The sequence below is a fragment of the Thermodesulfobacteriota bacterium genome (genome assembly GCA_035325995.1).
Lineage (GTDB): Bacteria > Desulfobacterota_D > UBA1144 > Nemesobacterales > UBA2774 > JADLGH01.
Window position 1 is genome coordinate 1 of the sequence record DAOKYU010000011.1, and the last position, 57671, is coordinate 57671.

At 56.4% G+C, this 57671-nt stretch carries 49 protein-coding genes and 1 tRNA gene (1 of these 50 running past the window's edge); 33 read left to right on the forward strand and 17 right to left on the reverse strand.

Annotated features, from left to right (window positions below; all coding sequences use genetic code 11):
• Positions 1-121: 121 nt before the first annotated feature.
• Together PKC29_12995 and gldC are read left to right on the forward strand one after the other, a co-directional pair.
• Positions 122-982, forward strand: a complete 861-nt coding sequence (locus tag PKC29_12995) for an enoyl-CoA hydratase-related protein (GenBank protein HML96333.1) — start codon at positions 122-124, stop codon at positions 980-982.
• 16 nt (positions 983-998) lie between these two features.
• Positions 999-1337 (forward strand): gliding motility protein GldC, encoded by a 339-nt coding sequence (gene gldC / locus PKC29_13000; GenBank protein HML96334.1) that lies wholly within the window; start codon positions 999-1001, stop codon positions 1335-1337.
• 16 nt (positions 1338-1353) lie between these two features.
• On the opposite strand, the gene PKC29_13005 is transcribed toward gldC, so the two are convergent.
• The gene (locus tag PKC29_13005) at positions 1354-2286 is read right to left on the reverse strand and encodes a TIGR03560 family F420-dependent LLM class oxidoreductase (protein HML96335.1); all 933 of its coding nucleotides are present in this window, start codon (positions 2284-2286) and stop codon (positions 1354-1356) included.
• 153 nt (positions 2287-2439) lie between these two features.
• Here PKC29_13005 and PKC29_13010 point away from each other — a divergent pair, with 153 nt between their 5' ends.
• Positions 2440-3111: a peptidylprolyl isomerase gene (locus PKC29_13010; protein ID HML96336.1), complete on the forward strand. Its 672-nt coding sequence runs from the start codon at positions 2440-2442 to the stop codon at positions 3109-3111.
• Here PKC29_13010 and PKC29_13015 read toward each other — a convergent pair.
• The 6 genes from PKC29_13015 to crcB form a co-directional block, all read right to left on the reverse strand.
• Positions 3083-3766 (reverse strand): ribonuclease HII, encoded by a 684-nt coding sequence (locus PKC29_13015; protein ID HML96337.1) that lies wholly within the window; start codon positions 3764-3766, stop codon positions 3083-3085. The genes PKC29_13010 and PKC29_13015 overlap by 29 nt on opposite strands.
• A gap of 64 nt (positions 3767-3830) precedes the next feature.
• Positions 3831-4709 carry a 4-hydroxy-tetrahydrodipicolinate synthase gene (gene dapA, locus PKC29_13020; GenBank protein HML96338.1) on the reverse strand — a complete coding sequence of 293 codons (879 nt, stop codon included), beginning with the start codon at positions 4707-4709 and terminating at the stop codon, positions 3831-3833.
• Between the two features lie 117 nt (positions 4710-4826).
• The gene (locus PKC29_13025) at positions 4827-5384 is read right to left on the reverse strand and encodes a PH domain-containing protein (protein HML96339.1); all 558 of its coding nucleotides are present in this window, start codon (positions 5382-5384) and stop codon (positions 4827-4829) included.
• The gene (locus PKC29_13030) at positions 5384-6406 is read right to left on the reverse strand and encodes an aspartate-semialdehyde dehydrogenase (GenBank protein ID HML96340.1); all 1023 of its coding nucleotides are present in this window, start codon (positions 6404-6406) and stop codon (positions 5384-5386) included. The genes PKC29_13025 and PKC29_13030 overlap by 1 nt, the downstream gene beginning before the upstream one ends.
• 41 nt (positions 6407-6447) lie before the next feature.
• The gene (locus PKC29_13035) at positions 6448-6891 is read right to left on the reverse strand and encodes an RpiB/LacA/LacB family sugar-phosphate isomerase (GenBank protein HML96341.1); all 444 of its coding nucleotides are present in this window, start codon (positions 6889-6891) and stop codon (positions 6448-6450) included.
• Between the two features lie 70 nt (positions 6892-6961).
• Positions 6962-7348: a fluoride efflux transporter CrcB gene (crcB, locus tag PKC29_13040; protein ID HML96342.1), complete on the reverse strand. Its 387-nt coding sequence runs from the start codon at positions 7346-7348 to the stop codon at positions 6962-6964.
• 131 nt (positions 7349-7479) lie between these two features.
• Between crcB and PKC29_13045 the strand changes: the two genes are divergently transcribed.
• From PKC29_13045 to PKC29_13060, 4 genes are all read left to right on the forward strand, one after another.
• Positions 7480-8250, forward strand: coding sequence for a methyltransferase domain-containing protein (locus tag PKC29_13045; protein HML96343.1), 771 nt, complete (start codon positions 7480-7482; stop codon positions 8248-8250).
• A gap of 85 nt (positions 8251-8335) precedes the next feature.
• On the forward strand, positions 8336-9016 hold the full coding sequence (locus PKC29_13050) for a hypothetical protein (GenBank protein HML96344.1): 681 nt from the start codon (positions 8336-8338) through the stop codon (positions 9014-9016).
• Between the two features lie 71 nt (positions 9017-9087).
• Positions 9088-9498, forward strand: coding sequence for a hypothetical protein (locus tag PKC29_13055; protein ID HML96345.1), 411 nt, complete (start codon positions 9088-9090; stop codon positions 9496-9498).
• 16 nt (positions 9499-9514) lie between these two features.
• Positions 9515-10087, forward strand: a complete 573-nt coding sequence (locus PKC29_13060; protein ID HML96346.1) for a GNAT family protein — start codon at positions 9515-9517, stop codon at positions 10085-10087.
• A gap of 352 nt (positions 10088-10439) precedes the next feature.
• On the opposite strand, the gene PKC29_13065 is transcribed toward PKC29_13060, so the two are convergent.
• A complete protein-coding gene (locus PKC29_13065; GenBank protein ID HML96347.1) occupies positions 10440-11195 on the reverse strand; it encodes an SDR family oxidoreductase in 756 nt (251 codons plus the stop codon).
• 214 nt (positions 11196-11409) lie between these two features.
• Between PKC29_13065 and PKC29_13070 the strand changes: the two genes are divergently transcribed.
• The 7 genes from PKC29_13070 to PKC29_13100 all read left to right on the forward strand — a co-directional run bounded on the left by PKC29_13070 (position 11410) and on the right by PKC29_13100 (position 24153).
• Positions 11410-16929: an MG2 domain-containing protein gene (locus PKC29_13070; GenBank protein HML96348.1), complete on the forward strand. Its 5520-nt coding sequence runs from the start codon at positions 11410-11412 to the stop codon at positions 16927-16929.
• A 31-nt stretch (positions 16930-16960) separates the two neighbouring features.
• Positions 16961-19327: a penicillin-binding protein 1C gene (gene pbpC / locus PKC29_13075; GenBank protein ID HML96349.1), complete on the forward strand. Its 2367-nt coding sequence runs from the start codon at positions 16961-16963 to the stop codon at positions 19325-19327.
• Between the two features lie 9 nt (positions 19328-19336).
• On the forward strand, positions 19337-20182 hold the full coding sequence (locus tag PKC29_13080) for a c-type cytochrome (GenBank protein ID HML96350.1): 846 nt from the start codon (positions 19337-19339) through the stop codon (positions 20180-20182).
• Between the two features lie 91 nt (positions 20183-20273).
• Complete coding sequence (locus PKC29_13085; GenBank protein ID HML96351.1) at positions 20274-20744, forward strand: CoA-binding protein; 471 nt, start codon at positions 20274-20276, stop codon at positions 20742-20744.
• Between the two features lie 115 nt (positions 20745-20859).
• Positions 20860-22152 (forward strand): O-acetylhomoserine aminocarboxypropyltransferase/cysteine synthase, encoded by a 1293-nt coding sequence (locus tag PKC29_13090; protein HML96352.1) that lies wholly within the window; start codon positions 20860-20862, stop codon positions 22150-22152.
• Complete coding sequence (locus tag PKC29_13095) at positions 22149-23315, forward strand: homoserine O-acetyltransferase (protein HML96353.1); 1167 nt, start codon at positions 22149-22151, stop codon at positions 23313-23315. Before PKC29_13090 ends, PKC29_13095 begins: the two co-directional genes overlap by 4 nt.
• Positions 23316-23340: 25 nt before the next feature.
• Positions 23341-24153 (forward strand): patatin-like phospholipase family protein, encoded by an 813-nt coding sequence (locus PKC29_13100; GenBank protein HML96354.1) that lies wholly within the window; start codon positions 23341-23343, stop codon positions 24151-24153.
• Between the two features lie 11 nt (positions 24154-24164).
• Here PKC29_13100 and trxB read toward each other — a convergent pair whose 3' ends face one another.
• Entirely contained in the window at positions 24165-25118 is a 954-nt protein-coding gene (trxB, locus tag PKC29_13105) for a thioredoxin-disulfide reductase (protein HML96355.1), read from the reverse strand.
• A gap of 204 nt (positions 25119-25322) precedes the next feature.
• Between trxB and PKC29_13110 the strand changes: the two genes are divergently transcribed.
• The 6 genes from PKC29_13110 (at position 25323) to rodA (ending at position 31906) form a co-directional block, all read left to right on the forward strand.
• Positions 25323-26414, forward strand: a complete 1092-nt coding sequence (locus PKC29_13110; protein HML96356.1) for an aminomethyltransferase family protein — start codon at positions 25323-25325, stop codon at positions 26412-26414.
• A gap of 189 nt (positions 26415-26603) precedes the next feature.
• Positions 26604-27647: a rod shape-determining protein gene (locus PKC29_13115; protein ID HML96357.1), complete on the forward strand. Its 1044-nt coding sequence runs from the start codon at positions 26604-26606 to the stop codon at positions 27645-27647.
• Between the two features lie 50 nt (positions 27648-27697).
• Positions 27698-28525, forward strand: coding sequence for a rod shape-determining protein MreC (gene mreC / locus PKC29_13120; protein ID HML96358.1), 828 nt, complete (start codon positions 27698-27700; stop codon positions 28523-28525).
• Entirely contained in the window at positions 28518-29006 is a 489-nt protein-coding gene (gene mreD / locus PKC29_13125; protein HML96359.1) for a rod shape-determining protein MreD, read from the forward strand. The genes mreC and mreD overlap by 8 nt, the downstream gene beginning before the upstream one ends.
• Positions 28987-30795, forward strand: a complete 1809-nt coding sequence (gene mrdA / locus PKC29_13130; GenBank protein ID HML96360.1) for a penicillin-binding protein 2 — start codon at positions 28987-28989, stop codon at positions 30793-30795. The genes mreD and mrdA overlap by 20 nt, the downstream gene beginning before the upstream one ends.
• Positions 30782-31906, forward strand: coding sequence for a rod shape-determining protein RodA (rodA, locus tag PKC29_13135; GenBank protein HML96361.1), 1125 nt, complete (start codon positions 30782-30784; stop codon positions 31904-31906). The genes mrdA and rodA overlap by 14 nt, the downstream gene beginning before the upstream one ends.
• Here the strand turns inward: rodA and PKC29_13140 are convergent.
• Positions 31899-32870 carry a P1 family peptidase gene (locus PKC29_13140; GenBank protein ID HML96362.1) on the reverse strand — a complete coding sequence of 324 codons (972 nt, stop codon included), beginning with the start codon at positions 32868-32870 and terminating at the stop codon, positions 31899-31901. The genes rodA and PKC29_13140 overlap by 8 nt on opposite strands.
• A 292-nt stretch (positions 32871-33162) precedes the next feature.
• Here PKC29_13140 and PKC29_13145 point away from each other — a divergent pair, with 292 nt between their 5' ends.
• From PKC29_13145 to cyoE, 7 genes are read left to right on the forward strand one after another with little or no spacing between them, the layout of a single operon-like run.
• The gene (locus PKC29_13145; GenBank protein ID HML96363.1) at positions 33163-33999 is read left to right on the forward strand and encodes an SCO family protein; all 837 of its coding nucleotides are present in this window, start codon (positions 33163-33165) and stop codon (positions 33997-33999) included.
• A gap of 4 nt (positions 34000-34003) precedes the next feature.
• Positions 34004-34942, forward strand: coding sequence for a cytochrome c oxidase subunit II (gene coxB, locus PKC29_13150; protein HML96364.1), 939 nt, complete (start codon positions 34004-34006; stop codon positions 34940-34942).
• A gap of 30 nt (positions 34943-34972) precedes the next feature.
• Positions 34973-36586 carry a cytochrome c oxidase subunit I gene (ctaD, locus tag PKC29_13155; GenBank protein HML96365.1) on the forward strand — a complete coding sequence of 538 codons (1614 nt, stop codon included), beginning with the start codon at positions 34973-34975 and terminating at the stop codon, positions 36584-36586.
• A gap of 7 nt (positions 36587-36593) precedes the next feature.
• Positions 36594-37199, forward strand: coding sequence for a cytochrome c oxidase subunit 3 family protein (locus tag PKC29_13160; GenBank protein ID HML96366.1), 606 nt, complete (start codon positions 36594-36596; stop codon positions 37197-37199).
• A gap of 15 nt (positions 37200-37214) precedes the next feature.
• Complete coding sequence (locus PKC29_13165; GenBank protein ID HML96367.1) at positions 37215-37526, forward strand: cytochrome C oxidase subunit IV family protein; 312 nt, start codon at positions 37215-37217, stop codon at positions 37524-37526.
• Between the two features lie 12 nt (positions 37527-37538).
• A complete protein-coding gene (locus PKC29_13170; protein HML96368.1) occupies positions 37539-38408 on the forward strand; it encodes a COX15/CtaA family protein in 870 nt (289 codons plus the stop codon).
• Between the two features lie 10 nt (positions 38409-38418).
• Positions 38419-39330, forward strand: coding sequence for a heme o synthase (cyoE, locus tag PKC29_13175; protein HML96369.1), 912 nt, complete (start codon positions 38419-38421; stop codon positions 39328-39330).
• A 117-nt stretch (positions 39331-39447) separates the two neighbouring features.
• Here cyoE and PKC29_13180 read toward each other — a convergent pair whose 3' ends face one another.
• Both PKC29_13180 and PKC29_13185 read right to left on the reverse strand, forming a co-directional pair.
• Complete coding sequence (locus tag PKC29_13180) at positions 39448-41265, reverse strand: M3 family oligoendopeptidase (protein HML96370.1); 1818 nt, start codon at positions 41263-41265, stop codon at positions 39448-39450.
• A 120-nt stretch (positions 41266-41385) separates the two neighbouring features.
• Positions 41386-42195 carry an aldo/keto reductase gene (locus tag PKC29_13185; protein ID HML96371.1) on the reverse strand — a complete coding sequence of 270 codons (810 nt, stop codon included), beginning with the start codon at positions 42193-42195 and terminating at the stop codon, positions 41386-41388.
• A gap of 181 nt (positions 42196-42376) precedes the next feature.
• Between PKC29_13185 and PKC29_13190 the strand changes: the two genes are divergently transcribed.
• Positions 42377-42454 (forward strand) — tRNA-Pro (locus PKC29_13190).
• A 295-nt stretch (positions 42455-42749) separates the two neighbouring features.
• On the opposite strand, the gene PKC29_13195 is transcribed toward PKC29_13190, so the two are convergent.
• Together PKC29_13195 and PKC29_13200 are read right to left on the reverse strand one after the other, a co-directional pair.
• Positions 42750-43091, reverse strand: coding sequence for a hypothetical protein (locus PKC29_13195; GenBank protein HML96372.1), 342 nt, complete (start codon positions 43089-43091; stop codon positions 42750-42752).
• A 225-nt stretch (positions 43092-43316) separates the two neighbouring features.
• On the reverse strand, positions 43317-44423 hold the full coding sequence (locus PKC29_13200; protein HML96373.1) for a sigma-70 family RNA polymerase sigma factor: 1107 nt from the start codon (positions 44421-44423) through the stop codon (positions 43317-43319).
• Positions 44424-44828: 405 nt separating this feature from the next.
• On the opposite strand from PKC29_13200, the gene recG reads away from it, so the two are divergent.
• Complete coding sequence (gene recG, locus PKC29_13205) at positions 44829-47339, forward strand: ATP-dependent DNA helicase RecG (GenBank protein HML96374.1); 2511 nt, start codon at positions 44829-44831, stop codon at positions 47337-47339.
• 90 nt (positions 47340-47429) lie between these two features.
• Here recG and odhB read toward each other — a convergent pair whose 3' ends face one another.
• Together odhB and PKC29_13215 are read right to left on the reverse strand one after the other, a co-directional pair.
• Positions 47430-48683, reverse strand: coding sequence for a 2-oxoglutarate dehydrogenase complex dihydrolipoyllysine-residue succinyltransferase (gene odhB, locus PKC29_13210; GenBank protein ID HML96375.1), 1254 nt, complete (start codon positions 48681-48683; stop codon positions 47430-47432).
• 18 nt (positions 48684-48701) lie between these two features.
• Positions 48702-51515 (reverse strand): 2-oxoglutarate dehydrogenase E1 component, encoded by a 2814-nt coding sequence (locus PKC29_13215; protein ID HML96376.1) that lies wholly within the window; start codon positions 51513-51515, stop codon positions 48702-48704.
• 492 nt (positions 51516-52007) lie between these two features.
• Between PKC29_13215 and PKC29_13220 the strand changes: the two genes are divergently transcribed.
• From PKC29_13220 to PKC29_13235, 4 genes are read left to right on the forward strand one after another with little or no spacing between them, the layout of a single operon-like run.
• Positions 52008-52934, forward strand: coding sequence for an ATP-binding cassette domain-containing protein (locus tag PKC29_13220; protein HML96377.1), 927 nt, complete (start codon positions 52008-52010; stop codon positions 52932-52934).
• Positions 52935-53687 (forward strand): ABC transporter permease, encoded by a 753-nt coding sequence (locus tag PKC29_13225; protein ID HML96378.1) that lies wholly within the window; start codon positions 52935-52937, stop codon positions 53685-53687. It begins immediately after the preceding gene.
• Entirely contained in the window at positions 53684-55045 is a 1362-nt protein-coding gene (locus PKC29_13230; GenBank protein ID HML96379.1) for a GldG family protein, read from the forward strand. The genes PKC29_13225 and PKC29_13230 overlap by 4 nt, the downstream gene beginning before the upstream one ends.
• 54 nt (positions 55046-55099) lie before the next feature.
• Positions 55100-56056, forward strand: coding sequence for a DUF4340 domain-containing protein (locus PKC29_13235; protein HML96380.1), 957 nt, complete (start codon positions 55100-55102; stop codon positions 56054-56056).
• Between the two features lie 19 nt (positions 56057-56075).
• On the opposite strand, the gene aspS is transcribed toward PKC29_13235, so the two are convergent.
• Positions 56076-57671 carry the 3' portion of an aspartate--tRNA ligase gene (aspS, locus tag PKC29_13240; GenBank protein HML96381.1) on the reverse strand. Its footprint extends 204 nt past the window's final position, so 1596 of the gene's 1800 nt are visible here — the last part of the coding sequence; its start codon lies beyond the right edge, outside the window; the stop codon is at positions 56076-56078.

Below are 57671 nucleotides of genomic sequence, written 5' to 3' on the forward strand. Positions count from 1 at the left end.
AACTGTTACCCATGTCTCCGAACACCTGTAACCTATGTCCCAGGTCTGTACAGATTTGACATCGGGGGGCATCCGAGGCAAAAATTGTATGATTCAATCCATATAATTACAGGAGGCTCTCATGGCCAAGGGTAGAACTACCAAAACAACTACGAAAAAAACAGCGGCTGCCGCCAAGCCCGCGAGGAAGAAGTCAGGCCTTCAGCTCGAGTATATTCTCTACTCTAAAAAGAACAAGGTCGCGTACGTCACCATAAACCGCCCCGAGGTGCGTAACGCCCTTAATTCCGAGGTCAGGGAAGAGCTGGCCATTGCCATCGAAGACGCGTGGCTCGACGACGGTATAGGGGTTATAGTCCTTACGGGCGCGGGAGGCAAGGCCTTTTCCGCGGGCGGCGATCTGTCCTGGATAGTCGATCCCAAAAAGAAGGTAGACGCCAAGTACATGCTCGTCCACTACAGGCTTGCAACGGCGATGCGCTGCTGCGGAAAACCGATCATAGCCCGCGTTGACGGTTACTGCGTCGGCGGCGGGAACGAGCTCAACATGCTCTGTGACCTCACGATAGCCTCCGATACTTCCATATTTGCACAGGCCGGCCCGCTCGTCGGGAGCGCGCCTATATGGTACGGCCTCCAGCAGCTCCAGCACTCTGTAGGCGACAAAAAAGCCCGCGAAATAGTTTATCTATGTGACCGCTACACGGCACAGGAAGCGATGGATATGGGCTGGGTCAACAAAGTCGTCCCACAGGACAAGCTCGACGAAGAGGTGGATGCGTGGTGCAAGAGCCTCCTCCAGAAGAGCAGGCAATCGCTCAGGATTGCGAAGCTCCAGATCAACTTCGTATCCGACATGGCCCACCCTCAGATCACGCACGGGCTCGAGCTTGCCCGCTTCTTCATGAAGGCCCCCGAGATGGTCGAGGGCGCGACGGCGTTTCTCGAAAAGAGAAAGCCCGACTTTTGGGGGGTAGATTAAACCGGACGGAGAGCAGATGCCCAAAGAAGCAGAAATAAAGTTCCTAGTCAAGCTCGACGATACGGGTGCGCCCGAAGAAATATACTGGAACGCCACCGACTCCGGTGAAGAGGGTTTCGCACCATGCGAGTCTCTCATGATATCGATGTGGGACAAGAGCGCCAGGAACAGCATGGGCATAGAGCTCTGGACCCCGCGCATGGAAGTAGGCGAGATGGGCGCTCATTTCTACCACATGTTCATGAAGATGGCCGACACATACAAAAGGGCGACTAACGACGACGCCACGTCCGAGAAGATAAGGGCCTTCGCGCTCGAGTTCGTAAAGAGCGTGGAGGCCTTCGCCAACAGGTAATCTCCTTCTCCCGGCTCTACTTAAAGGCCGGCATGACCTCTTTTGCGAAGAGGCGAAGCGTTTCGGGGTTCATAACGTCCGAGAAGAAGATGGTGTATTTCGTTACGCCCTTCTTTTCGTTCTCGCGGATTTTCGATATGCACCGCTCCGGGGTCCCGACTATTCCTATCTTCTCGATATCTCCGAAGAACCCGTAGCGCCTCTGTGCTTTCTCCAGTTTTTCCGGGAGCTCGGATTCGCTCCGCGCGAGTACGCAAACCGTCTGCTGCGATATCCTTATCCCGGACGGGTCCCGCCCGATGTCCGCACAGTGCTTCTTAAGGGCGGCGATCTTTCGCTCGTACTCGAGCGCGCTGCTCGCGGGGCAGTTCCATTCGTCCGCAAGCTCGGCTACTACTCCGAGTAAATATCTTTCCCCCGACCCGCCGATTATGATGGGCGGATGGGGCTTCTGCACGGGCTTCGGATTACAGTACGCGCCCTCTATGGAGTGATATCTGCCGCTGAAGCTCGGCTTTTCCTCGGCCCACATGGACTTTATTATCGCCGCCGCTTCCGAGAGCTCCTCTACCCTGGCCCGCGTATCCGGAAAATCGTAGCCGTATGCCCTGAACTCGGGCTCGAACCAGCCTGCCCCGATAGCGAATTCGAGCCTCCCGCCACTTACGACGTCGAGCGTCGAGGCCATCTTCGCCAGAAGGGAAGGGGGCCTGAAGGCGCTGCAAAGGACCATCGTCCCGAGCCTGACGTTCTTCGTTACGGCGGAAAGCGCGGACATGAGCGTCCACGCCTCATATATGTCGAGGTCGAGCCCGCCCTGCCCGAGGAGGTGATCGTAAAACCAGACGGAATGGTATCCGAGCTCGTCGCACAGCTCGGCCGCATCCCTTATCTCGGAGAATTCTATTTTCTGCTGACGGAGGACGACTCCGAAGTCTATTGCCGGCATTTCTCTTCCTGTTTAAGGCATTTTTTCATTTAATCTGCGTACATAAACTGCCTCCGGGTTCCCGAAAGGTTTCTCCGGAAAAGCGGCTGTTTGACACCGTGCGAGTAATATTATAACTTTAGTTCCCTCATAGAAAACCCGGAGGACTAAAGTATGAAGCTCGGAAATATCGACTTTTATGCAGGTATGTCGGGCCTTGCCGTAAAACTTCTTTTGGTGGCGGTTCTCGTGCCGGCGATGCTGGTTACCGTGGCCTGCAAGCAAAAGGATAATTCCGCGCAGAATACGGCGCAAAGCGCTCCTGCCGGGGATACGAGCGAAACACAAGGAGGCAATCCGGTGGTAATAATATCCACGTCCAAAGGTGACATAAAGGTCGAGCTCTTGAAGAACGAGGCTCCTGTAACGGTCGAGAATTTTCTCTCCTACGTAAACGACGGATTTTACGACGGCACTATTTTTCACAGGGTCATCCCCAATTTTATGATACAGGGCGGCGGGTTCACGTCCGACTTCGCCCAGAAGCCTACGAAGGCCCCGATCAAGAACGAGGCCAATAACGGGCTCAAGAACGACAGGGGCACGCTTGCGATGGCCCGTACGCAGGTCGTCGACAGCGCAACGTCGCAGTTCTTCATAAACGTCGTCGACAACGATTTCCTCAACAACGGCGCAAGAGACTTCGGATATGCCGTCTTCGGGAAGGTAATAGACGGCATGGATGTGGTTGACGCCATAGCCGCGGTCCCCACGAGCAACAAGGGCATGCACGGCGACGTTCCCACCGAAGACGTGGTTATCGAATCCGTAAAGGTCGTTGAATAACGGGTATTTTGATTTCGCCGGGTGAACCTTCATCCGGCGACTGCATCTCCGGCATCCCGGTCAATACGCCGCTGAACGTCCTCCGGTGTATGGGGCAGGGGCCGTGCTCCCTGAGAGCGTCCAGGTGCTCCCTCGTGGCGTAACCTTTATGCGAGCCGAAGTTATACTGCGGGTAGATTTCGTGGTACCGCACCATTATCGAATCCCTCGTCACCTTCGCGAGGATCGATGCCGCGGCGATGGACGAGCATCTCGCATCCCCCTTGACTATCGTCTCCTGCGGAACGAGTATTGAAAGCCCCTGGTTTCCGTCTATGAGGAGGAAATCCGGACGCGTGCGAAGATTGGCGACGGCGATTTCCATCGCCTTTAAAGACGCGCGGAGTATATTGATCCTGTCTATGACGTCGTGCTCGACTATACCGATTCCGTAAGCGACGGCGGTCCTGGTTATGGCTTCCCAGGCTTCATTCCTCGATGCCTCGGATAATTTCTTAGAATCGTCGATCCCGCCGAGCTTGCACCCGGCGGGGAGAATCACGGCCGCCGCAACCACCGGGCCCGCAAGAGGCCCCCTGCCCGCCTCGTCTATACCGGCAGGGGTCTTTCCCTTGGTCCACAATCCTTTTTCGATGGTGAAATCCGGCGGAGCCATGTCGTCCGAGTGAATCCCGAGAAGATTTATATTCACACTTCCCCCGCACGCCGGCGAATCAGGTCTATTTAACCAGTCCGTAACCGACGAGAGCTCCCCTGAGCTCTTCGTAGTATTTCTCCGACATCCGGCAGAGCGGATACCGGTATTCGTATGCTATCTTGTCCATCATGCTGAGCGCGGCCTTGACCGGGATCGGGTTCGTCTCGAGGAAGAGCGCCTCGTTGAGCGGGAGGAGCTTATAGTGAAGGTCCCGGGCCTTGTCTATATCCCCGGCCGCATAATGGTTATACAGGTCCGCGACGTCCCTCGGCGCGACGTTGGCCGTCACGGTGATGAATCCCTTCGCCCCTATGCACATGAGCGGGAAGTTAAGGGCGTCTTCGCCCGAGAGGAGCAGAAAATCCCTTCCGCACAGGCTTAATATCCTGCTCGCCTGTACCAGAGACCCCGACGCTTCCTTTATCCCGATTATGTTCGGGCAGTCCTTCGCCAGCCTCGCGACGGTCTCGGGCTGTATGTTAACGACGGAGCGCCCAGGGATGTTATACAGGATAAGCGGTATCTTTACCTGAGACGCTATCTGCCTGAAGTGGAGATACAGGCCCTCCTGGGTCGGCTTGTTGTAATAAGGCGCGACCAGGAGCGCAGCGTCTACTCCGACTTCCTCGGCGAAGCGGGTGAGCCTTATGGCCTCCTTCGTGCTGTTGGATCCTGTCCCGGCGATGACCGGCACGCGCTTGTTTACAGCCTTTACGGTAAGCTCGATGACGTATTCGTGCTCCTCGTGCGTAAGTGTCGGGGATTCCCCCGTCGTCCCGCACGGAACTATGCCGTGCGTACCGTTCTCGATCTGGAAATCTATAAGCTTTTTTAGCGCGTCCTCGTCGATCTTTCCGTTCTTAAATGGCGTGACGATGGCGACAAGCGAGCCGTGAATCATCGGTAAAGCCTCCTTGGTCTGGCAGAATTCATTATATTCGAGCTTTTGGTCAATTCAAGGTTTATACGGGACGGAGGCGAATTATCCGGCCCTTATGGCGAGGCTTGTGCGGCAGGCTTATACACTGTCCCGGAGAATTATTCTCACTCCGCACTCCGGGCAGAAACGGCTCGTTTTCGGGATGCCGCTTCCGCAGCCCCCGCATAATACGATCTCGCCTTCGGCTGCAACAGGTGCCGACCTTCTCGCCTCGGCGATCACCGCTTTGAGGAGCCCTTCGAGCTCCGACGCATGTCCCGCAGCCCTTTTCTGAAACTCTATTTTGTCCACGTTTCCGGGAGTAGTAATCGTCACCCTCGGCTCGCTGCGGTCGAGCTCGTAATGTATGTCCGTTATCCCGTTGAGCGGGATTTCCCTGAACGTTTTGAGCTCAGAAGAGTTCCTCGCGATTATGATCCGTTTAGCGGTCAATATGAACCAGGAGCTGAAGTATGTGTTGCTGTCCGTAAACGTCGGGGCCTTGCGCATAGCCCTCCAGTTAAGAAGCGTGAAGAGCACTTCCTCACCCTCGCCGAGGCGCTTTCTGAGTCCTTCGGCGATACCATCCGGGGGCTCTGTAAAACTTCCGCCCTGGAGCTTTTCGACAAGTCCCTTAAACACTCCGGCTATAGCCACTATATATACTCTCCGATAAGAAGCTCCGCTATCTGAACGGCATTGAGCGCGGCGCCCTTCCTGAGCTGATCGCCGACCACCCATAGCGAAAGCCCGTTCGGCACCGTATAGTCTTCCCTTATCCTCCCGACAAGGCACTCGTCGAGCCCCGCGGCGTCTATCGGCATCGGGTATCTAAGGTTCTGCGGCTCGTCCACGACCCTGACCCCCGGAAAGCCTGACAGGGCCTCCTTCGCCTCGCCTACCGATATCTTTTTCTCCGTCTCTATATTCACCGCCACGGAATGCGCCCTGAATACAGGCACCCTGACGGTCGTCGCCGTAACCGCGATTTCGTTATCCCCGAATATTTTCCTGGTCTCGTGATGGAGCTTCATCTCCTCTTTCGTGTAGCCGTTCTCCAGAAAGGTATCGATGTGCGGAATTATGTTGAACGCTATCTGGTGCGGGAATACCGACGGCTTCATGTCGCCCGAGCCGGCCCAGGCGAGGGTCTCCTGCCGGAGCTCCTCTATCGCCTGGGCGCCGGCGCCCGACACGGCCTGGTAGCTCGACGCGACGACCCTCTTTATTCGTGCGATGTCGTGTAGCGGCTTAAGTGCCATGAGAGTAACCGCGGTCGTGCAGTTGGGGTTCGCGATTATCCCCCTTTTCCTGTAACCGGCAGCCGCCCCGGGATTTATCTCCGGAATGACGAGAGGCACGTCTTCTTCCATCCTGAAGGCCGAGCTGTTGTCGACGACGACCGCCCCGGCCTCTACAGCGGTGGGCGCGAATTCCTTGCTCCTGCCCCCGCCGGCCGAAAAGAGGGCTATGTCTATACCCGAAAACGAATCCTTGTCCAGTTTCTTTATTTCTATATTAGTGCCGTTAAACTGCATTTTCTTGCCTGCCGATCTCTCGGATGCAAGGAGCCTGAGCTCCTTTACGGGAAAGCTCCTCTCCCTCAGGATGTCCATCATCTCCTGCCCCACCGCGCCCGTCGCGCCGGCTATTGCAACGTTATAACCACCGCTCTTCATTTATTCCTCCGAATTCTTTCTTGTCACACTTAAATCTTACTCTACCTGCAATGCTTCTTTTCGAGCTTTTCCACCTTCTCTATATTTTCCCGCTCGCTTTCATCGGGCGAAGCCGTAAACCAGGCGTCTAATATCTCGCCCGCCACGACGGGCGACACGGCCCGGAGACTCATCGCCAGGACGTTGGCATCGTTCCACTTCCGCGCCCCTTCGGCCGCTTTGGCGTCCTGGCAAAGGGCCGCGCGTATGCCTGGAATCTTGTTCGCCGCTATGCTGACGCCCGTACCCGTCCAGCAGAAGAGTATCCCCTGGTCGCATTCCCCATCGGCGACCCTCCTGGAGACCTCCTCGGCGACGTCCGCCCACTGAAGACCTTCGCCCGCGAGAGGGCCGTGGGGCTCGACCTCTATGCCCCTTTTAACCAGTTCTTCCATGACGAAGTCCGTGAGATACGTCCGCTCGTCGCTTCCAACGGCGATTTTCATAGTACGAGTAGTGTAATTAAGATGCGGGCGCCCTTCAAGGAGATGCCAGGCTGCATGCGAGCGGTAAATATTACCTGAGAAGCCCTGTGAGACCTCTGGTCACGAGGATTCCGGCGTATACGGCTGCTACGCCTATGATGTTGCTCGCAAGGACATAGAAGAGCGCATGGCCGACCTCGCCTTCCCTCAGGAGGTTAAGGGTTTCAAGGCCGAAGCTCGAGAAAGTCGTATAAGCACCGAGCAGGCCGACCATAAGGAAAAGCCTCATGTTGGGAGTAATGTAGAAACCCTCGAAAAGGTGCCACACTGCGCCGATTGCGAGGCAGCCGGTGATGTTCACGAGAAGCGTCCCCCAGGGGAACACGCCCGGAACGAGCCTGAAGACCGCCCCCGTGACCGTATACCTGAGTATGGCTCCTATTACGCCGCCCGCAGCTATATAAACGAGGTTCGACATCGGCCCTGGCCTCCGTTTTCGACAGGATTCGGAAAATAATATCTGGAAAATGATATCATATGTAAACGTTATGTCTTGAAAGACGCATAGAGTAATATGATTACAGACGCCTGTCCGGAGGTTTTTACTTCATGGCATGGAATCCAGAGCTCTACGGGAAATTTCAGAAAGAGCGGTTCGTGCCTTTCGAAGACCTGAGCGGTCTCGTGGAAATAAGGGAAGGTATGGACGTTATCGATCTTGGCTGCGGCACAGGCGAGCTCACCGAGAGGCTTTCTGATATGCTCCCCGGCAGCCGGGTTCTCGGAATAGATTCCTCGCCGGAGATGCTCGGTAAGGCTGCGCCGAGGGTAAGGCCCGGGCTCGATTTCGAGCTCCTGCCCGTACAGGACGCGGGCGGGGAATGGGATCTCGTCTTCTCGAACGCCGCTCTCCAGTGGGTTCCCGATCACGGAAAACTCGTACCGCGCCTGATATCGCTTCTAAAACCCGGGGGCCAGATCGCTGTCCAGGTTCCGTCGAACCACGTGCACATAACACAGCGCCTCGCCGGCGAAACCGCCGGAGAAGAGCCTTTCAGGAGCGCCCTCGGAGGATGGTTACGAATTCCGTCCGTACTCACCATTACTGAATACGCCGAGCTCCTTTACGAGAACGGATGCGCCGGCGTTACAGTATTCGAAAAGGTATTCCCGCATGTCCTGGACGATGCCCGGGCCGTTCTCGAATGGCTCTCCGGCACTGTGCTTTTATCTTATTTCAGCCGCCTCCAGCCTCCGCTCGACGAGGCTTTCAGGAACGCCCTTATGGAAAAGCTCGAAAAGCTCTACCCGGAAGGGCCGGTGTTCTATCCCTTCAGACGCATATTCTTTTCGGGGTTCAGGGGAAGGCGGCCGGATTAAAAACGCGACCGGCGCTCGTAAACGAGCATAGGTGTACATTTATGAACGGCACAAGCAGTATCGATAATATTCGGAGGATGCTCATATGGAGAAGAAAGGATTCTCGATAAAGGAAGCCATACGGTTCGGCTGGGACAGGATGAGGGAGAACCTCGCGTTCTTCATAGTGTTTCTCGTCGTCGGCTGGCTCGTTAATCTCTTTTTTGGAACTTTCGCGGATCTGTTCGAAGAACGCCTTCCGGCCTTTTCCATCCTTTTTTCTATCGGAAGCATTCTGGCCAGCTTCGTGATCAACTTTATTTTTATCAGGGCCACCCTTAACGTATGCGACGGAGTAACGCTCAACGTCTCGGAGCTCCTCCAATTCCCCCTATCCCGGCTCTTGAGATTCATTCTGGGGAATATCCTGTACATGCTTTTGGTGTTTGCCGGCTTTATGCTGCTGATAGTGCCGGGACTCATATGGATGATTAAATACCAGTATGTCCCATACCTGATTGTAGACAAGGACTCACCGATAGGCGGGGCGTTTTCGGAGAGCGGGAGAATAACTTCAGGGGTCAAGTGGCCGCTCTTCTGGTTTCTCCTACTGCTCGGGCTCATCAATATTGCCGGGGCGCTCGTTTTCCTCGTCGGACTCTTCGCTACCATACCGACGACCATGATCGCCATTGCTTATGTTTACAGGAAACTGTCTTCCGGGAGCGAAATCCCTGTTGGCCGGACGGCTTATGAAAACGATAACCCGTTCGCGGCGCCGGCATAACGCAGTAAATTATCATACCCATGGAGGGCCGGGAGTTGGCGGAATACAAACACACTCAGATCGGATATCTTATGCTGACATTCATCGCCGTCGGCGTATTGCTCGTACTCAACTACTTCTACCTTAGCGGCGGGGCAAACCCGTTTCTCCTCGTTATTCTCGCTGCCCTGGCCGTGTGTCTTCTCCTTTTCAGCATCCTCACGGTCAAGGTGGACGCAGAGGAAGTCTCGCTCAGGTTCGGAGTAGGGCTTATCCGGAAGCGCTTTCCGCTACCGGAAATCGAGTCCCACTCGGCGGTACGGAACCCATGGTACTACGGCTGGGGCATGAGGAGGACTCCTATAGGATGGCTTTATAACGTGTCCGGTCTCGAAGCCGTCGAGATAGCCATGAAGGACGGAAGGAAAGTCAGAATCGGCACGGACGACCCGGCCGGCCTCGATGCCGCAATAGGGGCCGCGCTTTCTAGCAAACGAGCCTGAGCTCTGGACGCTTCACATGGACGACAAGCTTATACTGAGAGCCGGGAGTTACCTCGAGCTCGAGCTGCTTCGGGAAGATCATGCCGCCGAGCTCTTCGAGCTCATCGACGGGAACAGGGAGTATCTTAAAAAATGGCTCCCCTGGCTCGACAACAACAGGTACCTCCAGAACACGATAGACTTCATCACCTTCAGCCGAAAGCAGTTCAAAGAGAGCGTATCCCTTACACTGGCGATTATGTACAGGGGGAAGATCGCCGGGGTGATAGGCTTTCACAAGGTAGACTGGATGAATCATTCGACCAGCATCGGCTACTGGCTCGGCGAGAGATATCAGGGAAAGGGAATAGTCACGAAGTCCTGCCGCGCCCTGATGGCTTACGGCTTCGGCAGCCTCGGTTTTAACCGGATAGAGATAAGATGCGCCCCTGGTAACAGCAAGAGCAGGGCGATCCCCGAGCGTCTGGGCCTTGTGGAAGAGGGCACGCTCAGAGAAGCCGAATGGCTCTACGACCACTACGTCGATCACGTAGTCTACAGCATGCTGAGAAAGGATTGGGATCCTGGTGGTGAGGAAAGCTGGCGGTAAAAACCCTCCCGCATCCGGTTAGGGAATGGGGGGAGGGCCTAAGAGAAGCAAAAGGCAAGATGTAGTTAAGCCTATGCGAATAATGCTATGAAGAAAGCGGCAAACAGGATCGAATAGAGAGCTAAATCCGTAAACCCGTATGTCTTATGAATCCGTCCGCTCATGGTATTAAGGATAGTCTATACTCGGCGGCCCCATCAAGACTTAATTTTCGACACTTTAAAAGAATTATATAGCTGTATCGCTTAATACCAAAGTATTAACGTTCAGATACGGTTTTTTACCGGCTCTCTATATCGAAATCGGCGGCAATTCCGGGTGTCCGGCCCGCCGGAAATAAGGCGGGCGTACGCTACTTCGCGCTCAGGCCGCCGTCCACGGGGAGAAGGACGCCGGTAATGAATCCCACCCTGTCGTCGCAGAGGAAAAGCACTGCCCGTGCTGCCTCGCTCGTATCCCCGAAGCGCTTTATCGGATGGACTGAAAGGTACCTCTGTCTCGCCATTTCCCTGTCCCCCCATTCCTCGAAAACATATTCGACCATGGGGGTGTAAATGGTTCCGGGGCAGATGGCGTTAACGCGTATGCCTAGCGCCGCGTATTCGAGCGCCATGCTTTTGGTGAGCTGGCCGACCGCACCCTTGGAGGAGTTATACGCTGCGAACCCCCTCGAAGCCTTGAGCCCGAGTATGGACGAGTTGTTGACGATGCAGCCGTATTTCCGTTCGAGCATGTGGGGTATGGCGTACTTCGACATGAGGAACATTCCCCTGACGTTTATGTCGAATGTAGTTTCCCACTGCTCCGTCGTCGTGTCGTGTGTCTCCACCTTGTAAATAACCCCGGCATTGTTGAAAAGGATGTCCAGCCGGCCGAATTTATCCAGGGTGTATTCGACGGCGGCCCTGCAGTCCTCTTCTCTGGATACGTCTTTTACGAGGTAGCTTATAGCGCCGTTATTCACTGCCGCCGCTTCGGCGAGGCTCTCTTCCTTCCGTCCCGTTATAACGACGTTCGCCCCTTCTTCCGCGAACAGCCGCGCCGTTTCCCTACCTATACCAGTGCCGCCGCCCGTTATGAGGGCGGTCTTTCCTTCGAGAAGTTTCATGGGATTATCACCTGGATTATTTTAGGATTAATTATGGTGGAGATTCAAATTTAATCAATACCTTAAATGCGTGTAACGCTTGTTGCGAAGCGTCCCTGCTATCTATTCGGCGGTATTCAGGTTTTAGGAGAGGTGTTATATAATCTCATTCGAGGAGCGGGATCTGGAGATTAATATTATAAGCGCCGTCATCAAATTAACGAGAGGATAGATTATGGAAAGCCGTCCTGATAACGCAGGAAAGCCGCAGTACAAGGATCCGAAGAACATCGCCATAGCGCTGCTGGTCCTGATAGCCCTCGTAATGGGGTTCTTTCTCTTAAGGGACAAACTCCCCGCGGAAGGTCCGGAAAAGACGGCCGAGCAGCCGGCGGCATCGGGCAGCGTGTCCGTCGTCGAGGTCAGGTTCGACAAGGAGAATAATTCCTTCGTCGATATCATATTCAACGAGCCCGTCGGGAAGGACGACACGGGCGAGATACTCGGACGCGACCCGGCTACGATTACCCCGTCCGTAAACGGCGCCTGGCAGTGGAAGTCGCCTAACGTCCTCACCTTCCAGGCCTCCTACAGGTTCAACATGGCCACCGATTACAGGATCAAGCTCAATCCTGAGAACTTTTTAAAATCCGGCGAGACGCTCGGCGGAAAAACCGAGTTCAGTATACGGACCGACAAGTTCAGGGTCGTAAAGGCCTCGGTCTCCGAGGAGCCCGTCCCCGACGAGAGGAACACTGTCACGCTGAACGGCACCGTGGATTTCAACTATCCCGTCGACCCTAACGTCCTCGCGAGAAAAATATCCCTGAGAGAAGTCGGCGGCGGGGGCGAGGGGCCCGGGGAAGTCCCGCTAAAGCTCATTACCGAGTACTGGCACAACACGATGAAATGGAGGAGCGGGCCGCTCGAAAAGGCGGCCGGCGAGAGGACGTTCGAGCTCGTCATAGTAGGCGACCTCACGCCCACGGACGGCAACGTCACGCTCGGTGACGATTTTATAGAGAAGATAACCCTCGGCTCCAGGGACAAGCTCGCCGTCAGGGGCGCCGAGCCTAAATCCGCATATCCGAAGTCGTCCGTAACCATAGGGTTCTCTTCCTTCGTGAGCCCCGAAATCGCGTCCGACTACATCTCGGTCGAGCCCAAAGTGAGCTACGCGGTAAAGAGGGTCGGCAACGATCTGATTCTGACCGGCGATTTCGTCCCCGGAAAGAAATACAACCTCAAGATCGCAGAGGGCATGCCGGCGCTCGACGACGCCGTTTTGAGGGAGGAGTATAAAAAGGAAATCCGGTTCGCGAATCTAGATCCGACGATCGAGTTCGAAAGCCCCGGCATGTTCCTCGATTCCAACGGCACCAAGGCCGTCGCGCTCAAATCCATAAACATAAACACCGTGGACCTCACTGTGGACAAGGTCTACCTCAACAACCTCTTCTTCCTCTTTCAGTCCTACGGATATTCGGTCTGGCGGGACGAGTTCTACCAGGGCTCCATCGGGGATTATTTCGGGGGAAGGGTTTCGGAGGCGTACGGCTTCAAGATAGCCGAAAAGCAGAACCAGGAGGTCAGAACGGTTCTCGACCTGAAGAAATATATACCGTCCGAGCCCGGGCTCTATCAGGTAGGCATACTGCCGCAGGGGCAGTACCAGGGCGTACAGAAGTGGGTGCTCATAACGGACATCGGCATAGTTGCCAAGAAGGGCAAGGACGGGTTCCTCGTATGGACCAGCTCGTTTTCCACCCTCGATCCGGTCGCCGGGGCGAGCGTCAGAATCATAAGCGACAAGAACCAGGTCATAGCGGAGGGCACGACGGACTCGAAAGGCCTGTTCGAAACGGACAAGGCTGCGGGAGACGAAAAGAAAGGCCGGCCCTACATGGTCACGGTACAGAAGGGCGGCGACTTCAGCTTTCTCCTCCTCGATAACATGCTCATAGACACGTCCGGCCTCGACGTCAGCGGCGCGGTGCCGTCGCTCCAGGGCTACAGCGCATACGTATACGGCGAGAGGGACATATACCGTCCGGGCGAAACCGCCGAGGGCGTCGCCGTAGTGAGGGACGCCAACCTCAACATCCCCGCAAAGATGCCGGTGATACTGAGGCAGATAGACGCAAGGGGGCGCGTCGCGAGGACCGTAAAAGAAACCCTGAGCCCAGCGGGAATGGTTCCCTTCGCCATCGACATACCCGAATTCGCACCCACGGGGAACAACACCATCGAGGTAAAGATCGGCGACGAGGTCGTCGGGCAATACATGTTCCAGGTCGAGGAGTTTATCCCCGACCGCATCAAGGTCAGGATAGGGACGGACGAGTCCGCCGTCGGGGTCGGTAAGGAGCTCAGGTACGACGTCTCGAGCGCGTATCTCTTCGGGCCGCCGGCATCGGGCCTTTCCGTCGAGACCCTGGTCGATCTCGTCGAGAGGCCGTTCCTCCCCGAGGATTACAAGGGCTACGTCTTCACTAACCCTGACAGGACGTTCGAGTCGAAGGAGATATTCAAGGGCGAGGGAACTCTCGACGTGAACGGCAGCACGAGCTTCACGGCGTCCATACCCGACGGGCTACGGCCGCCGTCCTCGCTCCAGGCGCAGATATCGGCGCGCGTTCAGGAAACCGGGGGGCGCGGCGTGAACGCGACGCGTCGCGTAAACGTCGACCCCTATCCCTACTACATCGGCCTCAAGCTGAAGGACCCCGAGAAGTACGCCGAGCCCGGAAAGGAAGTGGAGCTCGAATACGTCGCCCTTGCAACCAGGGGCGACGGCACGGAAGAGGTGAACACCGGCGAGCTCAAGGCCGAGTTCTATAAAGACGTTTGGAACACCGTCCTCAGGCAAACCCCGTCCAGAAACTACAAATACGAATCCAAGCGCGATTCCGTCCTCGTGAATTCCTTTTCGATGGACGGCGGCTCGCCGAAGGGGAGCTTCACCGTCACGCCCCCTGAATTCGGCAGCTACAGGGTGGTGCTGACCGACCCGAAGGGCGGCTCGTCTACGCAGGTTCAGTTCTACGCCAGCGGATGGGGGTTCTCCCCGTGGGCGGTCGAAAATCCCGCGCGGCTCGACCTCGGCCTCGAAAAGAAGGAATACATGCCGGGCGAAACGGCTAATCTCCAGGTCAGGGCGCCGTTTTCCGGAAAGCTCCTCGTCACGGTCGAGAGGGACGAGGTCTACTACACCGAAACATACAGCATAGACGGCAACACGGCAGCGATAAAAATCCCCGTAAGCGACAAGTACAGGCCCAACGCCTACGTCACGGCGACGCTCGTCCGGGGCGTGAACGAGCTCGAGCCCGGGTCGGCGGGCAGGGCGTTCGGGGCGATTCCTATAAACGTCGACCGTACCGCCAATAAAGCCCCGGTTGAGATTACCGCACCCGAGGAGATAAGGCCGCTCACGCCGCTCGAAGTTGGGGTCAAAACCCTCCCCGGCGCTACGGTCACCGTTGCCGTAGTAGACGAAGGCATTCTCCAGCTCATCGATCAGAAGACCGCCGACCCCTTCACGTTCTTTTACAGAAAGCTCGCCCTCGAAGTCGCCTCATACGACACATTTTCCCTCCTCCTGCCGGACATTTCGATAGGACTCTCGCCCAAGGGCGGCGGCTTCGCCGCGAGAAAGGAGATGCAGTTCCTGAGCACACAGGGTATAAGAAGGGTAAAGCCTGTCGCGTTCTGGTCGGGCCCGCTCGAAGCGGACGGCGACGGGAACGTCTCCTATAAAATAGACATGCCGCAATTCCAGGGCGCGGTCAGGATTATGGCCGTCGCGGCGAGGGGCGAGGAATTCGGCTCCGCCGAAAAGTTCACCAGGGTGAAATCCCCGATAGTCCTGCTCCCCACGGTGCCGAGGTTCTTCTCCCTTAACGAGAGCGTCGTAATTCCGGTCTCCGTAAGGAACGATACCAAAAAAGACGGCACGATTACCGTTGACATGAAGATCGAAGGCCCGGCCTCTACCGGGGTCATGGACGGCGCCGGCGAGAAGGGCGTCTCCCCCGGGTCGAAAGAGGCCAGGCTCGACGTCGAGATACCCGACGGCGGCGAGAGGGCGGTCTACTTCGTCGTCGATACGGAGGACGCCACGGGAGCGGTCGCCATGGAAGTCACGGCTTCGGGTAACGGTGAATCGACTTCCTCGAACCTGGACGTCCCCGTCCTGCCCGATCTCCCGGCGAAGAGGGAGGAGAATATAGGCAGGATAGACTCACATGAATTCGAGATTCCCGTCGCCTCGGGCGACTACAGGCCGGGGACGATAAGACGGGATCTTTACGTCAGCAGGCTCCCGCTCATACAGTTCTCCGGGAAGCTCGACTACCTCCTTCAGTATCCCTACGGGTGCCTCGAGCAGATAACGTCGCGCGTCTTCCCGCTCATCTATCTTTCGGACATAGCCCGCGAGATAGACCCGTCCCTTTTCGAGAAGGGCGACCCGGCCGTTCTGGTCCAGGACGGCATCCGGCAGATCGCTTCGATGCAGGTGGACGGCGGCGGATTTTCTCTCTGGCCCGGGGGCGCTTCGGCCGAGCCCTGGGCGAGCATTTACGCGGCGCACTTCCTCGTCGAGGCGAGGAAGGCCGGCTACTTCGTCGACGAATCGCTTTACTCGAACGCCGTCGGGTATGCGAGGATGATGGCCAAGGCGCAGCCCGAGCTCGGCACGAACGAGCTCGAGCTCGCCGTCTACGCCCTCTACGTCTTAAGCCGCGACGGCAAGCCCGACATGGGCACGATGGACTTCATAAGGGACCGTTACAAAGACGAGCTCAGCGTCGAATCCCGGGCCCTTCTGGGCGGAGCGTACGCGGGCTCGGGGGACGCCTCGGCGCTGGAGCAGCTCCTCAAGGGGATAAACGACGTCGAGGAGATAGCCAGGCAAACCGGCGGCAACTTCAACTCGACCATAAGAAGCAGGGCGATTCTCCTCCTCGCTATACTCGACCTCAACCCCGACGACCCGAGGGTCCCGGCCCTCGTCGACAGGCTGTCGAGGGACGCACGGCTCAACCAGTGGTGGACGACGCAGGAAAGCTCCTTCGCCCTCCTCGCGATAGGCGAGTTTGTAAAGAAGCAGGCCGAAGCGCCGCCGTTCGTCGGCACTGTTACTATAGGCGGAAAGCAGGTGGCGACGTTCGAGAGCGGCAAGATACTCTCGCTCACGGGCATTGAGGGCGACCGGCCGATAGTCATAAACATGGACGAGGAATACAAGGAGGGAAGCGCCTTCTTCACCGTCCTCACGAGCGGTACGCCGACTCCGAAAGGGTTCAAGCCCGTCGAAGAAGGGCTATCGGTTCTGAGGGAGTTTCTGACGAGAGACGGCGCCCCTGTAGACCCGGCGAATGTCGCGCAGGGAGACCTCATAGTCGTAAGGACGAAGATCCAGAGCGGCGCGGGGCCGCTCGAAAACGTGGTCATAGAGAACCTCCTTCCCTCGGGATTCGAGGTCGAGAACCCGCGCCTCAAAACGACTGAAACCCTTAAGTGGGCGACGGGCAATACGACGGAGCCCGAATACATGGACATAAGGGACGACAGGATTCTCATATTCACGGACCTCCCGGACGCGAAGTGGTATAACTTCTACGCCCTCCTTCGCGTCGTGAACCCGGGGACGTTCGCCGTCCCGCCCGTCCAGGCCGAGGCAATGTACTCGCCCAACATCAGGTTCACCGGCAAGCTCGGCGAGCCGTTCGAGGTTAAGCTCAAACAGTGACGGAAGGGAAAAACGTGTGCGGAAAGGGACGATGAAGAGCCGTTATTCGAAGTTGACAGCGTGCGCGTGCGCGGCGGTATTGATGCTTGCGGCCGACGCGTTTTTGCTATTCCTCGCGGCCGACTATCTATTTCCGTTCCCCGAGGCCTCGATACACAAAAAGACGGCCGCCGTCATATCGGACAGCCGGGGAAGGCCGCTCAGGTTCTTCCTGCCCGAGGACAACCGCTGGCGGTTTCAAGCCGGGCTCGAAGACATATCGCCCGGGCTCGTCGAGGCCGTCATAGCCTCCGAGGACAGGTGGTTCCGTCATCATCCGGGCGTGAATCCGCTCGCCCTCGTCCGCGCGTTCTACGTTAACGTCAGGGCCGGCAGGGTCGTCTCCGGAGCCTCGACGATACCGATGCAGATAGCGCGCATGGCCGAGCCCAAGAGCCGAAACGTGGCGTCGAAGATAAAAGAGGCCTTCCGCGCGTTCCAGCTCAAGTGGCGCTACGAAGACGACGAGCTCCTCGAAATCTATCTCAACATCGCTCCCTATGGAGGCAACATAGAGGGCGTCGCGGCCGCTTCCTATTTTTATTTCGGCAAGTCCCCGCGCGTCCTGTCGCCGGCCGAGATCGCGCTCCTGACGGCGCTCCCGCGATCGCCCGTCGCATACGACCCGACGCGTAATCCCGGGTCCGCGTTCCGCGAGAGGAACAAGGTCCTCCGTCAGCTCGCCGAAATCGGCGTGTTCACGGAAGAAGACGCGGAAAGATACGCCAGGGAGCCTGTGCCCGAAAAGAGAAGGCTCCAGCCGTTCTCGGCGCCCCATTTCTCGGAGTACGTCTACCAGAAGGTCTCGCGGGGCGAGAGCGCCCGCACGACCCTCGATTCCTCGATACAGCGCATAGCGGGGGAGATAGCCGCAAGACACATAGACGACCTCAGACGGGACGGCATAGAAAATCTCGCCATAGTCGTCATAGATAACGAGACCCGGAGCTTAAAGGCCCTCGTCGGCTCGGCTGACTACTTCGATAAGAAAAGCTCGGGACAGGTCAACCTCGCGCTGGCCCCGCGCTCGCCGGGATCGGCCTTAAAGCCGTTTCTCTACGCGATGGCCATAGACCAGGGCATCGTCATCCCGGACACGTACGTCCTCGACGTACCCACGGATTATTCAGGCTACGTCGCCGAGAATTACGACGGCACCTACCGCGGCCGGATAACGCTGAGATACGCCCTCATCCTGTCCCTGAACGCCCCTGCCGTAAGGCTCCTCGCGCAGGTCGGCCTCGGGGAGTTTCACGAGCTTCTCCTCAAAGGCGGCCTCGCGACCCTCGACAGGCCGCCCGGCAAGTACGGCCTTCCGCTCATACTCGGCTCGGGCGAAGTGACGCTCCTCGACCTCACGAACCTCTACGCCACGCTCGCATCGGGAGGCGTTCACCGCCCGCTCCGTGTGATAGAAGGCAGCGAGCGGAGCCGGGGTGAATCCAGGCTCTTCTCACCCGAAGCCTCGTTCCTCACCACCGACGCCCTCACCGAGCTCAAGCGGCCGGACATGTCTTCGAACACGTGGGTGCTCACGAGGGACGTGCCCGAGGTGGCGTGGAAGACCGGCACGTCCTACGGGCACAGGGACGCGTGGTCGCTCGGCTATTCGACCCGCTACACGATAGGCGTATGGGTCGGCAATCCCGGGGGGCGGGGGCAGAAAGGCATTTCGGGCGGCGGGCACGCGGCGCCTATACTCTTCGATCTCTTTCGGGGCATAGAGGGTAACGGCGCGCGGATTGCCATGCCCGACGGGCTTAACCTCGGGACGATAGAGGTCTGCAGGTCGAGCCACATGCTGCCGACTCCATACTGCGGGCAGAGGGACGAAGTGACGTACGTCAAAGGTGTCTCCCGTATACCGAGGGACACGTATTCGAAGAGGATATTCGTAGACGGCGAAACGGGCGAGCTTCTCCTCGGGCAGTGCATAGGCGAGCGCCCGCACGAGGCGCGCATCGTAACCACGTACCCGGCGGAGCTCGTTGCATGGCGCATGGCCGAGGGGAAGGCCGCCCCGGCGATACCACCGCTGAGCCCGCTGTGTAAGGACGTCCCGTCCGAGAGCCCGCCCAGGATTGTGTCGCCCGACGGAACCACCCCCTACCGCGTCTTAAACGGCATGCCCTCCGAATACCAGAGGGTCGAGCTCATAGCGAGGGTGAGCGAGGAGGCGGATATGCTCTACTGGTATCAGGACGGGAAGCTGATAGCATCCTCGAAGCCCTACAAGCGGGTGTTCGTACCGCTCGAAGCGGGCGCGCACGACCTCGTCGTCGTGGACTCGTCCGGAAGGTCGGACAGCGTCACCTACAAGGTCGAAAAAACCGGCAACGTCGAAGTCGTCGGAAGGTGAGCCGTGCCCGTGCCGATTAAAATTCGGACTACTGTCTTCTATTTCATCTCCCTCGCTATATTCGTACTGGCCGCTTCTCTTTTTTCCCCTCGATATTCGGGCGCCCGGAACCCCGACCCCTCGATCGAATTTCAAATCTCGGGAAAGCCTCTGAAAGCGTTCAAGCTTTCGGCGCTCAAATCGAAGATCGAGCCCCGGCGCATCGAGCTCTACGACATCGAGTACGGGAAAATAAAGAGGTACGAGGGATTCGCCCTCGGGGACATTCTCGGGCTCGGCTTCGGTGAGAATCTGAAAAGCGGGGAATATACGGACGTCGCGTTTATCGCGCTCGACGGTTACAACGCCGTGGCCGCTTTGTCCGATATCTCGAAGCCGGGGGGATACATAGTTTATGCGGACCTCGACTCCGGCAAGTGGGAGCCCGTGGGGAAGCAGGGGATCGATCCGGGGCCTTTTTACCTCGTCTGGACCGGCAAGGAAGAGACCCCCGAAAACGAATACCCCTGGTCATGGCAGATAGCCGCCGTTAATCTCATGCGCTTTCAGGACCAGTACCCTCTCGTGTTCCCGAAGGGGGCGGCCGCGGATTCCCCGGCGTACAGGGGATACGGGATATTCAAGGCAAGATGCGTAAAGTGTCATTCCATGAACGGGCAGGGCGGCAAAGTCGGCCCCGATCTCAACGCCCCTAAAAGCATCGTCGAGTACCGCCCGGCCCATATGATAAAGGAGTTCATAAAACACCCCTCGCAATACCGGTACACCCGGATGCCCGATCACCCGGACCTCTCCGAAAGCGGCCTCGACAACCTGCTCGCGTATTTTCACTACATGAAGGAGATAAGGGATTGAAGCGCCGTCCCCGGGACCTGCCACGTGCGAAATTCCATAACTTGGGTAAATTGTATATTTATTCCCGCACGCCCCGCAGAGGAAAGATATAATGGAAGATATACAGACACTGCGCCGCATTCTGGCCGAGAGTAAAACCATTGCGATCGTGGGCCTCTCGGACAAGTGGCACAGGCCGAGCAACTTCGCAGCGAAATATCTCAAGGATCACGGATATAAAATAATCCCGGTCAATCCGGGACAGAAGGAGATACTCGGAGAAAAATGCTATCCGAGCCTTCTCGACATACCGGAAAAGGTGGACGTCGTGGATATATTCAGAAAGCCGGCGGACGTGCCGCCCATAGTCGAAGACGCTATAAAGATAGGCGCCAAGGTCGTATGGATGCAGATAGGGGTCATAAACGAGGAGGCGGCTAAAAGGGCCAGGGACGCGGGCCTCGAGGTCGTCATGAACCGCTGCATGAAAATAGAGCACGCGCGTCTATTCGGCGGGATTAATTTTATCGGCGTACACAGAGGCTTCCTGTCCTCGAAGAGGTCCAAATGGCTGCCCTACTAGGCCGATACCGGGGATGTCCGCAGAAGCCCGATTCGACATTTAACGTTCTGTAAAACCGTGCGAACGGCGGCGCGGTTTTTACTCTTGTCGCATAATTATTTTCGGAGGTTTGTTAATGGCTGACAGAAAATTCGGATTCGAAACGCTCTGCATACACGCGGGGCAGCTCCCGGATCCCGCTACCGGCTCCCGCGCCGTGCCCCTCTATCAGACTACGGCCTACGTATTCGACAGTGCGGACCACGCGGCTTCGCTCTTTAATCTTCAAACCTTCGGCAACATCTATACCCGTATCATGAACCCGACGACCGCCGTATTCGAAGAGAGGATGGCGGCGCTCGAAGGGGGCCGGGCGGCGGTTGCGGTATCGTCCGGAATGGCCGCACAAATGGTCGCCATCCTGACGATCCTCAAATCGGGCGACGAGCTCGTCTCGTCGAACGCGCTTTACGGCGGGACTTATACGCAGTTCGACGTCAACTTCAGAGACCTCGGCATAAACACGGTCTTCGTCAATCCGGACGACCCCGGGAATTTCAGAAAGGCCATAACGAAAAAAACGAAGGCGATATTCGCCGAAGTCATAGGAAACCCGCTCGGAAACGTTCTCGACATTGAGGCGGTTTCGGCCGTAGCGCGAGAGGCCGGCATTCCATTCATAATAGACAATACCTTCGCGACGCCGTTTCTCTGCAGGCCCATCGAATTCGGCGCGGACATAGTCGTCCATTCGGCGACGAAGTTCATCTGCGGCCACGGCACCTCCATAGGCGGCGTGCTCGTCGAATCGGGGAAGTTCCCCTGGGACAACGGCAACTTCCCCGCGATGATGGAACCCTCCAAGGGCTATCACGGGGTGAGGTTCTACGAGACGTTCGGCGACTTCGGATACACGATGAAGGCCCGCTGCGAGGTGCTCCGGACGATGGGTCCCACACTCAGCCCCTTTAACGCCTTTCTCTTCCTCCAGGGCCTCGAAACGCTCAACCTCAGGATGGAGAGGCACTGCCAAAATGCCCTCGCCGTCGCCGAGTACCTCAAGAGCCACCCGTCCGTCGAGTGGGTAAGTTATCCGGGGCTTCCGGACAGCCCGTATCACGGCCTGGCGAAAAAGTACATGCCGGGTGGCGCTGGTTCTATATTCACGTTCGGGATCAAGGGCGGAAAGGAAGCCGGCGTGAGATTCATCGAAGCCCTCGAGCTTCTGAGCCACCTCGCGAACGTCGGGGACGCGAAGACGCTCGTCATACACCCGGCGTCGACGACGCACCGCCAGCTGAGCGAGGAAGACCAGCTCCTGGCCGGCGTAAACCCCGAGATGATTCGCATCTCCGTCGGACTCGAAACCGTGGACGACATCATATGGGACATAGAGCAGGCGCTCGAAAAATCCGGGAAGGCAAAATGAGCAAGAGGGCGTTCGGGGAATCCCCGGTCGTAATAGTCGAAGAAGGCTCGGTCGGCCTCGTCGAGACGAAATATTTCACGTTCGCGAAGGAGCCCGATCTCTTCCGTCTCGAAAACGGCCTCACGCTCGGGCCGGTTACCGTCGCCTACGAAACCTACGGAACCCTGAACGAAGCTGCGGACAACGCCATACTCATCGAGCACGCCCTCACCGCGAGCGCCCACGCCGCCGGCAGGCACGCTCCCGGAGACAAAGTCCCCGGATGGTGGGACGTGATGATAGGGCCCGGAAAGGCGTTCGACACGGAAAAGTACTTCGTTGTCTGCTCGAATATTCTTGGGGGCTGCTACGGCACGACGGGCCCCTCGTCCTTAAATCCCGCTACCGGGAAGCCCTACGGGTTCGAATTCCCCATGATTACGATAAAGGACATGGTCCGGGTCCAGAAGGCTCTTCTGGACAGCCTCGGCGTAAGGCGAATAAAGGCGGTCGCCGGGGGCTCGATGGGAGGGATGCAGGCCATGGAGTGGTCGCTCTCTTATCCCGGCATGGTGGACTCGGTTGTGCTCGTGGCCTCGGGCGCGGTTTCGAACCCGCAGTCGATCGCCATACACAAGGTCGGCATCCGCGCGATAACGGACGATCCTGACTGGAACGGCGGGGATTATTACGGCGGCAATCCCCCTGCGAAGGGCCTGGCGATAGCGCGTATGATAGGACACATAACATATCTCAGCCACAACTGGCTCTGGGAGAAATTCGGGAGGAATCACCCTGATCCCCTGTCCATGAAGCTACGGCTCGACAGCAACTTCGACATCGAGGACTATCTCGAATACCAGGGGGCCAGGTTCGTCGAGAGATTCGACGCCAACAGCTATATCTACATCATGCGTGCCATAGACATCTACGACGCAGCCGAAGGGTACGGCAGCCTGGCCGAATCGTTTTCCAGGATGAAGTGCAGGAAGGCTCTCGTCGCGTCCTTCACGTCCGACTGGCTCTTCCCGCCCTACCAGTCGCGCGAGGTGGTCGACGCCATTCGCGAAAATAACATACTGTGCGACTATCACGAAATAGACTCTCCATACGGACACGATTCGTTCCTTCTCGAATACAGGACGCTGACGGAATCGATAAAGGAATTCCTGGGCTCGTTTTGAATACGCACGGGCAGAGGGACCGTGAATGAAAATAGGCATAGCACTCGGAGGGGGAGGGGCAAAGGGATACGCGCACATAGGGGTGCTCGGAGCCTTCTCCGAAGCCGGCATAGAATTCGACGTAGTTTCGGGGACCAGCATAGGCGCTCTGGTCGGCGCCGTCTATGCGGCGGGGAAGCTGTCGCGCCTCGAGGACGTTTCGCTCAAATACGGCTTTAAGGATATCCCTTTCCTTCTCGGTCCGACATGGCCGGCGAGGGGCCTTTTCTCGGGAAACTACGTCGAGAGGCTCCTCGGCGAGATCGTCGGCATCGAGAACATCGAAGACCTCGGGAAGCCGTTCGCGGCCGTTGCCGTGGACGTCGGCAGGGCCGAGACCGTAACCTTCATGAACGGGAGCCTCCGTACCGCCGTTCACGCCAGCATGGCGATTCCCGGTCTCTTCACGCCCGTCCCTCACGGGGATATGCTTCTAGTAGACGGAGGCGTTCTCGAGCCCGTTCCGGTGAAGGTACTTAAGGAGCTCGGCGCGGACATGGTCGTTGCGATAGATCTCCTGAGCAATTTTTCCGAGGACTGCGCAGTGGCGGACTTTTCTCTCGTGGATATCGTTCAGAGGAGCTCTATAATAGCCCAGAGAAGGCTTACGGAATACAGCTTCAGGGAATGCCCTCCGGACGTCGTCGTGTCCCCGTGTCTCTTGAGTGTGAAGGTGCTCGATTTCCACAGGGGCCGCTCGATAATCGAAATCGGCAGGGAAGCGGCCCAAAGCGCCGTCCCCGGGCTGAAGCGGCTTATGTCCGAATTCGAAAAGCGGAGCGCGGACCGCCCCGCCTGAAGGCTCGGGCTTTATTCCCCCTGGCTTTCGAGGAATCTTTCGGCGTCGATTGCGGCCATGCAGCCCGAGCCGGCGGCCGTTATCGCCTGGCGGTACTTGTTATCGCGCACGTCGCCCGCAGCGAAGACGCCCGGCACGTTGGTTTCGGTCGAGCCTTCTTTGGTGATGAGGTACCCGACCTCGTCCATGTCGAGCTTCCCCCTGAATATAGACGTGTTGGGCGTATGGCCGATGGCTATGAATATACCGTCTATATCCTTCGTGGTTGTCTCTCCGGTTTTAGTGTCCCTGAGGACTACGCCCTTTACGCCGCTCTCCACGTCTCCCAGTATCTCCTCTATCTCGGCATTCCAGATGAAATCCACCTTCGGGTTCTTGAACGCCCTGTCCTGCATTATCTTCGAGGCCCTCAGCTGGTCCCTCCTGTGTACGATGTTCACCCTGGAGGCGAACTTCGTAAGGAACGTTCCTTCCTCGACGGCGCTGTCCCCGCCGCCGACTACTATTATTTCCTTGCCCCTGTAGAAAAACCCGTCGCAGGTCGCGCACGTCGATACGCCCCTTCCGAGGAGGAGTTTTTCGGACGCTATGCCGAGCATTCTGGCTGACGCCCCCGAGGCGACTATGAAAGTTTCGGCCTCGAACGTCATGTCACCGGACACGACCTTGAACGGCCTTTCGCTGAAATCGACGGAGTCTATTCTTTCGCGAAGGCACGTAGCCCCGAACCTCTCGGCCTGCTGCCTCATGGCGTTCATGAGCGCCGGGCCCTGTATGCCCTCGGGAAACCCCGGAAAGTTTTCCACGTCGGTCGTGAGCGTCAATTGCCCCCCGGCTTCGAGCCCCTCGAAGACGAGCGGCTCGAGATTGGCCCTCGCCGTGTATATGGCGGCCGTCAGCCCGGCCGGTCCCGAACCCATTATTACTACCTTCTGTTTCTTTGTAAGAGCGCTTTTGTCTATCATCCGTTACCTCGCTTTTCGTCCTGCCGGACTCAGCTTTATACTACATTTCGAAGGCGGTTTTTCAAGTACGAAACGGCTCCCCATACCGGTGTTCAGGATTAGATAACCGAAACCGGGCTATGGATTCAATGTCGCGGCCGGGGTTATAAGACGTTTCGGCAAACCACGCCCTCTGGTTATACTAATCAATACGGAGAGATCGCAATGGAAAGTAAAGAGACTTTGAGCGAAGCCACCGGCGTCGCGGTCAATGCCGGCGGCAATGCCGCTATAATGCCCGGGGAGTACGGCGGCTGGCCCGGGGAATACGAGGCCGTAAGAAAGAAAGCGGGACTGCTCGACCTCTCCGCGAGGGGAAAGCTTCGCCTCGCCGGAAAGGAGCATCTCAAGTTTCTCCAGGGCATGCTGACGAACGACGTCATGAAGCTCTCCGCGGGCGAGGGCGCATACGCTGCCGTTCTTACGGTCAAGGGAAGGATGCTTTCCGACATGCGCGTTTATAAAGACCTGGATTCCGTGCTCCTCGATCTCGAGCCCGGTCTTAACATGAAGGTTAGGGACCTGCTTCTGAAATACAGGCTCTCGTACAAAGCTACTGTGGACGACGTTACGGAGGAGCTCGCGCTCTTTTCCGTACAGGGGCCCGAATCGAAGAACGTCCTCGCCTCCGCCGGCATAACCGTCCCGGAAATAAAGGAGCACGGACATTTTAGAGACGCTATTGTCGGAGCGGAAGTCGTATGCGCCTCGGCCGACAGGACTGGTGAAGGAGGCTTCGATCTATATGTCCCTCAGGACCGCGCGGAAGAAGTGTGGAATTATCTTCTCGAAAAGGGAAAGGACTTCGGTCTGGAGCCCGTCGGCTCCCGGGCCCTCGACGTCCTCCGCGTGGAAGCCGGCATTCCAATGTACGGAAGGGACATGGACGAGGACACGATCCCTATCGAGGCGGGGATATGGAGCGCGCTCAGCTTCGAGAAGGGATGCTACATCGGGCAGGAGGTCGTGGCCCGAATCAAGTGGCGGGGGCACGTGAACAGACACCTCTCGGGCATAGTTTTAGAAAAGGGCTATACCCCGTCTGCCGGTGACGAAATCTTCGGCGGCGGGAAAAAGATAGGCAGGATCACGAGCCCTGCCTTTTCACCCGCCCTCGGGCGTAATATCGCACTGGGATATGTAAGAAGAGAATTCGTCGAGCCCGGGACTGAAGTAGATATTTCCTCTCCCGAAGGCATACGGGGAAAAGGCACGGTAATGCCGCTCCCGTTTGTTCGACCGGCCCCCGGCGATTGAGAAAAATCGGCTTTTTATCTAAATTAACCCCCTATAATCCTTGATTTTATCTCCCCCTCTATTATAGTATCAGTTTAAGGTTATTTTTGTGTTTTCAGATACTTAAGGCGCGACGTTGAGTATCTTTTCTAATCTCTAGTAACGTTTTACTAATTTCTATTTTATAATTAGGGCAGGAGGCGATGGGACATGATATTCGATACTATTCTGGGTTGGTTCTCTAACGATCTGGCGGTTGATCTCGGCACCGCGAACACACTCGTATACGTAAGGGGGAAGGGGATTGTAGCCAACGAGCCGTCCGTCGTTGCGGTTCAGGAAGATTCGAGAGGAATAAAAAAGATACTGGCGGTAGGGCGCGAAGCGAAGAACATGGTCGGTAAAACCCCGGGCTCCATCAAGGCCATACGTCCGCTCAAGGACGGCGTAATCGCGGACTTCGACGTTGCTCAGAAAATGCTTGAATATTTCATCCGTAAAACCCATAACAACAGGAAAAGCTTCGTACGGCCGAGGATTATAGTTTCCGTGCCCATAGGGATTACCGAGGTCGAGAAAAGAGCGGTCAGGGAGTCCGCCGAAGCTGCCGGCGCAAGGGAAGTCTATCTCATCGAAGAGACGATGTCGGCGGCTATCGGGGCGGGCATGCCCGTCACGGAGCCCACGGGGAACATGGTCGTCGATATAGGCGGGGGCACTACGAGCGTAGCGGTCATATCGCTTGCGGGCATAGTCGTCAGCAAGTCCATAAAAGTGGGCGGCGACAAGCTCGACGAGGCCATACTCCAGTACGTAAAGCGCAACTACAACATGCTCATCGGTGAAAGGACGGCCGAGGACGTAAAGAAAAAGCTCGGCAAGGTCCTCGGTAACGGCGAGATAGGCTCGATGAACGTCAAGGGCAGGGACCTCCGGGCCGGTATCCCGCGCACTATAGAGATAACGTCCGAAGAGGTCAAGGAAGCGCTGACCGAGCCCGTGAGCTTTATAGTCGAGGGCATAAAGCAGACCCTCGAAAGGACGCCGCCCGAGCTTGCGGCGGACATCGTCGACAGCGGGATAATGCTCACCGGGGGCGGGGCGCTTCTCGGTAACCTCGACCAGCTCATAAAGGAGGAGACGGGCCTTCCAGTATCCCGCGCCGAGGACCCGCTGACGTGCGTCGTTTACGGGTCGGGCAAGGCGCTCGACGAGCTCGACCTCCTTCGCGAAGTCAGCATCAGCTATTCGTAAAGCGCGGCACAGCCGCGAGGCCAAGAGACTTCAGTTGTTAGCGTGTACAAATGGGCTTCCTGAAACGCCGTACAATTTTCATAGTTATCGTTCTACTACTCATAGCGATACAGCTGTTCTCTCTTAACCTGGAAAAACGGGAAAAGCAGACGCCCGCGGCGAGATTCGTGCTGACGCTCACCTACTATCCGCAAAAATTCGTATCCTCCGTCGCGGGCGCTATGTCCGGCGTCTGGAACGATTACATTCACCTCGTGAATTTAAGGGAGGAGAACATACGTCTCAAGGAGGAAATCGGCCGCCTCCGCCGCGAGAAGTTCGAGCTCTCCGAAGCCGGCATACAGAACGCGAGGCTTAAAAAGCTTCTCGAGTTCAGGGAGGAGGGCCCTTATCCCGCCGTACCGGCCAACGTAATCGGCGCGAGCCCGTCGATACTCCGCTCGCAGGTGATAATTGTGGACAAGGGCACGAGGGACGGCGTGACCGAGGGCATGCCGGTAGCCTCCTTCGACGGCGTCGTCGGCAGGATACTTCTGGCCGGCGACAGGAGCTCCGAAGTGCTCCTTATTACGGACCCCGTGAGCGCCGTTGACGCCTACATACACAGGACGCGCGCCCGCGGGATAGTAAAGGGCACCGGGACGGGGTGCGAGATGGATTATATAGAAAAGAAGTCGGACGTGAGCGAAGGGGACAAGGTGATATCGTCGGGGAAGGACGGCTTTTTCCCGAAGGGCGTCGTTATAGGGACGGTCACGGGCATAGAATCCAAGGGCAGCTTCATCAACGCCGAAATCTCACCGCACGTACACCTGAACTCGCTCGAAGAGGTGCTGATAATTCAAAAACCCGTAAACAGCCTGGTGCTAAATGAATAGCGCTCTTCTGATTCCGTTCCTCGCCGCGGTGTCGCTCGTCCTGATAACGCTTCAGTCGACGGTGCTGTCCCCGGCCGGCGGGCATATCTATCCCGACCTCAACCTCATATTCATTGTATTCCTGGCGATATATTCCGAGGTAAGGGGCAGCTTGCTGATAGCCGCGGGAAACGGTTATCTCATGGACGTGCTGTCGGGGAACCTCCCCGGGACGTTCACGCTTTCGCGCCTGAGCGCGTACATTCTGGTCAAATCGAGCTCGAGCCACGTGTATCTCAAAAAGTATCTGGTTCAGGGGCTCGTCATATTCGGGAGCACCGTTTTTACGTGGCTGTTCATAATGACTATAATAGTAGTCAGGGGAGAGTCCGGTTTAAGGCTGCCGCTCGGTGAGATACTGCTCCGTGGCGTGGTGAACACCGCCGTCGGGGTGCCTCTTTTCTGGGCGGCTGGAAAGGCATATGCAAGACTTCAAAGGTAAGCTCGTCATATCGACGATAATCCTTTGCGTGGCGTTTGTTGCGCTTGTATCGAGGCTCTGGTTTCTCCAGGTCATAAAGGGCGACGAGTTCGAGAGCTTCTCGGTCGGTAACAGGGTCAGGATCGAAAGGGTCCCCGCCCCCAGGGGGAGGGTGCTCGACCGCTACGGCCGCGAGCTCGTCGTGAACCGCCCGTCGTTCGATATATCCGTCCTTCCCAAGGACGTCGAGGATATACAGTCCCTTAGCGATAATCTATCCCTCATACTCGGCCTCGAAAGCCCGAAGGTGCGTGACAAGATCCTCCAGGCTACGAGGAAGAACAGGTTCAAGGCAGTCACCATCGCGCAGGACATCGACCGCGACCAGCTTGCCGTGATAGAGGCGCGGAGAAGCTCGCTTCCCGGGCTAATGATCGAAGTTAATAATCTACGCCAGTATCCGCACGGCGTCCTCGGCGCGTCGTTCCTCGGGTACATAGGAAAGGTGAGCGAAGAGGAGCTGAACGCCAACCCCGAGCTCAACTGGAACGGCCTCGTCGGAAAGAGCGGCGTCGAAAAGACATGGGAGAATTCTCTCAGGGGAGAGGACGGCTTCGTCCAGAAAGTGACGGACGCCCTCGGAAGGGAAGTGCACTCCGATCTCTTCAGGAAGGATCTCGTCAACAAGAACAGCGTGCCGGGAAAAGACGTCGTCCTGTCGATAGACATGGACCTCCAGACGGCGGCCGAAGAGGCGCTCGGTGAAGAGTTCGGGGCGATAGTCGTTATCGACGTAAGGAACGGCGACGTGCTGGCGATGGCGAGCAGGCCGACGTTCGACCCCGCGGATTTCATCAAGGGAATCGACGCCAAGAAATGGGCCGAGCTCCTTAACGACAAAAACTATCCTCTCGTAAACAGAGCGACGCAGGGCCTTTACGCACCGGGCTCGGTGTTCAAAATGGTTCCGCTCGCGGCGGCGATGAAAGAAGGGGTCATCGATCCGGACATGAGGTTTAATTGCCCCGGCTCGTACAGGCTCGGCACGCATACGTACAGGTGCTGGAAGAGGGGAGGGCATGGATCGATGAACATGAGGCAGGCGCTGGTTCATTCCTGCGACGTGTATTTCTACAAGCTCGCGGAGAAACTCGGCATAGACAAATTCTCGAAGTACATGACCGCGTTCGGATTCGGTCAGCCTACGGGCATAGGCATCGAGGAAAGGGCCGGGGTCGCTCCCAGCAGGGAATGGAAGCTCGAAAGATTCAAGAAGCCCTGGTATAAGGGTGAAACCATAGTCTCCGCAATCGGACAGGGGTATGTCAGCGCGACCCCTCTTCAGGTCGCCATGATGACGGCGGCCATAGCCAACGGAGGGACGCTGTTTACGCCGAGGCTCGTCATAAAGGAAGTCGCTTTCAGCGGGGAAACCGCTGTCAACACGGTCCCGCCGCACGGCCGTCTTCCGGTGGAGGGCAGCACGCTGGCGCTCATAAGGGAGGCCATGACCGGCGTCGTGAACGACCCGGGAGGGACCGGGAAGGGGGCCCGCCTCAAGGATATCGAAGTCGCGGGCAAGACCGGTACGGCACAGGTGATTTCGCTCGGTTCGCAGACGGATGCGAAAAAACACATGGACCATGCATGGTTCACCTCTTTCGCCCCGGCGGACAAGCCCGAGATAGCCGTTTCCGTGGTCGTCGAGCACGGGGGCAAAGGCGGCGCGGTCGCGGCCCCGCTGGCGAAGAAGATCATAGAGTATTATTTCGACCTCAAGAAGGAGAGAGACGCCGATGATAATGTTTGACAGGCGGCTCCTCTACAGCTTCGGATGGTCGCTCTTTTTCATGACGATCGCTTTCGCGGCGCTGGCGCTCCTCAACCTTTACAGCGCGTCCTATCAAACGGGCCTCGTATACTTCAAGAAGCAGGCTATATGGCTTTCCATCGGCGTGGTCGTAATGGTGCTCGTCTCTTTTATAAACAACAAGCTGATAAAGAGATACTCGCTTCACATCTACGGCGCGTCGATATTCCTTTTGATTTTTGTGCTTATATTCGGAAAGGAAGTGGCGGGGTCCAAGAGCTGGATAATGCTGGGGCCCTTCGCGAGCATCCAGCCGTCCGAGCTCGCGAAGATACCCGTCGTGCTGGCGCTCGCAAGATTCTACGACAGAGACTACGAGGGCTTCCCGTACGGCCTTCTCGATCTCGTAAAGCCCGTGCTTCTGGTCGCGCTGCCTCTCGTTCTCGTTATGCTTCAGCCTGACCTCGGCACGGGGCTGCTCATAATACTCATATCGGGCAGCATGATCCTCTTCATGGGGGTCAAAAAGATTACGCTCGCGATTATACTCGCCGTCGTCGTCGGGTTCTCCTATCCCGCGTGGCATTACTTCATGAAACCTTATCAGAAGAGCCGGATCATGACGTTTCTCGATCCGGCCCGCGACCCGCTCAACTCGGGCTATAACGCCATACAGTCCCAGATAGCCGTCGGCTCGGGCAAGTTTACCGGGAAGGGGTTCATGGCGGGCTCGCAGTCTCAGCTGAGGTTTATCCCGGCCCAGCAAACGGACTTCGCGTTTTCGGTTCTCGCCGAGGAGTGGGGGTTTGTCGGCGGCTTCTTCGCGCTCCTGCTCTATTTTATGATAATCCTGTGGATACTGGATACCGCCAGCCGATCCAAGGACACATACTCGATCCTGGTCTGCTACGGTATCGCCGCGATGTTCTTCTGGCATGCCGTCGTGAACGTCGGCATGGTTATAGGGCTTCTCCCGATCACAGGCGTGCCGCTCCTCATACTCAGCTACGGCGGCTCGTCGACGCTTACGGCGATGATAGGGATAGGCATAGTCCTCGGGATAAGGATGCGGAAGTTCCCGATACCGGAAGCCGCCGTCGAGCTCAGGTAGCTTCTTTCCCGTTAAGGTCGCCCGCGCTCGGGACGCCTCCCATACCCTTCGAAAGGCTGACGGCCCTCAGTATCGATTCCTCGACCAGCTCGGCCGCTACGATGCCGGAGACGTTGGCGTCGCCTTCCATTTCCCCGCAGGAGACCGCTATTACGACGTCGCCGTCGGCTACGGTGTGCGCCGGAGATATCACCCGCGATAGCCCAGTCTGTGCTATGCTGGCTATCCTTCCGAGCTCTGACTTGGAAAACCTGGCGTTCACGGCGACGACGGCGAGCGTGGTGTTTTGCCCGCCGCCCGCACGGAACCTGACGCCTTCCTTGAAGAGATTCACGGTCCCGGTGAACTCCGCGCTCTCAGGGGTTTTTCGCACCCCGGCTATAATCCTGCCGTTCTGACGGGAGACGACGTCGCCGAACGCGTTCACCACCGCGATGACACCTATTATAACCCCGTTGTCGAACCTGTAGGCGGCGGTCCCGAGCCCGCCCTTCGTCGCGTGCCTGAGGCCGAGGAGCTTTCCAATGGTCGCGCCGGTCCCGGCCCCGACGCTTCCTTCCTCCACTCCGTCGTGCGAGGCGTTGAGGCAGGCCCTGTATCCCATTTCTGCGTCCGGCCTTATGTTCTTACCGATGCCGATGTCGAATATGACGGCGGTCGGCACTGACGGCACGACGAGGCCGTATCCGACGTCGAGCCCTATATGCCTCTCTTCGAGATACCTCATCACGCCGCCGGCGGCGTCGAGCCCGAACGCGCTCCCGCCCGTAAGCAGCAGGCCGTGGATTTTGCCGAAAGTGCTGTGGGAGAGGAGGGGATCTATCTGCCTCGTGCTCGTGCCGCCGCCCCTCAGGTCTATGGCCCCCAGGGCCGGTTTGTCGAAGAGAAGCACGGTACATCCGGTTATGGCGTCGGGGTCCGACGCGTGGCCTGCCTTAAGGCCTGCTTGAGTAATCGATATCATGATAATTATTCTAAGATCTAAACCACATAATTCAACGCGGCGGCCCCGGCGGCAGGGCGTAGCGTCAACTTGACATGGAGAGAGAATAGGATAGAATCTTCCACGTTTTCAGGTCGTTTTGGGAGTATTCTCTTGCGGATATTTTGTCCGTCGGAGTTGTATTATAATGTCCTTCACTCACCTCATACTATGATTTAATATTTACAGCGGATTCAGGACTGAGTGAAACGGTTGTTGCAGCTATACGGTGTTTATGGGCAGGGTGAAGTGGTCATAAATGCGGTCATAAATAATGTATACAAGGCAATTGAAAATTTACGTGCTGGCGGTTCTGGCGATCTTGCTGTGTGCCGATTTTGCGGCGGCCATCACGGATTCGAGGGACATAAAGAACGTCGGACTGGACGATAGGCTCGGCGACGTCATTCCCGAGGGCATTACCTTAAAGGATGAAAACGGTAACGAAGTGGATTTCAGGGATGTTCTCTACAAGGACGGTCCCACGGTTCTTAGCCTCGTTTATTTCAACTGCCCGCGCGTCTGCACTTTCGTCTCCGATGGTCTGCTTCAGGTAGTAAACGAGCAGCAGGCTTTCACCGTGGGAAAGGATTTTAGAATCATAACAGTCAGCTTCGATCCGGACGACACTCCGGAGACGGCGTCCGAAAAGGGCGAAAGGTACAGGAAGAGCGTCCTTCGCGGCGAGCCCTCTTCGGGGGACTGGATGTTCCTCACCGGTGACGCGGACAACATAGCGAAATTGACTGGCGCCGTCGGTTTTAAATTCCTGGAGGACGGCGATGAGTTCGCCCATCCCTCGGCCATTATGATCCTCACGCCGGACGGGAGGATTTCTCGATACCTAGAGGGCATTCAGTACGAGCCTCTCGATTTCAGGCTCTCTCTCGTGGAAGCGGCGAAAGGGCAGATCGGGACCTCCGGGATACTGAACAAGGTAATGCTTTTCTGCTACGAGTTCGACCCGATCGGGAAAAGGTACGCGCTCAAGGCCCTTAACGTAGTCAAGGCGGGAGGGGTCATCACCTTGCTGGCACTTTGCGGCGTGCTTACGTATTTCTGGAGGAGAGAGAAAAAGGACCCGAATAGGAGAATGGGAGGTTTAAAATAAACTTATGACTTGGATTCCAGAGGTAGCATCTAATCTTGCGGGCAAGGTAGACGGGGTGCTTTTGACAATAACCTTGTTGTCCCTCTTCTTCTTTCTGCTTATAACCGCGATTCTCATCGTTTTCGCGATTAAGTACAGGAGAAAGAGAGACGACGAGGAGACGCCTTACATAACCGGCAGCGAGCCGCTTGAAATTATCTGGACTGTCATTCCATCAATACTCCTTATAGCTCTTTTCGTATACGGCTTCGTCGTGTTCAAGGAAATGAGAACGCCCCCGGCCGATTCTGTGGATATTACAGTCACCGGCAAGCAGTGGCTCTGGACCTTCGACTATTACAACGGTAAAAAGACGCTTAACGAGCTCTACGTCGAGCAGAACAGGCCCGTCAGGCTCGTCATGATGTCCGACGACGTGCTTCACAGCTTTTTCGTCCCGGGGTTCCGCGTGAAGCAGGACGTTCTCCCGGGCCGCTACGTTCAGCTCTGGTTCACTCCCACCAAAATCGGGACGTTCGATATATTCTGCGCCGAGTACTGCGGCACGGGCCATTCCGTCATGCTCGGCAAAGTTAACGTGCTCAGCCCCGAGGCGTACGACATATGGGAGAACGGTCTTCCGGGCGAGGGAGGAGGGGCCGTGGCTTCTCTGCCACCGGCCGAGCTCGGCGAAAAGATATATAAAGAAAAGGGATGCAATGCATGCCACAGCGTGGACGGATCCACACTTGTCGGGCCGTCGTTCAAGGGTATCTACGATCACGATACCGAGCTTCAGGACGGCTCCGTGGTCAAGGTAGACGAGAATTATATCAGGCAGTCGATACTCGAGCCGCAGTCCCAGGTCGTCAAGGGATTTCAGCCGGTGATGCCGTCGTTTAAGGGTATACTAAGTGATGACGAAGTGACGGCCGTGATCGCTTACATCAAAACACTAAAATAAAAGGGTTTCAGTTCAAGGAGGCGATTTAAAATGGCAAATCATACGATTGCCCACGATGTATATGTTCCGTTCCTGGAGAAGAAGGGTTTTCTCTCCTGGATTCTCACGACGGATCATAAACGAATCGGGATTTTATACCTGGTGTCTACTTCCCTGTTCTTCCTGGTAGCCGGCATCATCGCCCTTCTTATGAGGTTCGAGCTGCTTACCCCTGCTTCCGACTTTGTCGAGCCGCATACGTACAACGTACTCTTCACGCTGCATGGCTCGATAATGGTCTTTTTCTTTATCGTTCCGGGCCTGGCGGCCAGCTTCGGGAACTTCCTCATTCCTCTTATGATAGGGGCGAGGGACGTCGCGTTCCCCAAGCTTAACATAGCGAGTTACTGGATTTATCTCCTTGGAACCGCCATTCTCCTCATGGCCCTTCTAAAGCCGGCCGACACCGGATGGACTTTCTATACACCTTACAGCGCAACAACCAACACAGACGTGGTTCTCATGACTTTCGGTGTTTTCGTTCTCGGGTTCTCGTCCATTCTCACGGGACTTAACTTCATCGTTACGACCCACAAAATGAGGGCGCCGGGAATGACGTGGCACAGGCTTCCCCTTTTCATATGGGCGTCCTACGCCACGTCTATCCTCCAGCTCCTGGCAACGCCGGTAGTAGGCATAACCCTTCTCCTTCTCATCACCGAGAGGACGCTCGGCGTCGGATTCTTCGACCCGGCCAAGGGAGGCGACCCGATTCTCTTCCAGAACTTCTTCTGGTTCTATTCCCATCCCGCTGTCTACATCATGATCATCCCCGCGATGGGTGTTATATCCGAAATAATCCCGGTCTTTTCCAGAAAGCCGATATTCGGCTACAAGGCCATAGCGTATTCCAGCCTCGGCATCGCGTTCATAAGTTTCCTCGTCTGGGCCCACCACATGTTTACGAGCGGTATTTCCGAAACGGCGGCCACCATTTTCTCGTTCCTGACGTTCCTGGTCGCCATACCGACGGCGATAAAGGTGTTCAACTGGACGGCCACTCTTTATAAAGGTTCGATCCAGCTTCATTCCGCCATGCTCTACGCGCTCGGGTTCATATTCCTGTTCACGATCGGCGGGCTCACCGGCGTGTTCCTCGGGGCGCTCGCTGCCGACATTCACCTTCACGACACTTACTTCGTAGTCGCGCACATGCACTACGTCATGATAGGCGGCACGGTCATGGGCTTCTTCGGGGCGCTTCATTTCTGGTACCCGAAGTGGTTCGGAAAGATGTTCAACGAAACGGTAGCGAAAATAGCATGGTTCTTCATCTTCGTCGGTTTTAACGTAACGTTCTTCCCGCAGTTCTTCCTCGGAATTCAGGGCATGCCGAGGCGCTACGCGTCCTACCCGGCCGAGTTCGAATCGCTTATGGCGCTTTCGACGTACGGCTCCTGGATACTTGGGTTTGGAATACTCATTATGGTCATCAACCTTATTTCGGGGCTGATAAGCGGCCCGAAGGCGCCTGAGAATCCGTACAACTCGCTTTCTCTCGAGTGGCAGATACCGTCGCCCCCGCCGCATGAGAATTTCGAAGAGATACCGCACGTGACCGACTGGACGTACGGTTACGGAAAAAAGAAGGAGCTGGAGGTTTAACTGAGACATGGCAGAAGCTGGCATCGAGCAATCACACGGTCATAACATGGATCCGGCGACGGAGTACAGCTCCTCTAAGATGGGAATGTGGCTCTTCCTCGGAACTGAAATACTCCTTTTCGGGGGGCTGTTCGCGGCATACGCGATCTTCCACGCAAGGTATCCCGAGATGTTCTACGAGCAGCATCTGGAGCTCAATAGAACCATGGGCGCAATCAACACCTGCGTCCTTATCTTCAGCAGTTTGACGATGGCCATGGGCGTGTCCGCCATCAAGTGGGGCAAGCAGAAGACAGCGGCCATACTCATATTGATAACGATCATCTGCGGCATGATATTCGGCGTCATAAAGTACTTCGAGTACAGCGCCAAGTTCTCGCACCACATCTATCCGGACACGAGTATCTTCTTCTCGCTCTACTTTCTCATGACCGGTCTTCACATGATCCACGTCTTCATCGGGCTCGGTATACTCGGGGTCGTCTTTGTGCTGACGCTTAAAGGGAAGTTCAACTCGAAGTACAACACGCCTATTGAACTGGGCGGGCTTTACTGGCACCTCGTCGACCTTATCTGGATTTATCTGTTCCCGTTACTTTATCTTATTGGATAGCCGGAGGATAAAAACATGGCATCGCACTCGCACTCTGACAAACACGAGCACATAACGACTTACAAGACATATTTATTCGTCTGGGCGGCGCTCATGGTGCTGACTGTCATCACGGTATACGTGTCGTACGTCGATTTCGGCACCATGAACGTGGTGATAGCCATGGCAGTCGCGTCGCTTAAGGCCGCGCTCGTCGCCCTTTTCTTCATGCACCTTAAATTCGAGGATTCCATAACCTGGGTGTTCGCCCTTTTCCCCCTGGGTCTTCTTTTCCTCCTCATCACGATGACGTTCGTGGATACGTTTACGAGGGTTGTGGTACCCTGACGAAATAGATTAATGATTGGTAAAATTACTCTTTTCTTTCTTTTCCTGCTTTTAATATGGGGCAATCTGGTGTCCGGCCTGGGGGCCGGGCTCGGGTGTCCGGACTGGCCGCTCTGCCATGGGAGCGTGGTTCCTCCGTACAGGTGGGATATATACATGGAGTTTACGCACAGGGTAATAGGAGGCGTCACATCCATTTTCCTGGTGTATCTCTCATACAAGAGACTGCGGAGTTACAGTGGCTGGACGAAGCTTATACCGGTCCTGATAGTTTGCCTCCTGGCTTTCCAGATAGTCCTCGGCGGAATAGTGGTCCTTCTCGAGATACCGGTCGACCTCACGACGTTTCACTTCGCGAACGCCCTGGTGATATTCTCGCTCACGCTTTACATAGTCTTCTTCGACGGCGAGAAGGTGAAGCCGATATTCTCGCTCAGCGGTTATAACGGCGTATTTTTCTTCCTGGCCATACTGGTTTTCTTCCAGGCAGTGCTTGGGGCCTACGTGAGGCACTCCAATTCGGGGCTCGCGTGTCCCGACTTTCCAAAATGCCTCGGGTACTGGATACCCCCCGAGCTCTCGGGCATGGTCCTGAACCACTTCGCTCACAGGGTGGCCGCGTACGTCATAACTCTGATTGTCCTCGGATTTTTCATGTCCACGTGGCTTGTCGACGGGTTCAGACGCTACCGCGCGGCTTTCGGTATAGCGCTCGGGCTCATAGTAATCCAGATTATTCTCGGGGTCGGGATAATACATACGAAGCTTCATTTTGCAGCGGCGGCGCTTCATTTATCGGTTGCTCTACTCATTCTATCGTTATTCCTCTATACTTGGTTCCTGGGGATGAGGAGGATTTATGCCGGTTCAGCCGGGGCATGAGGGGGTAAATATGAACGCGATAGAGAACGCGGACAGGGGAGCTTCGAATATCGTAGTTTCCACGGTTCTCCTTACGAAGCCGGGCATAATCACGAGCGTCGCGTTTACCGGGTTCGCCGGTATGGTGCTGGCGTCGAAGGGCTTCCCCTCGATTTATCTCGCGGTCGAAGCGCTCCTCTCGCTTCTCCTTAGCGCGGCAGGGGCCGCGATTCTCAACAACGTCCTCGACAGGCGTATAGACGTGCTCATGAGCAGGCTCAGTAAGCGCGTGGACGCCCTTACGGTCATAGGTGAAAAAACGGCCGTCGCGATCGCGTTCGTCTTCATAGCTATTTCGCTCTTCATTTCGTTCTATTACCTCAACGTCGTAAACGCGGCCCTTACCATAGCCGCCATACTGAGCTACGCGCTCCTTTACACGCTATACCTCAAGCGGAGCTCGCCCTACGGGACTATTCTAGGAGGGCTGCCCGGCGCTCTTCCCGTGCTGATAGGATACGCGGCCGTGAATCCCGCCCTCGGGGTGGACGCCGTCATATTGTTCATATTCATGATGCTCTGGCAGCCGCCGCATTTCTGGGCCCTCGCCCAGAAATACAAGATCGACTATAAGAAGGCGGGTATTCCCGTAATGCCGGTAGCCATGGGGACGAAATATACGAACGTCATGATTCTTCTTTATTCCGTTTCCCTCTTTCCGCTTAGCCTTTCGCTCTGGTTCCTCGGGTACTGTTCCTATTATTACGCCATATTCGCCGTTATCTCGGGCCTCTATTTCGAATACATAATAATAAAGAGCGCGCTCAACAACACAGATTACGGCAAGGCTTTCGGGGCCTCCATCCTTTACATGCTCGTCATAATGGCGTCTCTCATTCTGGACGTGGGCTTCAATTCGCCGAACGCGATAGTAGGCGGCTGACCACCTGGCCGTTGCCGGGCCGATATTTTCCGTACTCTCAGGGGTCCGGACGGGCGCGGGATTCCCGGCGGCCTGCCCCGCTCCGTTTTTCCTCCGATACTGTTAGCTACCCGCCCTTTATCCGAGGCCTTTCATCAGCTCTTTAAGCCTTTCGAACGGCTCTCTAAGGGACCTTATCGATTCCTTCCAGAACCCGGGTGTTTCGAGGTCCATTCCGATGCTTCTTTTCGCTACGTTCTCCGCGGTATCCGAGCCCGAGAGCCTGAGGAACTTCTCGTACTTCGGCAAAAAGTCCGCGCCTTCTTTTTTAAAGAGAGAGAAGAGCCCCCGGCTGAGGAGGTAGCCGAACGTGTAGGGGAAGTTGTAGAAAGTGACTCCGACGACGTAGAAGTGGAGCTTCGATGCCCAGAAGTAAGGGTCCTCGCCGCCTTCCTCTAGGACGTCGCCGAAGACGCGGCGCTGGGTCTCCGCCATAAGCTCTTTGAGGCGGCTCACGCTCACCTCGCCTTCCTGCCTCTCTTCGTAAAACGCTTTTTCGAATTCGTAGCGCACCGGTATGTCCATGAGATATATGGCGCCGTGGTTGATTTCGGTGTCGAGCATTAGCGCCTTTTCGGCGTCTCCAATGGACTGCTCGCGGAGTATACCCTCCGTCAGGATCATTTCGCCGAACGTAGAGGCCGATTCCGCGAGCGTCATCGGATAGAAGTGCGAATAAGGCCGTATGTCGCTCATCACGTGGCTGTGAAAGGCGTGTCCGGCCTCGTGCGCCAATGTGAGCACGTCGCCGAGCGTCTCGTTGTACGTCATGAAGATGCGGGATTCCTTCGTCAGGAGCGAGCCCGTGCAAAACCCTCCCGGCCTCTTTCCTTCCCTCGGCTCCCAGTCTATCCACTTTTTATCGAAAGCGCTTCTGGCGTAGGCCCCGAGTGCGGGGTATGACCCGGAGAACGATTTCTCGACGAGCTTCTGCGCGTCGGGCCAGCTCAGTTTCTGGCCGGATTCGATGTCGAGCGGGGCGCCGAGGTCGTACCATGCGATTTGCTTTCTGCCCATAGTGCGCGCCTTGAAGCGGAGTATGTCCTTCGGAAGCTCTATCTCGTCGTAAATCGCCTCGAACATGGCGTCGAGGGTCTTCCGGCTTATGCCCGACTGGTAGAGCGCGACGTCGAGGAAGTGGTCTATGCCGCGGTACCTGTTGAGGGTGAGCCGCGTGCCTGAAATCGCGTTGAGTGCTGCCGCGGCCGTGTCTTCGATAGTCTTCCACGCCCGGTTTCCTCCCTCGAAGGCCGCCTTCCGGACGTCCCTCTCCGGCTTTTCCATGAGCGAGCGCCTCTGGGATATCGGGAGCGTCTTCACCGTGCCGCCCGGGTATTTCATATCGAACTCGAGCCTGCTCGAAACCGTATCGTAGAGACGGCCCCATGCGCTTATTCCGTCTACGCCGAGGTCGGAGGCCAGTATCTCCTTGTCGGGGTTCATGCTCCTTTCGGACAGTATCCTGAGCCTGCCGATGTAATAGGCGGCGTCCGAGAGCTTCTCCCGCTCCGTGAATCGGCGGAAGACCTCTTCCGGGACGTTCTTTAGCGCCCTTATGAGCTCGACCTTGAGTTTCGAGAGCTCGGCGTGGACGGCCGACATCTCTCCTTCCTCGCGGACATAGTCCTCGTTGAGCCCGTCGGCCGAAGCGAGGCATCCGATGTATGAGTCGATGTGGCTGTAGCGGCTCATGATGTCCTCGGCTTCGAGAATTATTTCCTCCCACCCGGCCATGTTGTCGGCGCCCAGCGCGGGCAGGGCCGCGGCCTTTTTCTGCACGGCCGCTATATCGGCCTTGAGCTTTTTCTTGAACTCCTTCATTTCCGGGCCGCCGTATTCGGGGAAATAGCTCCCGAGGTCCCAGTTCATTTTTGCCGTCGATTGATTGCTGGACATCTCGCCTCCGGTTTCATTTTGGTCGGATAATTGCGTTTCGAAAATGTAGATGTGAAATATAACATATGAAAAAGCGCCCGGATGTCGTGCACGATACCGTTTCCGCGCCGGGCACCCGGATTACCGGTATCCTACGAAGGCGGCGTCCAGCCGTTCCTTCTGCCCGGGCGTGAGCCGCCAGCCCGAGGCCCCGCAGTTCTCTACCGTCCTTTCGAGCGTGTTGGATTTGGGAATCGCTATCACGTTTTCGCCGGACGTGCACCAGTTGAGCGCGACCTGCGCCATGGTTTTCCCCGTCTCTTCCGCTATCTCTTCGAGCACCGCCATTTTGCCCGGAGATGCTCCAAAGCCCCCGGCGAGGCTGCCGTCGTCGAGCGGCGTGTAGGCCATGACAGTGATATTGTGCCTGATGCAGTAGGGTATAACGTCTTCTTCGATTCCCCGCGTGTTGAGGTTGTAGATAACCTGGTTCGACGCCAGGGGATTGTTCCTCAGGGCCGAAATTGCTTCCTCCATCTCGTCGACGTTGAAGTTGCTGACCCCTATGTATCTTATCATGCCTCTGTCTACAAGGGTTTCCATCGCGCGCATGGTTTCCTTCATCGGATACCGGCTGTTGGGCCAGTGCACTTGGTAGAGGTCGATGAAGTCCGTTCCGAGGCGCCTCAGGCTTTCTTCGGCCGCGCGGAGGACGCGGTCGTGCCCGAGGTCTCTTCCGGAAACCTTGGTGGCGATGAATACCCGGTCCCTTATCCCGCTTACGGCTTTACCGACTATCTCTTCCGCGCCGTAGCCTTCGGCGGTATCGATCAGACTCGCGCCGAGATCTATGCCCGCGCGGAGAGGCTTCGTCCCGCCCCTGTAACGCCAGGTGCCGAGGCCTATCTCGGGGATCATTACTCCCGTTGCGCCGAGCTCTTTGAGCTCCATCAGTTCAAATCCTCCATCTAAAAATTATATTCGAAAAACTCCCGATACATAGTGAAGGGCGGATGCGTATTCATGTATCGGCATCTGTTGTGGGCTCATATGCGAATATATGCAGTATGTATATTTTTTGCATGCATTTACTTGAATACCATATGGAATATTGTAAATTTATTAGCCTCGTCGGGGTGTAGCTCAGATTGGCTAGAGCGTTGCGTTCGGGACGCAGAGGCCGCCGGTTCAAGTCCGGCCACCCCGACCAGATTTTCCTCCTTTAATCTCAATTCCTTCTAAACAAAAATAGCCATAGCAGAAAATCTCGATCGAATAAATTCCCCGAGCCGGCAGGCACATGTCTCAGGTTCCTATAATTGTTTTATTGCGGCGACAGACCCGGCGGGTTTATGCCGTGACGAATGCAATGGTATGTCGGTTTGAAGGGGTCGCAGAAGAAAAATCCGTTCGGGTATCGAGTGGCTGAGCCGGTAGAATTTCCCCATTGGGCACAAAAAAGGGGGCATGAGCCCCCTTTTTTTATTTATTGCAGACTTGTTTACTTATTTTGCAGCGTCGTCCGGCATGTCGCCACCCGGGATTTCGCCTTCGGTCGATTCGTCCGGAGCGTTGGTTTCAGCGCCGGAACCGTCCGTAGCTTCGTCGGTCATCTCACCACCAGGGATCTCGCCCTGAACTGCATCTGCTGCATCATCTGCAGCATCGCCGGTGGCGTCTGCGGCGTCACCTGCAGCATCCGTAGCCTCGTCGGTAATCTCGCCGCCCGGGATCTCGCCCTGCGGATCGTCCTGTGCCATAGCCGGAATGCTGCCAACGAGGGCGCTTCCGCTCAAGGAAATACCCATCACTAACAATAACGCAAAGAAAATGGACATTACTCTCATGTCGTCAAGTCCTCCTGAGTGTTTTTAGCCTTCGAACATGCCGATAGGCTTGAATAACTATACTGCAATATCCGTACCAATTACAAATTTTTTACAATGTCCAATGTTGTCAGTGTATTACAACCGGACCTCGGTTATAGCAACCGCTGATATAGTTGATTTTTCTGTGTGTATTCGCACAGTTGACACACGGCTGGAGTGCGTATTCACACAAGGATTCCGGGCTCACGACGTTCTGAAATTCTTGAGAGCGTCTTTCATCCTGGATACGGCCAATTTCCTGAGGGCCTTCTTCTCGATCTGCCTGATACGCTCTCTCGTGAGCTTGAACTTCCTGCCTATGTCGTCGAGTGTGACGGTTTCGCTTCTGTCTATCCCGAAACGCATCCTGAGAACCTCTTCCTCCTTGGCGGATAGAAGAGACAGTGAGCTCCGCACACAGTTCTTGAGCTCGTAGTCGATTACCGTGTAGTCCGGAGAGATGGAGTCCTCGTCCACGAGGAAATCGTAGAGAGTTCTCTTCTCGCCGTCTATGGGAGAATCCATGCTGATCGATTCATTCGTTATCTTGAGAATCCTTTTTACGTATTTCAACTGTACGCCCGAACGCTTGGCGATCTCTTCGGGCGAGGGGATGCGGCCGGATTCTTTTAAGAGCAGGGATTTTGTCCTGTACACCCTGCTCGTGACTTCTAGGAGGTATACGGGCACCCTCACGGCTCCGCGGTGAACGAGTATCGCCCTCGTTATCGATTGGTATATCCACCACGAGGCGTAGGTCGAAAATCTGTAGCCCTTGGTGTGGTCGTATCTCTCTATGGCCTTCATGAGGCCTATGTTCCCCTCCTGGATGAGGTCGAGAAAGGGGAGGCCGTGATTGATGTAGCGCTTCGCTATGCTGATGACGAGCCTCAGGTTGGCGCTGGCGAACCTCTTTTTTAAATCGCCGGCTTTAAGGGAATAAGCTTTTAAGGATGCGTGGAGCCTTTCCCTGTGGGGGCTCGACGGTGTTTTGTCGAGGTAAGTCCGTATCTGCCGCGCCTTGTGCTCGCACTTCTTCATCTTGGCGGGGATTTCTATTTCCTGTCTGAGCGTAAGGAGCGGCTCCTTGGCTATGTCGCTGAAATAATCGTTCAGTATCCTGAACTGTTCGTCGGGCGTATTGGCCCCGGCTTCCCGTTTGGTCCGTTTTCCCGTGACAAAATCCTCCGAGGGATTTTCGTCTTCGAACATGAGATCTGTCTGGAGGTCTACCGTATCGGGGGCCTCTTCGTATGTGCTGCTGAAACTATCCGTCTCGACTCCCGTTGCTTCGATTTCGCTGTATTTCATGTGTCCCGGTCCTCTCTGAATTTTTTTGTGCTGGATGCAGTTCGGCGGCAGCATGAGCCTTTTTGTCGGTAACAGGCCCGAGATTCTTGCCTTCGTTCTCTTTTGATCTTCTAAAGGTGCAATATATGTGCCATATAGTTCAGCCGTACAATTGCTCGTGATGACTGGAGGTTACAAGATTGGGGCTGTCAAAGATCCGGCTGCCCGGCACGAATGTGTGCAAAATCACACTGTACAGGGTGTACAATTTTAAAACATCGTAGCAGAAATTAATATGATATAAAAGCGAATAATGATTAGTGATAATAAAGATATTAGGCTGATTGTGCAATTCTCCGGAAAAAGGATGCCGAACTTGAGACCCAGGCTTGCTTTCAGAGTATAAGCCTCTGTAAAATCTTATTAATGTCTCAAGATCTCTCGGATATACTGAAGGCCCTCGAAAAGCCGCTCAAGTTCGCGTCTAAAAACAGCTTCTCGAAGCTGAATACGGTTAAGTCGCTGGACTCCCTTGTCGGCGACCTGGCCCTGAAGGCGCTTTCGCTCGACCTCACGAATGCGGAGGCAGAGATTATAAGGGATATCAAGGAAAGTTTCCTCGATTACGAAGGGCTCGAAACGGAGGGGAAAAAGAAGGCTATCCGGAAGGCGCTCGGGGACCTGGAGAGGCTAGGCGAGCTCCGGAGCGCCGGACGGATATCGGCCGGCGTGGAGAAGCCTCAAAAGCAGCCGGAGGTCTCCCGGAATGAATCCCCGGAAGCGCCCGAAGAAGAGAGGGGCGACCCGTTCTCGACGCCAGTCCAGTTCATAAAAGGGGTAGGGCCGAGGATAGCGGCGCTCCTCGAAAAGCGGGGCATAAAAACCGTCGGCGACGCGCTCTATTACTTCCCGAGAAGGTACGAGGACAGGAGGATCATAAAGAAAATATCCCGGGTCGAGCCCGGCCGTCGCGAGACCGTGATGGGAGAGATACTGGCCGCGGGAAGGGTGAGAACGCGGCGGCGCGCGATATATCAGGCCGTGATTTCCGACGGGAGCGGCACCCTGACGCTGGTATGGTTTCAGTTTAACGAGGGATATCTCAGGAATGCGTATAAGAAAGGCGCGCGCGTTATTCTGACCGGCGACGTGACCGTCGGCTATGGTGGGGAGCTCCAGATTATCCACCCGAGGCCGGAGGATATAGAGGTCATAGACGAGGGCGAGGAAATAGGCGAGGACAACGTTCACTTCGGCCGCATAGTGCCGGTGTATCCGCTCACCGAAGGGATAAAGCAGAGGCGGATGCGGGGTATCATGAAGTCTGTAGTCGACGGGTATGCCCATGCTGTTTCGCTGCCCGTTCCTCTCGAAATAAGCGCCGGGCGCGGGATAGCGGACTTCGGCGACGCGCTTTCGAGAGTCCATTTCCCGGAAGGAGACGACAGGGTGATCGATCTCTCCAGGGCTGAAGAGGTATACGGCTCGCCGCCGCACAGGACGCTCGCGTACTCCGAGTTCTTCTTGATGGAGCTCGGCCTCGCGCTTAAGAAAAGGGACGTCGCCGAGTCGGAGGGTATCGTGTTTCATCCGACGGGCGGGCTCAGGGAGAGGCTTTTGTCGAGCCTGGCGTTCGGGCTCACTTCGGCGCAGAAACGGGTGCTTTCGGAGATAGAGGCCGACATGATATCCCCGCGTCCGATGAACAGGCTCCTTCAGGGGGACGTCGGGAGCGGGAAGACCATAGTTGCCATAATGTCCATGCTCGCAGCCGTAGAGAGCGGGTATCAGGCCGTTCTCATGGCCCCGACCGAGATACTCGCCGAGCAGCACCTGTCGTCCGTCCTTAATTCCATGAAGGGTATGGGCGTCCGCGTCGTATTTTTAAAGAGCGGCATGGGAAAGCGCGAGAAGAATGCATATTACAAGGCGCTCGCGTCGGGCGAGGCGCAGATAGCCGTCGGTACGCACGCGCTACTCCAGGAGAAGGTGGATTTCCGGAACCTCGGCCTCGTCGTAATCGACGAGCAGCACAGATTCGGCGTGCTCCAGAGGGCGAGCCTCATGGGGAAGGGCGTAAATCCGGACGTCCTTGTAATGACTGCCACTCCGATACCGAGGACTCTCGCTCTTACCGTCTACGGCGACCTCGAGGTGTCGGTCCTCGACGAGATGCCGCCCGGGAGGAAGGCGGTCAGGACGCGCGTGTTTTACGACCAGAAGGGCTCGCGCGAGAAGGCGTACGATATAGTCAGGAAAGAGATTGAAAAGGGGAGGCAGGCTTACGTCGTCTATCCTATGATAGAGGAGTCGGAAAATCCTGATTTTAAGGACATTAAATACGCCACCCGGATGGCCGAGGAGCTCGGAAATGAAATCTTCCCGGATTTTACAGTCGGGCTCCTTCACGGCAGGATGAAGCCCGAGGAAAAAGACGCCGTCATGAGGCGGTTCATAGCCGGGCACGTGAATATTCTTGTCTCGACGACCGTCATAGAGGTCGGCGTGGACGTTCCCAACGCGACCGTTATGGTTATCGAAAACGCCGAGAGGTTCGGGCTCACGCAGCTTCATCAATTGAGGGGCCGGATAGGGAGGGGAGGGCACGATTCCCACTGCATACTGATTTCGGGCTTCAAGCGGTCCGGGGATGCTGATAAGCGGCTCTCTATAATGGCGGAAACCTCCGACGGGTTCAGGATCGCCGAAGCCGATCTTATGATCAGGGGCCCGGGGGACTTCCTCGGCACAAAACAGTCGGGCCTGCCTCAGTTCAGGTTCGCTGATATCCTGAGAGACTGGAAGATACTCGAAGAGGCGAGGGAGGATGCGTTCAGGCTCGTGTCCGAGGACCCGGCGCTCTCGAAATATCCGGAGCTTCGGGAAGAGGTCACGAGAAGGTACGGGAGCATATTCGAGCTGCCCGCCATATCCTGAGTCCCGTCACCTATTTTGTGCGAAAAAAAACGCCCGGCGCTGTATCCGACAGGCCGGGCGTCTGTTTTTTTGCCGTTTTTATAGCCTCGATTATCCTTCGAGGAGGAGCGATTCCGGGTCTTCTATGAGCTCTTTTATCTTGACGAGGAACTGTACGGCCTCGCGCCCGTCGACGATGCGGTGATCGTAGCTGAGAGCGACGTACATCATCGGGCGTATCCTGACCTCGCCGCTCACCGCCATGGGGCGCTCCTCTATCTTGTGGAGTCCGAGTATACCGACCTGCGGCGGGTTCAGAATGGGCGTGCTCATGAGCGATCCGAATACGCCGCCGTTCGTGATCGTGAACGTCCCGCCCATGATTTCCTCGAGGCTGAGGGCGTTGTCTTCGGCCCTCTGGGCGTAGTCCTTGATTTTCTTCTCGATATCGGCGAAGGACATGCTGTCGGCGTTCCTCAGCACCGGTACGACGAGCCCTTCGGTCGCCCCTATAGCGACGCCTATATCGTAGTAGTTCTTTAGAATCATGTCGTCGCCTTCAATCTCGGCGTTTACCTGCGGGAACGCCTTGAGCGCCCCAATCGACGCCTTTACGAAGAAGGAGTTTAGGCCGAGGTTGACGCCGTACTTTTCCTTGAAGGCGTCTTTTCTTCTCTTCCTGAGGTCCATGACCGCGCCCATGTCTATCTCGTTGAACGTGGTGAGCATGGCGGTCGTCTGAGTGGCCTCGAGCATGCGGCGGGCGATCGTCCTTCTCCTGCGGGACATCTTTACGCGCTCCTCGCGCGCGTCGCGCGATATGTGGAGGATAGCCGGCGCTTCCTTGGGTGCCTGTATGACCGCGGTGGAGGGGCTCTTCGCCGGCTCTTCTTTTGCGGGCTGCGCCGATTCCTTCGCTATGTAGGCCTCGACGTCTTCTTTCGTGACGCGTCCGCTCGGGCCGGTGCCCTGGACCTTGGACACGTCTACATTGTTCTCTTCGGCGACTCGCTTCGCGACGGGCGTGACCCTCTCTTCCGTCTCCTGCTTGGGGGCTTCCTTTACGGGCTCGGGCGCCGGCTCGGAGGCCCTGGCGGCTTCCCTGGCCGGGGCCGCTTCCCCTGCCTTGCCTTCTTCTATGGAGCCCAGAACTTCTCCTACCTCGACGTCCTCGCCGTCCTGCTTGAGTATCTTGGAGAGGACGCCCTGCTTTTCCGCGGCGACTTCGAAGTTGGCCTTTTCGGTCTCGAGCTCGACGAGCGCTTCGCCGATCTTGACAGGGTCTCCCTCGGCCTTGAACCACCTAACTATGGTGGCTTCGACCACCGATTCCCCCAATTCCGGAACTTTAATCTCTATAGCCATGTCGTTTTCTCCAGTTTTCTATACGTTTCTTACCCAAGTGATGCCAAGCTCGTCCAGATTGGGCAGGGGCTTTCCTATCAGGAAAGCCTGCTTTATCAGGGCTTCCTGGTTCACCTTGTGCATCGAAGCCAGCCCTTCGGAGGGGCTCGAGTTCCGTCTCCTGCCGATATAGTGAAGCAGGGTGCGGCCCTTTATGAACTTCCTCAGGAAGGGGTACATGAACATCCATGCACCCATATTCTCGGGCTCTTCCTGAAGCCATACGACTTCCTTGAGCCTGGGATATCTTTCGAGCACCTGGGTGAGTTTTTTCGTCGGAATAGGATAAAGCTGCTCTACCCGCGCTATAGCTATGTCTTTTGAATTCTGTTTTCTCTGCTCGCTGGAAACGAGATCGACATAGACCTTGCCGCTGCAGAGTATGAGCCTCTTCACACCCTTGGCCTGTGCGTCGCTCATTTCGTCGTCGATTACGGGCTGCCACGAGCCTTCGGCGAGATCCCTCGGGGTGGAGAATATCATCTGATTCCTGAGGAGGCTCTTCGGAGTGAGCACTACGAGAGGAAGGGGGTCTTCGGTGAGCACCCCTGCCTGTCTTCTCAGAAGATGGAAGTACTGCGCCGCCGTCGTGCAGTTGGCTATGCGCATATTGCCCTCGGCCGCCGAGTTCAGGAACCTGCTGAGTCGCCCTGAGGAGTGGTCCGGGCCCTGTCCTTCGTAACCGTGCGGAAGAAGGAGGACGAGCGACGGGGTCTGCCCCCATTTTGCCCTGGCCGAAACGAAGTATTCGTCTATTATCGTCTGCGCGCCGTTGATAAAGTCGCCGTACTGGGCTTCCCATATTATGAGCCTTCCCGGCTCCTGGATGTTGTAGCCGTATTCAAACCCTATACACGCGTTTTCGGTAAGAGGGCTGTTGTATATTTCGAATGCCGCTTTGGACTGCGGGAAATTCTGAAGCGGTGTGTAGGACGTGCCCTTTTCGAAATCGTAAAGGACGGCGTGCCTGTGGCTGAACGTCCCGCGTTCGCTGTCCTGGCCGGTGAAGCGTATGGAAGTGCCGTCCGCGAGTATCGTCGCGAGGGCGAGGTCTTCGGCCGCCGCCCAGTCTATGGTCTTTTCGTCTATGTTCTCCAGGGCGGCTTCCCTTCTTTCCCGGGCTCTTCTAAGCTTCGGGTTGATCGTGAAATCCCCGGGGAGGCTCATGAGAGCCGAATTTATGCTCCTGAGCTCTTCCAGCGGAACGGCCGTCTTTATCTTCTGGGCCGCACCTGCCGGGGGCTTGGCCGCGAGCATATCTTCGGGGATGTCGTCCGGCGTCAGAGACTCGAAATCGCTGTGAAGCACTTCATTGTACTTGTTAACGAGCTCCTCTGCCTCGTCCGCGGTTATTATCTTTCTTTCTATAAGCCTTGACGCCCATACCTCCCTGGCCGTCGGATGGTTGTCGATTATCTTGTACATCTGGGGCTGCGTGAATGCCGGCTCGTCCGCCTCGTTGTGCCCGTGCCGCCTGTATCCGACGAGGTCTATGAGGAAGTCCTTGTGGAAACGGGCCTTGTATGCGAAGGCGAGACGCGCGCATTCGATGCACGCCTCGGGGTCGTCGGCGTTTACGTGGACTACCGGGATGTCGAAGCCCTTCGCGAGGTCGCTCGCGTATATGGTGCTCCTGCTGTTCTCGGGAAGGGCCGTATACCCGAGCTGGTTGTTCGTTATAACGTGTATAGTGCCGCCTGTGTGGTATCCCTCGAGGCCGCCGAGGTTCAAGGTCTCGGAAACTATGCCCTGACCTGGGAACGCGGCGTCGCCGTGCACGAGTATCGGGAGCGAAACGCTCGGGTCGAACACGGGCTTTCCGGGCTTGTCGACGGACGTTCCCGCGGCCCTTGCCATCCCCTCGACCACGGGGTTTACCGATTCGAGGTGGCTCGGGTTAGGCGACAGTATTATCTGCATTTCTATGGCCCTGCCGTTCTTTACGGCGTGGCGGGCCCCTTCGTGGTATTTGACGTCTCCCGTCCATCCCATGAAGTCGCGGAAGTCCCTCTGGAGTATCGGGTCCTTGAATTTTATTAGGGTGCCCCTGTAGCCCTTGTTGAGCACGTGGTGCATGACGTTGAGCCTTCCCCTGTGGGCCATGCCGAGGAGGATGTTGTGAATGCCCGACTCGGCGGAAAGGCCGACTATTTCGTTAAGTATGGGTACGAGCATGTCCACGCCTTCGATCGAAAAGCGGAACTTGCCGGGAAATATGCGGTGAAGGAAACGCTCTAGAACCTCGACCTGCGTCAGGCTTTCGAGGAGCTGCTTTTCGTTGATAGGATCCTTGGGGGGCCTGAACGAGGCGGATTCGGCCGCTTCCCTCAGCCACCTTCTCTCTTCGAGAGAATTAATGTGGTAGTAGTCGAATCCTATTGCCGAGGAATATACCGACCGAAGGCCCTGTATCGCCTCGAGCGCGTTGGCCGCCCTGTCGGCTATGGGGCTGTCGATGATGCCGGGCGGCAGGGCGCGGAGGTCGTCCTCCGTTACCCCGTGAGTCGCCGGATCGAGAGCCGGGTCGCCGGTGGGAGTGCTCCCGAGCGGATCGATTTTTGCCGCGAGGTGGCCGAAAACCCTTATCGCCTGGGCGAGGTTGACCGCTCCGACGATCTTCTGAATGTCGTGGCCCGCAGCGGCGGCCTGACGGCCGTCGCCTATCTCGGGACGCATTTTGTCAAAAATCGTTCTCGTGGTTGAATCGACTGAATCCGGATCCTTCAGATAACGCTCGTAGAGGTCAAGTACGTAACCCGAGTTGGGTCCGTGAAAAATGTGCGAAATATCCATATATTTCCCTATTCAATCAATAGTATTTATTTCTAAACGGATTGGCTTGAATGCCTGAAATTTCGGATAGTATATTAGCATATTAATGTAAATGCCGCAATCCAGCCGTGCCTAAAATTATAACAATTTTAAGCTTTTGTGTTGCCTTCGGACGCCGCGGCGCAGAGCGTTGTGGCGTCCCCGGCCGATTTGGGTAGGGGAAACGGAAAATCCCGCTCTTTTGCCTCTTGTTCGAACGCCCGATGTAAAGCCCCAGGTGCAGCCATCTCCGCCGATAATCTTTAAGTATATACTGCTCTCCGGCAAGTAGAAGACGAAGAATGCAGGTTTTTGAAAAATAGTCCGCGCCCTGCGCCGCGCGCCGTGTGATGAGTGCGGGGTCGTCCGGCCTGAATTTGGGTTTGGAATAGGATTCCGCGGCGGTTATTCTATAATCTCCGTAACGGAGCGTGTGCCCTTTGAACACGGCGGGGGCCCGGGATTTCGACCCATATGGTGTACGTCCACAATCTTACCAAGAGGTACGGCAACCTGACAGCTGTGGAGAATCTTTCCTTTCAGCTCGAAAGGGGGGACGTGCTGGGTTTTCTGGGCCCGAACGGCGCGGGCAAGACGACGACCATGCGCATCGTCACGGGATACATGCCGCCCACCAATGGGACGGTGCACATAGAGGGCGTCGATATCTTCGACGAGCCGCTCCAGGCAAAGCGCGTGATCGGGTATCTGCCCGAGAATCCCCCGCTCTATAACGACATGACGGTGATGGAATACCTGTCCTTCGTCGCCGATATAAAGAAGGTCGGCCGGAAGGAGAAGAAGAGCAGGATATTCTACGTGATGGAGAGGTGCGGGATATCGGAGGTCAGGCGGAGAATAATAGGGCACCTTTCGAAGGGATACAGGCAGCGCGTCGGCATAGCGCAGGCTTTGGTGAATAATCCCTCGGTTCTTATACTGGACGAGCCTACCATAGGACTCGACCCGAGGCAGATAATAGAGATAAGGGATCTCATCAAGAGCCTTTCGGGCGACAGGACCGTTATATTAAGCACCCACATTCTGCCCGAAGTGACCATGATATGCAGCAAGGTGATTATCATCAACCACGGGAAAATAGTTTTAGAAGAATCCCTCCAGAGGCTCTCTGAGGATATGAGGAACGCCGAGAGCATACTACTCAGGACCAGGCAGAACGGGGAGGGAGTGGTGGAAAAGATCTACGCGCTCGGGAACGTGTCGAGCGTAAAGCCGGGAGCGGCCGGGGAGTATATAATCATCCCGAGAAAAGGGGCCGAGGTGAGGGAAGAGATATCGAGGCTCGCGGTCGAGAACGACTGGGGGCTTTTGGAGCTTCGGCCCGTCACAAACACGCTGGAAGAGGTGTTTCTAAAAGTCATATCGTCTGAAGGGAATTGAATGAGTGCATTTTACCCCGTACTTAAAAGGGAGCTGAGGTCGTATTTCGCGTCCCCGCTGGCGTACATCATACTCGTGGTCTTTCAGGTTATTTCGGCAAGGTTCTTTTTCCTGTATCTTCAGGGATTTTTGCAGTTCCAGCTCGATCCGAGCTATCAGCTCCAGACAGGGGACCTCAACCTCAATAACCTCGTGATACTCCCTTACTTCGGCACGATCAGCATCGTCCTTTTGCTCATAGTGCCGCTTATTACGATGCGTCTCATCGCGGACGAGAAGAAAAACTACACGGCGGAGCTCCTCTTCACCTCGCCTATACGCCTGAGAACGATAGTGTTCGGGAAATTTGCCGCGGCTCTCATACTCCTTATATTGATGCTGGTCCTCTCGTCGATAAACGTGTTCGTGCTCATGGTCCACGGGAATCCGGATCTGGGGGCCGTGCTTTCGGGCTACATCGGGCTATTCCTTCTGGGGGCGTCGTTCCTGGCGATAGGGATATTCGCATCGTCGCTTACGGACAATCAGCTCATCGCCGCCGTCATCAGCTTCGGCGTTCTTCTCGTGCTCTGGCTCGTAGGCGCGCTGTCCGACGCCGAGAGCAGCATTCTCGGATACCTGTCCGTTATTAACCACTACGAGGATTTCGGGAAAGGGATAATCGATCTTAAGGACGTCGTCTACTACATTTCGCTCATCTCGCTCGGCCTTTTCCTGACGTACTCGGCTCTCGAATCGGAGAGGTGGAGATGAAGAGAAGGCGCCTCATTTACGGAACGAACGCGCTCGTCTCGATATTGAGCGTCTGCGGAATACTCATACTCGTAAACTACATCTTCTTTAAGACCGACGTCAGGATCGACATGACGGATTCGAAGCTCTACACGGTTTCCGAGCACACGACCGCCGTCATAGACAACATCGACGGCGACATAGAGGTCATAGCGTTTTTCAAGGACGTCGGGGTCGACAAGGGCGAGTTTCAGGACCTCATAAAGGAATACACGAGGCGGTCGGGGAAGATAAAGGTGAGGTACGTGAACCCCGACAAGGAGCCGGGGATAGCCAAGAAGTATGACATTAAGGAGTACGGCACTGTAGTCATGGCCGACGACGAGCAGACTATAAAGCTAAGGCTCGCCGACCACATCTCGGGCGGCATTCTGAAAAGCTCCGAGGAAGACATAACGAACGCAATATTCAAGCTCAACAGGAAGGTCGACAAGACAGTTTATTTCATGACGGGGCACGGCGAGCGCGACGTCAACGACGACATAGAGCCCGAGGGGCTCGGCGTTTTGAGAAAGGCGCTCGAGGACGAAGGATACAAGGTAAAGGAGTTCATGCTGCTGCGCGGCGACGGAATCCCGGAGGACAACTCGGTCCTTCTCGTGGCCGCGCCGAAGCAGTCCTTTTCCTTAAAGGAAATCGGCATGCTGAAGAGCTATCTCGATAACGGCGGGAAGGCGATATTCCTGATAGAGCCCCGGTCGGGCTCCGAGATAGCGGGGCTCCTTAAGGGATACGGGTTCGAGATAAGGGACGATATAATCGTCGACCCGAGCTCCAAGCTCGAAGGCGGCGGGGACATAGCGCCTATAGTGGCGCAGTACGCCCACCACGACATTACGGAGGGGTTCAGGTTCGCGACCATATTCCCGTACTCACGGAGCATAGACATAGCCGAAGAAGACATCGATACTGCCGTTCTGGCTAATACGGGAGAGTACAGCTGGTCCGAGACGAATTTCGAGCTCTTCGACCAGGGTGTGGCCCAGCAGGAGGATAACGACATGGCGGGGCCGCTGGGCGTGGCGGCTGTCGTCGAGAACGAAGACAACAAGTCGCGTGTGGCGGTCTTCGGGAGCGTGGATTTCGTATCGAACATATTCATCGACTTTTCGGGCAACAGGGATCTTTTCTTAAATACCGTGAACTGGGTTTCCGGGGACGAGAACCTGATATCGATAAGGCCAAAGGCCGGGCAGGTCGGAAAGCTCGCCATAACGAACAAGCAGACGAACGTGATATTCTTTTTTACTGTAATTATGATTCCGGCTGTTATATTCTTTTCCGGTATAGCGATATGGTGGAAGAGAAAGAGGCTTTAGGGGAGGGGGCAGGTCTCTTCGGCCCGGGGCGATAATAAAAACGAAAGGGTCAAATTGGGTAAGTATTTAAGAAAATTTACGGGCACGCTCGTTGCCCTGGCATTATTCGTCATACTGCTGGGAGGCGTCCTCTACTACGATTCTCAGAAAAAGGCGGCGGAAGCACCGCCCACTGAAAAGGTCTTCCCCGGTGTAAAGCCCGACGACGTTCAAGCCATCAAAATAGTCTATCCCGGGGAAAAGGTCTCTCTCGAAAAAGCGGACGGGGAGTGGTACGTCGTACATGACGGAAAGAGGCACGAGGCCGATTCTGAAATCGTCCGGGACATCGTGGACGACCTGACCGAAATGGAAGCCGACAGGGTGGTGTCGACCGACGAGGCCGGCCTCGACGAATTCGGCTTCGTCGAATCCAAGAGGGAGTTCACCGTGGTCACGAATGAATTCGATTACCCGGTGATCATAGGCGACAAGAGCCCGGTAGGCTCGGGCATTTACATATACGACCTCGGTGAGGGACGGGTAATACTCGTAAGGGACCATTATCTCTGGGGGATTCTGAACGGGAGCGCGGAGGGCTTCAGGGACAGGGCGGTTACCGGCTTCGACAGGGACGCCGTGGACAGGATAGTGGTGAGGGCAGGGGCATTCAGCGTCGAGCTCAGAAAGGAGGGGGGCCTTTGGGTCCAGTCGGGGGCGGAATTGCCGAGACCGGTAGACCAGAAGAAGGTAGACGAGATTCTCAATTCCTTTACGAGGCTAAAAGCTTCGGACTTCGTTGCGGACGAGCCCGGGGACCTTGCGGCTTACGGCCTCGACGAGCCCGTGGCGGAAGCCGGGTTTTTCGGAGAAGACGTATCGGAGACCGTCTTTTTCGGGAAGAGGATGGACGAGGATAATTTTTACGTCATGACTTCGGGAGGGGAGGCAGTCTACGCCGTCCCCAAGGAGCACTTCGGGATACTGCCCAAGAACCTCGATCAGATAGCCGTGCTGAAGCTCCCCAGGTAACGCCGGCCGGCGGGATTTCCTACTTCTTTTTTTCCTTTACGTCGAGCTTAATTCCGAGCTCTAGGAGCTGCGCCGTATCGACGGGGGAGGGGGCTTCGGTCAGCGGGCATGCGCCCTTCTGCGTTTTCGGGAACGCGATAACGTCCCTTATGGAATCAGCCCCGGAGATGAGCATCACTATCCTGTCGAGGCCGAGCGCTATGCCGCCGTGGGGCGGCGCTCCGAATTCGAGCGCTTCCAGGAGGAAGCCGAATTTCGCCTGCGCCTCTTCGTCCGTAAGGCCGATTGCCTTGAAGAGCTTCTCCTGTACGTCCTTACGGTAGATCCTTATGCTGCCTCCGCCTATCTCGACGCCGTTTAAGACTACGTCGTACGCCCTCGAACGGATGCCGCTCTTGTCGGCCTCGTCGAGAAGACGGATATCCTCTTCCCTGGGCGAGGTGAAAGGGTGGTGCATCGCGACGTAGCGCTTCTCGGCAGGGTCGTAATCGAGGAGCGGGAACTCCTCTACCCAGAGGAAGTTGAACTTGCCGTGGTCGATGAGCCCCAGCTTCTCCCCGAGCTCGAGCCTTATGTGCGAGAGCACCATGTTGACTATGTGCGGGGTGTCGGCGGCGAAGAATACGATGTCGCCGTCCTCAAGCCGAAGCGCGTTTTTGAGGTCTTCCTTTTCCTTGTCGCTGAAGAATTTTATGATGGGGGACTGCCATTCGCCGTCCGAGACGCGAATCCATGCGAGGCCCTTGGCCCCGAGGGACTTGGCAGCCTCGCCGAGGTCGTCGATTTCTTTTCTGGAGAGGTCGCCGGCCCTTCCCTTGAGGTTGAGCGCCTTAATGATGCCGCCCTTCTTGAGGGCGCCGCTGAAGACCTGGAACTGGGAGTCCCTGAATATATCGGATATGTCCTCTAGCTCGAGTCCGAACCTCGTATCCGGCTTGTCGGAGCCGTATCTCAGCATAGCCTCGTCGTATTTCATCCTCGGGAACGGCGTTTCGATCTCTATGCCGGCTGCTTCGGAGAATATGGACTTCAGTATGCCCTCGACGACGTTCATTATGTCGCCTTCCCTTACGAACGACATTTCGAGGTCTATCTGTGTGAATTCGGGCTGGCGGTCGGCGCGGAGGTCTTCGTCGCGGAAACAGCGCACTATCTGGTAGTAGCGGTCGAACCCCGAGACCATGAGGGTTTGCTTAAGGAGCTGAGGCGACTGGGGAAGAGCGTAGAACTCGCCGGGGTTGAGCCTGCTCGGGACGAGAAAGTCCCTCGCGCCCTCGGGTGTCGAGCGCGTGAGGTATGGCGTTTCGACTTCCAGGAATCCGGCGCCGTTAAGGAAATTCCTCGTCGCGGAGACCGTTTTGTGGCGCGTAATGATATTGTCCCTCATGAAGGGGCGCCTGAGGTCGAGGTACCTGTGCCTTAGCCTGAGGAGCTCATCGACGTTTATGTCGTCCTCGATGAGGAAGGGGATGACCTTCGAGGTGTTCAGTATCCTGACTTCCCCGGCGACGACTTCTATCTCGCCGGTGGGGAGATTTTTGTTTACTGTCTCGGGCGAGCGGCTCGTGACCTTGCCGCGGACGGCAATGACCCATTCGTCCCTGAGCGCCCCCGC

Bases quoted from the DNA above. Each gene is read 5' to 3' on its own strand.
- PKC29_12995 (HML96333.1), top strand. From the start codon at position 122: ATGGCCAAGGGTAGAACTACCAAAACAACTACGAAAAAAACAGCGGCT.
- gldC (HML96334.1), top strand. From the start codon at position 999: ATGCCCAAAGAAGCAGAAATAAAGTTCCTAGTCAAGCTCGACGATACG.
- PKC29_13005 (HML96335.1), bottom strand. From the start codon at position 2,286: ATGCCGGCAATAGACTTCGGAGTCGTCCTCCGTCAGCAGAAAATAGAA.
- PKC29_13010 (HML96336.1), top strand. From the start codon at position 2,440: ATGAAGCTCGGAAATATCGACTTTTATGCAGGTATGTCGGGCCTTGCC.
- PKC29_13015 (HML96337.1), bottom strand. From the start codon at position 3,766: ATGGCTCCGCCGGATTTCACCATCGAAAAAGGATTGTGGACCAAGGGA.
- dapA (HML96338.1), bottom strand. From the start codon at position 4,709: ATGATTCACGGCTCGCTTGTCGCCATCGTCACGCCATTTAAGAACGGA.
- PKC29_13030 (HML96340.1), bottom strand. From the start codon at position 6,406: ATGAAGAGCGGTGGTTATAACGTTGCAATAGCCGGCGCGACGGGCGCG.
- PKC29_13035 (HML96341.1), bottom strand. From the start codon at position 6,891: ATGAAAATCGCCGTTGGAAGCGACGAGCGGACGTATCTCACGGACTTC.
- crcB (HML96342.1), bottom strand. From the start codon at position 7,348: ATGTCGAACCTCGTTTATATAGCTGCGGGCGGCGTAATAGGAGCCATA.
- PKC29_13045 (HML96343.1), top strand. From the start codon at position 7,480: ATGGCATGGAATCCAGAGCTCTACGGGAAATTTCAGAAAGAGCGGTTC.
- PKC29_13050 (HML96344.1), top strand. From the start codon at position 8,336: ATGGAGAAGAAAGGATTCTCGATAAAGGAAGCCATACGGTTCGGCTGG.
- PKC29_13055 (HML96345.1), top strand. From the start codon at position 9,088: ATGCTGACATTCATCGCCGTCGGCGTATTGCTCGTACTCAACTACTTC.
- PKC29_13060 (HML96346.1), top strand. From the start codon at position 9,515: ATGGACGACAAGCTTATACTGAGAGCCGGGAGTTACCTCGAGCTCGAG.
- PKC29_13065 (HML96347.1), bottom strand. From the start codon at position 11,195: ATGAAACTTCTCGAAGGAAAGACCGCCCTCATAACGGGCGGCGGCACT.
- PKC29_13070 (HML96348.1), top strand. From the start codon at position 11,410: ATGGAAAGCCGTCCTGATAACGCAGGAAAGCCGCAGTACAAGGATCCG.
- pbpC (HML96349.1), top strand. From the start codon at position 16,961: ATGAAGAGCCGTTATTCGAAGTTGACAGCGTGCGCGTGCGCGGCGGTA.
- PKC29_13085 (HML96351.1), top strand. From the start codon at position 20,274: ATGGAAGATATACAGACACTGCGCCGCATTCTGGCCGAGAGTAAAACC.
- PKC29_13090 (HML96352.1), top strand. From the start codon at position 20,860: ATGGCTGACAGAAAATTCGGATTCGAAACGCTCTGCATACACGCGGGG.
- PKC29_13095 (HML96353.1), top strand. From the start codon at position 22,149: ATGAGCAAGAGGGCGTTCGGGGAATCCCCGGTCGTAATAGTCGAAGAA.
- PKC29_13100 (HML96354.1), top strand. From the start codon at position 23,341: ATGAAAATAGGCATAGCACTCGGAGGGGGAGGGGCAAAGGGATACGCG.
- trxB (HML96355.1), bottom strand. From the start codon at position 25,118: ATGATAGACAAAAGCGCTCTTACAAAGAAACAGAAGGTAGTAATAATG.
- PKC29_13110 (HML96356.1), top strand. From the start codon at position 25,323: ATGGAAAGTAAAGAGACTTTGAGCGAAGCCACCGGCGTCGCGGTCAAT.
- PKC29_13115 (HML96357.1), top strand. From the start codon at position 26,604: ATGATATTCGATACTATTCTGGGTTGGTTCTCTAACGATCTGGCGGTT.
- mreC (HML96358.1), top strand. From the start codon at position 27,698: ATGGGCTTCCTGAAACGCCGTACAATTTTCATAGTTATCGTTCTACTA.
- mreD (HML96359.1), top strand. From the start codon at position 28,518: ATGAATAGCGCTCTTCTGATTCCGTTCCTCGCCGCGGTGTCGCTCGTC.
- mrdA (HML96360.1), top strand. From the start codon at position 28,987: ATGCAAGACTTCAAAGGTAAGCTCGTCATATCGACGATAATCCTTTGC.
- rodA (HML96361.1), top strand. From the start codon at position 30,782: ATGATAATGTTTGACAGGCGGCTCCTCTACAGCTTCGGATGGTCGCTC.
- PKC29_13140 (HML96362.1), bottom strand. From the start codon at position 32,870: ATGATATCGATTACTCAAGCAGGCCTTAAGGCAGGCCACGCGTCGGAC.
- PKC29_13145 (HML96363.1), top strand. From the start codon at position 33,163: ATGTATACAAGGCAATTGAAAATTTACGTGCTGGCGGTTCTGGCGATC.
- coxB (HML96364.1), top strand. From the start codon at position 34,004: ATGACTTGGATTCCAGAGGTAGCATCTAATCTTGCGGGCAAGGTAGAC.
- ctaD (HML96365.1), top strand. From the start codon at position 34,973: ATGGCAAATCATACGATTGCCCACGATGTATATGTTCCGTTCCTGGAG.
- PKC29_13160 (HML96366.1), top strand. From the start codon at position 36,594: ATGGCAGAAGCTGGCATCGAGCAATCACACGGTCATAACATGGATCCG.
- PKC29_13165 (HML96367.1), top strand. From the start codon at position 37,215: ATGGCATCGCACTCGCACTCTGACAAACACGAGCACATAACGACTTAC.
- PKC29_13170 (HML96368.1), top strand. From the start codon at position 37,539: ATGATTGGTAAAATTACTCTTTTCTTTCTTTTCCTGCTTTTAATATGG.
- cyoE (HML96369.1), top strand. From the start codon at position 38,419: ATGAACGCGATAGAGAACGCGGACAGGGGAGCTTCGAATATCGTAGTT.
- PKC29_13180 (HML96370.1), bottom strand. From the start codon at position 41,265: ATGTCCAGCAATCAATCGACGGCAAAAATGAACTGGGACCTCGGGAGC.
- PKC29_13185 (HML96371.1), bottom strand. From the start codon at position 42,195: ATGGAGCTCAAAGAGCTCGGCGCAACGGGAGTAATGATCCCCGAGATA.
- PKC29_13195 (HML96372.1), bottom strand. From the start codon at position 43,091: ATGAGAGTAATGTCCATTTTCTTTGCGTTATTGTTAGTGATGGGTATT.
- PKC29_13200 (HML96373.1), bottom strand. From the start codon at position 44,423: ATGAAATACAGCGAAATCGAAGCAACGGGAGTCGAGACGGATAGTTTC.
- recG (HML96374.1), top strand. From the start codon at position 44,829: ATGTCTCAAGATCTCTCGGATATACTGAAGGCCCTCGAAAAGCCGCTC.
- odhB (HML96375.1), bottom strand. From the start codon at position 48,683: ATGGCTATAGAGATTAAAGTTCCGGAATTGGGGGAATCGGTGGTCGAA.
- PKC29_13215 (HML96376.1), bottom strand. From the start codon at position 51,515: ATGGATATTTCGCACATTTTTCACGGACCCAACTCGGGTTACGTACTT.
- PKC29_13220 (HML96377.1), top strand. From the start codon at position 52,008: ATGGTGTACGTCCACAATCTTACCAAGAGGTACGGCAACCTGACAGCT.
- PKC29_13225 (HML96378.1), top strand. From the start codon at position 52,935: ATGAGTGCATTTTACCCCGTACTTAAAAGGGAGCTGAGGTCGTATTTC.
- PKC29_13230 (HML96379.1), top strand. From the start codon at position 53,684: ATGAAGAGAAGGCGCCTCATTTACGGAACGAACGCGCTCGTCTCGATA.